Origin of the sequence: Spirosoma sp., from assembly GCF_026391055.1 — a bacterium.
Taxonomy (GTDB): domain Bacteria; phylum Bacteroidota; class Bacteroidia; order Cytophagales; family Spirosomataceae; genus Spirosoma.
The window spans coordinates 115343-173013 of sequence record NZ_JAPLET010000010.1 but is presented as its reverse complement, the minus strand read 5'-3'; the positions used below and the strand labels follow the sequence as shown (position 1 = coordinate 173013).

Genomic DNA, 57671 nt, shown 5'->3' with positions numbered 1-57671 from the left:
GACTTTTGCCGTTCGAGATCGACTGAATGGGTTGCATGGTACCAGCTTTTCGATCGAACTCGAATACATAAATGCCTTCGCTCCCCCGAACGGAGTAGGTACCAACATACATAATCTCTTTTGTCGATTGAGCCTGTGCTGTGAGACCAATGATAACCAGGATGCCAGCGAGTAATTTGTTCATAAAATCAAGGATGAATCTTTTTAATAAGCAGTGATAGAATGTAAACTACCGATACCAATTGAGCTACGGTATCACTTGAATGGCCTTTTTTTTTATTTTAAGGGTCCGAAAAAGAAATAATATGGACAGAATTGTTTTAGATGAAGGTTGCATTAAAAACGAATGGCTGTAATGCATTACTTTTGTAAAACGATTAAAGCCGTTCATTTCACGCATTTATCGTTTAAACCTAACTTTTCGTTAACACCTCCAGTACTATGAAACGAGTATTGATAATTTTTGCGGCCGTAACTATGTTGGCTTCCTGTAACAGCAAGAAGCGTCTGGCCGAGATTAAGGCGTTGCAGGATGCCCGTGACAAGGCAGTAGCTTCATTGAATGACTGCGACCAGCGTACGGCTACTCTTCGTTCACAACTGTCGGCTAAAGACACTGACTTGCAGGGAAAAGACAAGCAGGTAGGTGATCTTCAGGCTCAAATCGACTACCTCAAAAAGACAAACATCAACCTCCTTGACCGGATGTCCGATTTGTCGATTGTGAGTAAGTCGGGTGCTGAAAGCATTCGGAAATCGCTCGAAACCCTGAACGAGCAAACGAAGTACACAAACAACCTGAACTCGACCATTCAGCGTAAAGATTCGTTGAATCTGGCCCTGGTAATGAGCTTGAAGCGTTCGCTGGACGATATCAACGACCAGGACGTACAGGTAGAAGTGAAGAAAGGAGTTGTGTATGTGTCGATCTCGGATAAGCTGCTGTTTAAGTCGGGTAGCTATGACATCACACCGCGAGCAGAGACGGTACTGGGTAAAGTAGCTAAAGTAGTAAATGACCACAAAGATCTGGATATCCTGGTTGAAGGTCATACGGACGCTGTCCCTATTTCTACGCCAGCTATCAAAGACAACTGGGACTTGAGCGCTCTGCGTGCTACATCGGTTGTTCGTACGTTGCAGGCTAAATTTGGTGTTGCTCCCGAGCGTCTGACAGCCGGTGGCCGGTCGGAGTTCGCACCCAAAGATGATAACACAACGTCTGTTGGTCGTCAGCAGAACCGTCGTACGGAAATTATCATTACTCCAAAACTTGATCAGTTCTTCAACCTGTTGTCGAGCGGTCAGGCTGGTGGTAGCAAATAAGGAATACCTCAGTCGAAGAGTTCATTTGTCAAAAGCCCCCTCAGCACTACCTGAGGGGGCTTTTTGATATAACGTGGACGAGGTCGCCCGAGTGATGGTATGTAGCCATCAGGCTAACAACGTCGCTTCGATTTTAACGTGATCAGAATATTGACCGAGGGAAAGTATAGTCAGTCAGAAGGGCGCTGGGCATACTCCATGACTATGTTCGGGTGTTGTCCGGTCTCTGACCGGTGTGCCGAAACTAGTTAACTACACTGGTCTAAGACCCAATAACGCCATGACTTAGTCACTCACAGACAATGACAAACAGCGAAGGAGTCTTAGAAAAATGGGTACCTAAAATCTTTTTAGGTACCCATTTTTCCAAGACTCCTTTATTCGTGTTATTCAAGCCGTTTAGTTTCCTCTTCGGTCACTGCCGATTCGGGAGTAGGCTGTTGGGAATTTTCGTCCGTTGTTTCAATTACGTCGTCACCGGGCTCCTGAGTGGCAGGGTGTTCGTTTTGATCGAGTAATTCCGATGCGGGCAATACGGCTGCATTGGTCGCGTCGGGGCCGGAAGCAGGTAACAGGCTGTCTTCGATGGGTGGTTCACCAAAGAAACGGCGCTGGAAGAAGAGAATGATACAGACGCCCACGAAAATGCAGGAATCAGCAATATTAAAGATGGGTGTTGAATAATATTGACCACCCCATACCGGAACCCATTCAGGAATAAATCCTTCCCAAACATCGATAAAAATCATGTCGATCACCTGCCCATGAAACCAGGGGGTGGGTGATCCATAAGGGGCATTATTCAGAAAAACGCCATAAAACGTACTGTCGATCACATTGCCTACAGCCCCGGCCAGAATCATGGCCATAGCCCAGAGTAGTCCATTAGGCGCTCCCCTATGAGCCAGATTAACTAAATAATAGCCAATCCCTACCATAGCGAACAATCGAAAAATGCTTAGCAGCAGTTTACCGTATTCGTGCCCCAACTGCATACCAAATGCCATACCGGGGTTCAGCACATAATGGAGCTTAAGCCAGTCGCCAGCGAGTTTGACTTGCCCCGCAAAGCCGGGGGCCATATAAAAATGTACGGCCAGCTTCACGCCCTGATCCAGCAAAATCAGCAGCAGCGTTAGCAGAAAAAACTTATAGGGGCTTTTCTGAATCATGTTAAAAAATACAGCAAGGGCCCGACCAATCGGCCGGAGCCTTGCTGCGCCTGAAGTACTCTATTATTGACGACAGCCTTTACGGCGTTTTAACTCATTACTAACCAGCGTAAACTCCCGGCTACTCTGACCCGCAATCGACTTGTTCTCGTCTGCTCGTCGGAACAGATAAGGCATAACGGCTTCTACGGGTCCGTAAGGTACGTATTTTGCCACGTTATAGCCTGCATTGGCAAGGTTGTACGAGATGTTATCGCTCATGCCCAGCAGTTGAGCAAAGTAAATATGCAGGTCGCCGGGGGCAATACCCAGCTGCTTCATCAACTCAACGCAGTACAGGCAGCTTTCCTCGTTGTGCGTTCCTAAGCAGATCGAGATCGTGTCGCGGTTTTGCAGACAAAATTCGATAGCTTCATTAAACGCAATATCGGTATCTTCTTTGGTCGCCTGAATCGGGTCCTGGTATTCCTCTTCATGAGCCCGGAGCCGCTCCTTCTCCAGATAAGCGCCCCGAACCAGCTTCACGCCGAGGTAATACCCTTTCGCCTGTGCTTCGGCGGTGTCGCGCCGGAGGTGAGCAAGGCTTTCCCAGCGATACATCTGGTACGTATTATAGACGATGGGCCGCTCATGGTTGTAGCGATTCATCATCTCATAGGCCAGCGTGTCAATCGTATCCTGAATCCAGCTCTCTTCGGCGTCGATAAAAATGCGCACGTTTCGGTCGTGGGCTCGTCGGCAGAGGGTATCGACCCGCTTCATAACGCGATCAAATTCGGCCTTTTGCTCCTTGTTGAGGGAGTCGCCGATCTGAATTGCTTCGAGCAACTCGGTAGAAGCGACCCCCGTCACCTTGAAAACAGAAAAGGGGATATCACTGGATTCACTGGCTCGTTCTATCGTGCGTAAAATTTCGAGCGTTGTTTCATCGAAACTTTTTTCAGTCTCCTCACCTTCAATAGAATAGTCGAGGATCGTGCCAACGTGAACATCGTGCAGGTGGCGGATGGTTTTCTCCGAGTCCTGAATGCTTTCGCCACCACAAAATTGTTCGAAAATCGTGTTTTTAATGAGGAATTTGATCGGGAGACGCAGGCGCAGGGCGATCTTTATAAAAAAAGTCCCTAAATTTACCAGCCATCCCTTATTCATCAACGCAAATAACCAGTAGGTCTTTCGAAGTTTGAAATCCGACTGGGACGAAAAAGCAATCGAAGTGTCCTCAAATGAAAGGGGGCGAAGGTCCGACGTTGAGGCCGAATCCGGCTTAATGTCTTTAAGGCCCTGGACAGTCTCCGGCATTAGATTACTTCGGTTCGACATATCAGTGCTCCGTTTGGGCGGTGCTACTAGCATAGCTTAAGTGCGTGTCAGCTAACACGACCGAAATATATGACGAAATTTCGGTCAAACAGTTAATGCGCCAACACGGCTTGGTTCGACAAACTAAAAAGCGTTTAGACAAATGAAGGAACCGGCTTGAAAGACAGCCAATTCCTCCTGCAAATATACCACAAAATTAAATTTAAAGTTCCCCATAGAGTAGTAGGTGTTACTCTTAGATTAAGCGTTTAGTATGAAAGTAGAATTAGCCGTAGAGCCGCTTGGATCGTGGATTGATACCAACGGCAAACCCCTGATCATTGCCGGTCCATGCAGTGCTGAGACCGAAGATCAGTTAGTGGAAACCGCCCGCCAGTTGAAGGCGCTGAATGCGGTTCACGTTATCCGTGCGGGCGTGTGGAAGCCCCGCACCCGGCCCGGTAGTTTTGAAGGCATGGGCGAAGCCGCTCTGCCCTGGATTCAGCGTGCCAAAGCAGAAACGGGTCTCCCGTTTGCTGTGGAAGTCGCTACCCCCGAGCACATCGAACTGGCGCTTAAATATGGTGTTGATATTCTGTGGGTAGGTGCCCGTACGACCGTTAACCCGTTTAACGTACAGGAGATTGCGGATGCCCTGCGTGGCGTTGATGTGCCTGTACTGGTGAAAAACCCGGTAAACCCTGATCTGGCTCTTTGGGTAGGTGCTTTTGAGCGTCTGGCAGGAGCGGGTATCAAAAAGCTGGGCGCTATCCACCGTGGCTTTGCTACGGGTGAGGCCAGCAAGTACCGTAATATTCCGATGTGGCAAATGGCGATTGAACTGAAGTCAATCTTCCCTCAGTTGCCCATCATTGGTGACCCCAGCCACATGGCGGGTAAGCGTGCCTACCTGAACGAACTGGCTCAGATGGCTATGGATCTGAACTACGACGGTCTGATCGTTGAGTCGCATATCGACCCGGACAAAGCGTGGAGCGATGCCGCTCAACAGCTAACCCCAGCCGCTTTCGGCGAAATGCTCGACCACCTGCAAATTCGTCAGGTTGAATCGCAAAACCTGGAATTCCAGAGCTTTGTGGAACAATCGCGTCGTAATATCGATAACGTAGACCGGCAGATTGTTGAAATGCTCGGTGCCCGGATGGCGCTCGTTGAGCGTCTGGCCGAGTACAAGCGCGACAATAACGTAACGCTGTTCCAACCTGAGCGTTGGAAAGAAATTCTGAAGACACGTACCGAACTCGGTAAAAAACTGAATCTGTACCCCGAACTGGTGGAAGAAATCTACAAGATTATCCACATGGAGTCGATTCGGAAGCAAACCGAAATTATAAACAGCGCCGAACAAAACGTCTAGTTTGTTTTTAGTGTACTACGTGAAATGGGTGGAGTATGTACAGTAGTAATCAACCTACTGTACATACTCCACCCATTTCACGTAGTACACTATATTACTTCAACTTCAATGTCAAGGTAGCGTTATTATACCCGGCAAAACAACCCAGACCGCCTTCGATATTGCTCGGAATAAGGACGGGTTCGGCGAAGGGGTTGTTCCGGACGCGCCGTTGGCGGATAACTGCTTCCTGAAACTGGTAATACGCACGGTCAACACTCATCAGGTTTACGGTAACCGTAGCGTTCCAATATTGACCGTAGAAATTCGTTAGCTCATTGCTGGTGAAAGGGGTCGACAATAGATAAGCCTTCCCGGAACCCATCTGGGTGCCATCTACACCCGCGTCGGAAACCAGGCCCCGGTTATTATCGGAAATAGACAGTTGGGTAGCCCCCACCTGGCTGGTCCCGCAGGAGTCACACTTGGTCGTGTACTGAAAAAAGCCCGTCACCTGATAGTAGTTAGCCTGTGCCGGTGGGTCTTGCCAGCGGGCGAGTACATAATACCGCCGAAGCAGCGAGCGCCCCTGATTTTCGGTCGTCGAATCGAATGTAACGGCCGTTGGACGCACGGGAGCCGGTATGGTACAAGAGCTTGTTGCCCGCTCCCCCTTAGGCGTCACTACGGTAAGCGTATAAGTTCGGCCCGCAACAATGGGCAACAGCCGGGCACTGGCGCTGTAGTAGGGCTGTTTCAGAGAGTCGATGGGGGAGTTGGGTCTGTTGTAGCGCAGGGTAATTGACCGATTGCCTTCGGTAAGGGTGACAGTCGCATCGGTAACGTCACTACCCCCCGTATCGAGGCTGTCATCACTAACAACGGTTTTTGAGCGCGTCACTTTCACGGCCAGATCAGTGTCCTGTGGCGACAAATAACCGGCAACAACCAGTTTGGACGCGGCAAATCCTAATTGACTGGGATCTACTTCGTTCCGCAGACTGCTGCATCCCGCAAGCATTCCGATGACCGCCAGGAGCGTAAACAGCGCAGAGTAGCCAGTTGGAGTAGGGGAGTTCATACGCATCAGAATTTAATAGTATAGCTGACCGCCGGTACGATTGGAAATACCGAGTAACGAAACAAGGCCGTTCGAGCGGGCTCCGTTGTTGTTGCAGCTACCGATTCGAGCCGGTAAAAAAAGGGATTTCGACGATTATACAGGTTGTAGGCGCTGAACTCCCAAGTCCGTTCGTGATGCTTTTTCTTCTTGTGAAACTGAATCCCGAAATCAAAGCGATGATACGCTTCGGCCCGGAAACTGTTTTTTTGCATGCCGTAGTCGTCATTGGTACGGGCGTTTTGGAAATACTGCTGAACAATGGTGGACGTGCCGCCGTAGATGAGGGTGTTGCTGGGGCGGTAGGTGTCAAAGCGGCCAACCGGAACGGTCAGGGCATTGCCTGTCCCGTAAACCCAAACCGCCGATAGGGTAATCCGTTTATTCAGTTCATAAATGCCCACCAGCGAAATATCATGTCGGCGGTCGTAGCGTGGGTAGTAGGGCTGGCCACCGTTGAGTTCGGCAAATTGCCACTGTGTCCAGGAAAGGGTATAGCCCGCCCAGCCCGAGAAGCGTCCGGCTTTTTTCTGTAACAGAAACTCGGCTCCGTACGACCAGCCCCGGCCTGCGGTTACATTATCTTCCCAGCGCACGCTGTTGGCGGCTGTTGGGTCGTTGATGAGCAAAAAGCTGGCTCCCTCCTTGTAGTTAATAATGTTGCTCATCGTTTTGTAATAGCCTTCCACGGTTAACGTAAGGCCCCTGATGAATGCGCTTCCGGTCGAGAAGTCTTTTGCGATACCAATCGCCACCTGCTGCGATTGCTGCGGTTTAACCCGGTCTGTAGTAGGCACCCACAAGTCGGTGGGGAGGCCGATGCCCGTGTTCGACAGCAAGTGTACATACTGATTCATCATGGCGTACGAAGCCTTGACCGACAAATCGGGCTTCAGGGTGAAAGCCGCCGATAGCCGGGGTTCGGGCCGGAAATAGCTCGCGTCTTTCTGCTGGAAATAACTCAGCCGCAGCCCGCCGTTCACGCGCCACCGGCTCGATGGGCGCCAGGTGTCCTCGGCGTAGATGCCCGATTCCAGCACATTAATGTTATCGACATTGTTGATCGACTGATTGATAAGAGCGTTTTGCAAGACAACGGCGCTGGGCGTAAAGCGATGATAGGTACTCTGTATGCCCATCCGGACCGAGTGTCGTGGCGTCGGGTAATAATCCATATCGTACTTCAGCGATACATCTCGAATTCCCGAGTCATAATAAAGCGAATAGGTCTGCGCATCCTGCGTTCCTTTCTCGACCGATGAAATCTGAAATTTGTAATCGCTGAAGATTAGGGATAGGTTCGAGAACAGTTTTTGGTTGAACAGGTGATTCCAGCGGAGGGTACCGGTGGCATTGCCCCAGGTTAGGCCAGTAGCGGTGTTCAGCGAGTTATCATTGGCATAAAACCTGTCCCGGCCAAAGTACCCGCTCAGGTAAAGCTTGTTCGTCGGGCTGAAGTCATAGTTGGCTTTGGCGTTAAGGTCGTAGAAATAGTAACCTGCCGTGAGTGTTCCACCCGATTGTTGCCGTACCAACGGAGCTGCCACTACATCCAGATAGGTTCGTCGGCCGGAGACCAGAAAAGACGCTTTCTTATTCTTTGTCAACGGACCTTCGAGCATAAGCCGGGACGCAATAAGGCCGATACCGCCTTCGCCATGAAGTTTCTCGCGGTTGCCGTCTTTCATGTTCAGGTCGATCACCGACGAAAGCCGCCCGCCGTATCGCGCCGGAAACCCACCTTTTATCAGCTCGACACTTTTTATAGCGTCGCCGTTAAAGACCGAGAAGAACCCGAACAGGTGATTGGCGTTATACACCACGGCATCGTCCAGAATGATGAGGTTCTGGTCCGGGCCACCACCACGCACGTAAATACCCGTCTGCCCTTCCGACCCCTTCTGCACGCCGGGCATCAGTTGCAGCACTTTCAGCACGTCTTTCTCGCCCAGAAAGGCCGGTATCTTTTTGATCTGGCTTACGGGCACATCAATTGTACTCATCTGAGCGCTTTCGCTAACTTTTTCGGTCAGACGCCCCGCTTTTACATCGACCTCCGTCAGGGCCTGGCCGGGCAATAGAAGTACATTGATCGTCTGGTTTTTGCGGAAAGTAATGGCCCGTTCATGGGTTTCGTACCCAACGAAGGAATAGGCCAGATGCAGGGTATCCTGAGCGGGCAGAGTAAGTGAATAAAAACCGTAGGTGTTGGTCGTTGTACCGGTCGTGGTGCCGGGCAAATACACGTTTACGCCAATCAAGGCTTCCAGACTTCCAGCTTCGCGTACGTAGCCGCTGACCGTAACGCGGTGGTTTGGCTGAGCATGTAAACTGTTGATAAACAGAAGATAGAAGAAGAGTGCCTGTACTCGGATGCGCATGGGTAAGCGGACAAACTAAAGAGCGTATTGGTTTTGTTCTATAGATAGAAAACTCATAAAACGTTGCGGCTGCAGTTACTTTTCCGGGGTGACTTATAACGAAACGACGAAGCTAATGATCAATTGCTCAAATTCATTCGTCGGTTTAAACAAAAGGTCTGATTACAAGGTACTATACCCAGAAAAGAACCGCGTGCTGAACACCCGACGACTATGCTTCAATTCGATAAACTTTCGCTCAATATACCGGATACAACCAAACCAAGGGTCGTTATTATCGGCGGTGGATTTGGTGGCATGAACCTGGCCAAAAGCCTCCGCAATACCGATGTGCAGGTAGTGTTGCTGGACAAACAAAATTATAATGGCTTCTGGCCATTGCTGTATCAGGTAGCCACCGCCGGGCTGGAGCCAGACGCCATTGCCGAGCCATTTCGGAAGATGTTCGATGGCTTCGAAGATTTTCATTATCGGATGGTGCGGGTCAACAAGATAGATCCAGCCACCAAAACAGTAACCACGCTGATCGGCGATTTACACTACGATTATCTGGTGATTGCCAGTGGAACGAAATCCAACTTTTTTGGCAATAAGGATATCCAGAAATATTCATTTCCACTGAAAACCGTCCCGGAAGCCCTCAACGTACGGAGTCAGTTTTTGCAATGTTTTGAACAAGCCAGCGTTACGACTGACCCCGCCGAACGGGAGAGTTTATTGACGTTCGTCATTGCCGGAGCCGGTCCAACGGGCGTCGAAATGGCCGGTTCGCTGGCCGAGATGCGCAAACACGTACTCCCCAGCGATTATCCAGGTCTGGATTTCAGCCAGATGAAGATTTACATTGTAGAAGGGGTGGGTAAAGTGCTTCCGCCCATGTCGGAGGAGGCTGGTAAAAAAGCCCAGCGCTATCTCGAAGACCTGGGCGTTATCATCAAACTAAACACGCTGGTGGAGGGCTACGATGGCGAAACGGTCACGTTTAAAGGCGGTGAACAGATACGAACCCAAACCTTGGTCTGGGGTGCTGGCGTAACTGGTGCGCTGATCGAGGGTATCCCGGCCGAATCAGTTGAGCGTGGCCGAATTCTGGTAGACCCCATCAACCGGGTGCAGGGTTTGACCAATGTGTTTGCTATCGGTGATATTGCCCTCATGAAACTGGAGGATTATCCGAAAGGGCATCCGGGCGTGGCGCAGCCCGCTATTCAGCAGGGTGAACATCTGGCCAAAAATATTCGTCGCTTGTTAAAGAACGAACCGACCGAGCCGTTCAAGTATTTCGATAAAGGATCGCTGGCCATTGTAGGCCGTAGCCGCGCCGTGGCCGATCTGCCGGGAAATATTCATCTGGGTGGCTTTGTCGCCTGGATGGCCTGGCTGTTCGTCCACATCTGGTATCTTGTTGGCTTCCGAAGCAAGCTGGTCGTGTTCAGCAACTGGGTGTACCGTCTGTTCACCTACGAGCGCGGCACCCGGATCATTATTCGGCCGTTTATTCGCAAGGATGATAAAGTAGGGCAGGAGATTATGGCCCAGAGTGAGTAAAATTTAGCTGTTGCCCACAAAAGCAGGGAGCATACAGAGTGAAAAATTGTAACTCTGTGTGCTCCTTGTTCACCAACGGCCAATTGGTCAGTTTATTCATGTATAGATGCTTAACCATGTTTGGAGTAAGTTATCCGCTGGATATGTACGCTCTACGAAATGGAAGTAGACCGTGGCAGTATGTACTGATTCCACACGACGCAATCGATGAAAACAACACCCTGACTGGATTGGCAAAGCAGTTTAATAATTGAAGAAATTAAAAACATTGCTAAGGATTCACCTACGCTAAGGACATAATTTGACAGAGATCACTGTCTAGCCGACCCCTCATCCCATCCGTTACCGCCGATTGATCGGGTAATTAAAGCCAAACTGGTATTTGTATTGAAGTGAGTAGAAATGGTGCGTGGCCAGCCCCTGTTGATCGCCCCCCAGCCGCGTGTTGGTGTAATCGGCCCAGGCCCCCTGAAAGTCCGATTGTAAAAAGAAGTACCTGAGAATATCCAGTCTAAGTCCGGCGCTCAAGGCGGCTACCATACCGTGATAATGAAAAGGGCCTTCCTGATCGTTGCCTAGTATAGCCGAAATCGTGTAAGAGATGAGCGGTCCTCCGCCCACTTTGCCAATAGCAGTTAAGTCAAGGTTTTTGGCATGCCATAGCTTTTTGCGCTTGATTAGGTTAAGCATCAGGTAGTTATTGCCGTTGGTGTGCTGAAGGTGTACGAAGTCTGGTGTTACCAGCGTGTCCTTGTCAATCTGATGTCCCCTTATCTGTCCCTGTACGTGGATAACCTGATTATCTGTGACAATGTACTTAAGGTGATCCCAGCTTAGTTCAATACCCAAATCGTGCTTATCGTTGAAAAAATAACCCGCGTTCATGTCGTATTGTGGCACCGTCAGGTTATCGATCTTATAAAAGTCGTGTAGGTCGGGCCGATCATGGGCTTTTGCGTTGATGAACGTAAAGTCGTAATTATCGGTCGTTGTGTTTCGAAAGTGAATGGTGCTGGTAGTGTACCATTCCCGATTGTAGCCCCAGGTAAAGTAAAAGCTACCCGATTGTTTGCTTGCTTCAAATGGTTGGCTGGACTGCTGCGCGAAGGTGGTTTGAGTTAGGCAATAAAATACGAAAGGCACAAGTAAACGTGTCTGCTTCATAGTGTATGACAAGAACGGTGGTAAGAGGTAAGTACCTCGATAGATGAAGCGTAAAACCGCTTGAGGAGTTCCTGAAGGCAGTATACATGCAGAAACTGCTCATAGATTTGTGAGCAGTTTCTGACTTATGGGGTTATTTACCAACCGCGGTGGCCATAGTTCTCATATCTATAGCCTCGGTTACCTCCATATGGGCGAGGTGGTGGCCCATAATGCCGACGGCCATAGGTATTGACTGATCGGCCTGTGTAATAGGTTGGTCCACAGCTGGTAACAGATATGAGTAGCAGCAAAGCCACTATAAATTCAGGCAATTTTGAGGTTTTCATAACCGGCGAACTGTGTTTTTGAGCAATTCGATAGTTAGATAAGCTGGCTGATCGTTTGATTAAAATGAGGTGGTTAAGCTTCGGTTAAAGTTTGGTGAGTGTGGTCTGGCTGACGCAGTAAATACCCGCGCCAGCAACCAGATTCAAAGCCACGTCGGCCAGTAGAGGTTACCTTTTACAAAAACACGGCTGAAACAGAATGTGGCATCGGGTCAATACTAAAAGGTTTAGCCTAAATTCACGTTTTAGTATCGAACAGTACCATCCTCATCGCTAATGTATAGTATCAAGCTTCATTCTGCTCTGCTGAAAATTACCTGCTGTGCCCTGTTAACGGCTAGCCCGGCTTTTACCCAATCCGTGCCGTTAACGGCCGGATCTTCAACGCTTGGCGATTCAACTAAAGGCGGGCCGCTCGACCTGGGCAAAATGTGGACTTTCGATAGTCCACCCTCCGCGTATTTTAAGAAGACCTACAACTTTACTGCCGATGAAAAGTGGTTCGACGAAGCGCGGCTAGCTTCGCTGCGATTCGCTGACTACTGCTCAGCGTCGTTTGTGTCGGCCAATGGGCTGGTAATGACCAACCACCATTGCGCCCGTGAGTCGGGTACAGGCGTGACCCGAAAAGGCGAAGACCTGAACGCAACCGGATTCTTTGCCAAAACACCTGCCGAAGAGCGGAAAGTGGATGGCCTGTTTGTTGATCAACTGGTGAAGCTTCAGGATATTACTAAACAGGTGCAGGATGCTATGAGTGGCGCAACCTCCGAACAGGCGCAGTTACAGGCCCGTGAACAGGCGTTCTCGGTCATAAAACAGGAGTATGGTACTAAAGAAGGCTGGAAAGGACTCGAACTGCAAACCATCACGTTTTATAACGGAGGGCGCTATGCGTTGTATGGATTCAAACGCTACACCGATGTGCGGCTGGTGTTTATGCCTGAGTTACAGCTTGGTTTCTTCGGGGGCGATTACGACAATTTTACCTATCCGCGTTATGCCCTCGACTGCTCGTTTTTTCGGGTATATGACGGCGGAAAGCCCTTGCAGACAACCCATTTTTTTAAGTTCAATACAAACGGTGTCCGAGATGGCGAGCCCATTTTTGTGATTGGAAATCCTGGCCACACCGAGCGGCTCAAAACAGTTGCCGAACTTGAGTTTGATCGGGATTTGCAAACGCCGGCTACCATTCAAATGATCCAAAACCGATCGGTGGCCTTACAGGCTTATAATGTTACGGCAAAGAATGATAGCGTGCTGAACGAAATTTTCAGTTATGAAAACAGCCTGAAAGCCTACGGCGGTCAGCTCGAAGGGCTGCGCGATGCCAGTTTACTGGCCCGTAAGGTGGTATTTGAGAATCAGTTCAAAGCAGCAGCTAAAGCTAAAAACCTGCCCACCGATCAACTGAAAACCTGGGATGAACTGGCTGCCAATACCGCGCAGCTACGGAGTCTGTTCAAAGACGCGAACTATCTCGGACCCAGCGAGCGCACTATGGGTGAGCTGCTGACCTTCGCCAATGTTGTTACCCAGTTCAGTGAGTTGCTGGCTACCCGCCCGCAGGATGCCGAACGGGCCCGCTCGCTGATGGTTACGCCAGAGGTGAAAAGTATGACGCTGGAAGAAGCGTATCTGGCGGCTCACCTGACCGAAGCACAGCTTGGTTTAGGAAATGACGATCCGTATGTGAAAGCTGCCTTAACCGGTGCCAATGGCAAGCGGCTAACCCCCAAAGAGGCTGCAGCGTACCTTGTGAAAAATACAAAATTGACCGATCCAGCCTTCGTGAGTGAGCTATCGACCCGACCCAATGCGGCAGCGGCTTCCAACGACCCAATGCTGGCACTCGCCCGGATTGGGTTTCCCCGCTACTTGTCAGCCGCCCGTCAGGCCCGTCAGATTTCGCAGAAACAGGAAGTACTTCGCGGGCAGTTGGGCCGAATGCTCTATGATGTGTATGGAACAGCCGTACCGCCGGATGCGACCTTCTCGCTGCGGATCAACGACGGTGTAGTGCAGTCTTATGATTACAATGGCACGAAAGCGCCTATCCTGACAACCTTCGCGGGCTTGTATGACCGCAATTATTCCTTCGCTGATAAAGCCCCCTGGAATTTGCCTGCCCGCTGGAAAAATCCGCCTATGGAATTACTAAAACAACCCATGTGCTTCATCTCGACCAACGACATTATTGGCGGTAATTCGGGGAGTCCGATGATCAATAAAAACCTCGAAGCCGTTGGGCTGGCCTTCGACGGAAACATGGAAAGTCTGCCCGGCGAGTTCATCTTCGTCCCCGACCGTAACCGAACCATTTCGGTGCATACAGGCGGCATCATTGCGGCTATGCGGTATATTTATAGAGCGGATCGGTTGGTGAACGAGCTGACGGGTACGCCGGTAACAGCCAAGCCCAAACCAGTAAAAAAATAGAGAATTATTGCGCTATTGGCATTTCAGGCCGCACAAACTCCCCGAAAGTTCAGTACTTTCGGGGAGTTTGTGTTTTGCCTTTATACGACCTGCTAATGACGAAGTCCGACATTCCCGTGATGCCAAAATTCTTCGACCGGTATATCAATCTGGCCGACAATGACTGGCTCCTTCTCGATGCCCTCACTCAGGGCGCATCCTTCGAAAACCTAATCCCCGCCGAAACGCTCGAAAAACTGGGCGATCTCCGCTACGCACCCGAAAAATGGACGGTAAAAGATATTCTACAGCACATCATTGATACCGAACGCATTATGAGCTACCGGGCTATGCGTATCGCCCGCAATGACAAAACACCTTTACCCGGCTTCGATGAGGTAATGTTTGGTGAAAATGCCAACGGTATTAACCGAACCATCCCCGACTTATACGAGGAATACAGCCTTGTAAGGCAGTCCAACATCGCCATGTTCAAGAGCTTCGACCACGACATGCTGCTGCGTTCCGGAACCTGTTCTGATCAGCCTATCTCCGCCATCGCTCTGGGTTTCGTACTGGTTGGACATGCCACGCACCACGTTAATGTCATTAAAGAGCGGTATTTGCCGCTCCTGGCTTAATAACCTAATGTACCTACGCGGCCCGGTCCGTAGGTACATAACACGTTTACCAACAACCAAATACAACCAACACTTCATGAAAGCAACGTTTTTACTGCTTGTTACCCTTGTGGCGCAGACGGTATGTGCCCAGCAAAAATCAAAAGTTACGGTTACCGACCTGACCCGTATTAAACAGGTTGGTGGGATTTCGTTGTCGCCCGATGGGCAACGAGCTGTGTACGCCCTCGCCACGATTGAACCGAACCCGGACAATAAAGAAGAATACGAGTACAAGACCCATGTTTATTTAACGGGTCTGAAGCCCGGCGATAGCAAAGCTCTGACCCGCGGCCCCGAGTCGGCCCGGCAGGCGGTCTGGTCGCCCGATGGACAACGGATTGCCTTCGTGCGGACGGTGAAAGGAAAAGGCCAGATTTTTATTATGCCGCTGGATGGGGGAGAAGCCTGGCAGCTTACCAACACGACCTACGGAGCATCTACGCCCCTCTGGTCGCCGGATGGAAGCCGGATTTCGTTTACATCGGGTATTACAATGGCTCAGATGTTAACCGATTCGCTAGTGAACCCCGGCAAAAACACGCCCCTCTGGTCGCTGGAGAAGCCTGGCTTTGCGAACAATAGCTTTATCAAGAGCGATAAGAAAATAAAGCCTAATCCGGATGGATCGCTGGCCGAGGTGCGGGCGTATCTGGAAAAAGATGTTGACGATAAGAAAGCGAAAGTGTTTAACCGGCTCAACTTCCAGGGCGAAGCTACTACGGAGCCCGAGATGTCGTTTACGCACATGTATGTAGTTGATGTAAAGGAAGGAGCTACGCCCAAAGCCCTAACACGCGGTTTTTATTCGTATCAGGGCGGTAACTGGCTGCCAAACGGACAGGGGCTGCTGGTCGTTACCGACCGCGATTCGCTCAAACACCCCGACCGCGAGCAGGATAACAGGATCGTTTACATTCCCGCCGATGGGTCGGGTACGCAAAAGGCTATTCTATCAGAAGCTGGTAAAAGCTATCGCTCCCCCAGTGTATCGCCCGATGGGAAGCAACTGGTGTTCATGGTATCCTCATCAGAAGGTGTGAATTTCCCCCAGCTTGGTCTGGCGACGCTCAATGGTACTTTGGTATCGGGTGTTGAACTCGTCACCTTCGACCGGGCACCCAGCAGCATGGCCTGGACAACTGCACCGGCTTCGGCAAAAGGGAAGAAAGGAGCCGCCGGTTATGTCATTTATTTCAATGCATCGGCAAACGGCGGTTCACCCCTGTACCGGCTCGACCCCGCTACGAAGCAGGTCACGCAGCTAACCGATTTCACGGCTGGCGTCACCAGCTTCGACGTGAGCGGTAACCGCGTGGTACTCGCAAAAACGGAAGTTGCAAATCCGTCGGAACTATACCTGACCGATGCAGCCGCCAAAACACAGACTAAACTCAGTAACCATAACGACTGGGTAGCGCAGCGGCAGTTGAGTACACCGGAAAAGCGCACGTACAAAAACTCGCTCGGCCAAACGGTCGATTACTGGATCATGAAGCCGTCGTTCTTCGAGGGTAATAAAAAGTACCCGCTGTTGCTCAACATGCACGGTGGCCCAACGGCCATGTGGGGACCGGGTGAGCCGTCTATGTGGCATGAGTTTCAGTACATGTGTTCGCAGGGGTACGGCGTTGTGTACGCCAATCCGCGCGGATCAGGAGGGTACGGTATCAATTTCCAGCGGGCCAACATCAAGGATTGGGGCACTGGCCCGGCCGAAGATGTGCTGGCTGCCGTTACCGATGCCGCTAAAGAAAGCTGGGTCGATACCAGTCGGCAGGTAATTACGGGTGGTTCGTATGCTGGTTACCTGACAGCCTGGATTGTGGGCCACGACAACCGGTTCAAAGCCGCTTTTGCTCAGCGCGGGGTGTATGATTTGACTACTTTTTTGGGGGAGGGTAATGCCTGGCGGCTGATTCCCAACTATTTTGCCTATCCCTGGTCGGCAGAGGCTAAAGTACTGGATGCCAACTCGCCCTATACCTTCGTCCAGAATATCAAAACGCCTTTGCTCATCAAACACGGGGAAAACGACCTCCGCACCGGGCCAATTCAGAGCGAGATGATGTATAAAAGCCTGAAAATATTAGGTCGCCCGGTCGAGTACGTCCGTATGCCGGGTGCTACGCACGAACTAAGCCGGTCGGGTAACGTTCGGCAACGGATTGACCGGCTGCTGCGGATTTATGAGTTCTTCGAACGGTACGTAGGTCCTGAGGCCCAGGCAATCACCCAAAAATAAACGTATGTGAACCGGTCAAATCAAAAAGAAACCGGTTACTCAAAGAAACGATTTGTCGGTCATCGGATTAAGTTAATTTGTTCATAGCCAATTAACAACTCAACTTAATCCGATGAACAGACAGCTTCTTATACTTGCCTTACTTCTCGTCACAACGGTTTCATTCGGGCAAATTGCCAACGATAACACACTTAAAGCAGAGATCGACGGAAAGGAATTTACTACTCAACCCCGCCGGGTCAGAATCGGTAATTTCTGGTGGATAACGGCGAATACCGTCAAACCTGATAAATCGCTGCGGATCTGGCTGGGTAGCTACGACAAGCGTGAAATCATCGAAACCGGTACCTACCTCGTTGTCGATGCCGATAAGCCTGACACCAAAGAGAATAAGAAAAAGGTAGAGGATTTGGGGAAGTACAAGGGCATTGCGGCCATTAAATATGTGGAGGAAACCCGCGAACCTCGTATGGAATACCACGTTGGTAAATCGCAGAACGGCGATGAAACGATTGACGTAAAAATGGGCGCCGATGGATTTCTGGAAGCAACCTTCTCGACGAACCTCGTTGGAAGTTACTGGAAAGAAAAAGGGACGGCGACCGTATTTGGCGGCATGGGACGGCTAATCAACAAAATGGAAGATAAAGCTATTACCAAAGCCTCCGGCTACGATTCGGCCATCGACCCGGAAGGAAACGGCTATAAAGAACAGGACAAACAGGACCAGATCGTTATCAAAAACGGGGTAGTTAAGTTGAAGTTCAAGTAAGTATTTCTTCGTAACCAACACCGCTATTCCCTCGTTACGTCTTTAACCTGACAGGCATCAGGTTAAAGACGTTTTTTTTGTAGTGCCGATCGCGTCCCGGTTGGGGGATAAATTAGTACATAAACGACCGACCAGGACGGTGGGCACCAGACACTTTATTGAAAAAGTTAAAACGCCGAAGCCGTTTTATACATAACTAGCGGTATGAAAAACCACAAAGAGTCGCTTGAGGATGCGCCCAAGTTCCGCTACTGGAAGAGCCAGGCCGAAACCAATGGCTTGAAGATTAATAACGTAAAAGACTTTTACATCCGCTACCGACATAATGGTGAAGTCCTGTTCGCCATGCTGGAAGTGGACGCCGATACGCCCGAAGGCGACAAAATCCCACCCGCGCTCTTCCTGAAAGGCCACGCTGTTTCGGTATTGGTGTGCCTGATCGAAAAAGAAACGCGTCAGAAATTCGTGGTGCTGGTCAAGCAGCGACGCATAGCCGATGGCTCACAAACCTACGAACACCCCGCCGGTATGGTCGATGCCAGCGACGCCCCCGACGAAGTAGCTGCCCGCGAACTCGGCGAAGAAATCGGTCTGACCGTCGCGGCCAGTGAGTTGACGAAGCTTAACCCGAGGGTGTGGCACCCCAGCACCGGCACCAGCGATGAAGGGATGCACTTTTTCTATTTGGAAAAAGAAATGACCCGCGATGAAATCATGGCGTTTCACTTGCAGAACATGGGTAATCAGTCGGAGTTTGAGCGAATTACGAGCGTGGTGGCTACGTTGCCTGAAGCCCATACGCTCATTACCAACGTCAATGGTCTGTTGCTGCATTTTTTGTATTTACAGCATGTTGGGGATTATGAGACCATGAAATTGTTATAGGCTAAACTGGAAGGATATGGATGAATTTATGCAGGAGGCTATTAATCAGGCCCGCAAAAGTTTGAGCGAAGGGGGTATTCCTATTGGGTCAGCTCTGATCAAAAATGGCGAACTGGTGGCGTCGGGCCACAACAAGCGCGTGCAGGAAAACAACCCAATTCTGCACGGCGAGATGGATTGCCTGAATAATGCCGGACGGGTAGGATCATTCCGCAACACCGTTATTTATTCGACACTAATGCCCTGCTATATGTGTGCCGGAACTATTGTGCAGTTCAAAATACCCAAAGTAATCGTTGGTGAGTCGCGTACGTTTCCGGGGGCGCGGGAATTTATGGAGCAGCATGGCGTCGAAGTCATTGACCTCGACCTGCCCGAATGCGTCGACATGATGAACCAGTTTATTGCCGAGAAGCCAGCCCTCTGGAATGAGGATATTGGCGAGCTGTAAGTAAGGTCCGGTTACCTTCTCTTTAATCATTCGTCACAGGGGTTTATCATACTGATTTACCCCTGTGCGCTATTTGTGGTATTGGTTTAGTTTACTTGGCTGTATCGGCTATTCGTCAGGGGCACTGGCGCAACGTTCCGAAATCTGGCGGGAGCGCCCCGGCACCTGGCTTCTTAACGGCGGTTTGGGGGTTACCCATTACCTGGGCGATTTAACTGAAGCGGGTAACCTGGGTTATCTGCGGTTAGGGGCAGCCATAAATGGGGCTATAGCCTATCGGTACTCTCCCCAGCTAACGCTTCGGGCCGAGGTACAGATCTACTACATACGCGGTACGCACGAGAACACCCATCTGGAGTATAATAACCTTTCGTTTCTCAGTATAAACCCCGATATATGGGCAGGTGTGCAATGGGATTTCTGGCCCGCCAGCGACCAGAATCATGTCATTATCCCCTACGCACTGGCTGGTACCGGACTTACCTATATGACCCCCAGAGCAGTGTTTAGCCGTCAGCTCGTTAGTCTGGCTCCCTTACAGACCGAAGGCGTAAAGTACAACCGGCTACCCTTCATTTTGCGTTATGGACTCGGCGTGCCCATTCATGCAACGGAGCGGTTCAGGTGGAACCTGGAGGCTACCTATACCCACGTTTTCAGCGACTACCTGGACGATGTGAGTACGGTATATCCCGACCTGACCAAGATGGACCCCTTTGCCGCAGCCTTGTCGGACAGGCGTCTTGAGCTGGGCCTGAAGCCAAATGCGCCAGGAGCCCAACGTGGTAACAGTCAACGGCGTGATGGTTATTTTATCTTATCGGCAAGGCTTATTTATATGATTAATACGCCTTCTTACCGGAATTATCGACGGATATTTCACCGTTAGGGTTTTGAGGTCTTTTGCTGTAATTTTGGCCGAAACGTAACCCTGACGAATGAGTCCTGCTATATTCATTAATGCACTTCAAGAAGAACTTCAGTCTATACAATACGGGCAAAACCCGCCCGAACTTTACAATCCTATTCGCTATATAATGAGCTTGGGAGGTAAGCGGATGCGCCCCCTGTTGACGCTGATGGGCGCTTATCTCTTTACGGATGACTGGCGAAAGGCCGTTCGCCCCGCGTTGGGCGTCGAGGTTTTTCACAACTTTACGCTCATGCACGACGATATTATGGACCAGGCTCCGCTACGCCGGGGACAGCCGACCGTGCATGAAAAATGGAACGGTAACATTGCCATTCTGTCGGGAGATGTTATGCTTGTTAATGCGTACCAGCTTATGCTCAATGTCGAAGCGGATAAGCTGGCTGTTGCGCTAGCCCGATTTAGCCGTACAGCCGCTGAGGTCTGCGAAGGGCAGCAGATGGACATGAATTTTGAAACACGCTGGGACGTTTCCGAAGCCGAATATATTGACATGATTCGCCTTAAAACATCCGTTTTACTGGGGTATGCCCTGGAACTGGGCGGGTTGATTGGTGGCGCCGATGAAGAAACTACCTTACACCTCTACGAAGGCGGCATGAACATTGGCGTTGGCTTTCAGTTAAAAGATGACTTACTGGACGTATACGGCGACCCGGCCAAGTTTGGCAAACAAGTAGGCGGAGACATTATTGCCAACAAAAAAACGTTTTTACTCATCGAAGCACTGGCGCAGGCTAAAGGGCCTCTGCGGGATGAATTAATCGACTGGCTCACCCGTACCAAGTTCGATAAAGCCGAAAAAGTAAAGGCGGTTACCACCATTTATGACCAGTTGGGTATTCGGGAGCTGACAGAGTTGCGAATCAATGAGTATTTCGCACGCGGGTTTGCGAATTTCGATCAGATCAATGCCCGGCCCGAGCGGAAGGGGTTATTGATTCAATTTGCCCGCCAGTTAGTTGAACGGGAAAGCTAGAAAGAGCGATGTAAGATATAGGGTGTGTTGCTTTCGCGTCAGCCATTTCGTACATCATACACCATACATACTACATCCTATATCCAACTCATGAGCATTACCTTAATAATCATTGTTGTCACGGTTATTATCAGTGTAGCCGCCTGGAACAATTACAGCCTGATGAATCAGTGGATTATGAATCCCTATCAGGTGTCGAGTCGTGGGCAGTACTACCGCCTGATTACATCTGGTTTTCTACATGCCGACTGGGGGCATCTGTTCTTCAACATGCTCAGTCTATACTTCTTTGGCGGCTTTATTGAACAGGTGTTTACCATGCTGTTTGAAGGGAGCGGAGGGCCTTATCTTATTGGCTTTTATTTGGTGGCTATCCTGGTATCAGATATCCCTAGTTTTCTAAAACACCGAAACGATCCTGGCTATAACTCGCTGGGAGCATCGGGGGGCGTATCGGCGGTTATTTTCGCGGCTATCCTGTTCCGGCCTTTAACACCAATCTACCTGTACTTCATTCCGATTGGTATTCCAGGGTTTATTTTTGGTGCCCTGTATCTGGCTTATTCATACTATGAGTCACGGCGTGGCGCGGGCAATGTCAATCATGATGCTCACTTTTACGGTGCCTTATTCGGAGTTGTCTTTATGATTATTGTGTACCCCGAAGTGCTGCCCAGCTTTTTTGAGCAGATTGCGGGTTGGCGGTTATTTTAGTTAACACCGGTGTATTTAACTCATGGTTCGATTTCTTAATCAACCCTATCCGATTGATTACTCCGCCGGGTCTCAACTCCGAAAGGCTACGTTGATTGGCTTATTTGTTGGGCTGTTTTTGCTTGTCTTTCAGCCATTTGGTCTGAATTCATGGGAAACACCCAATAAAGTAATCAAGATTCTGGGCTTCGGTGCTGTAACCTTTATAGTAACGGTCTTGAATTTTATCGTTTTGCGGAGGTTGTTTCCCCGGCTATACGTAGAAGAACAGTGGACTGTAGGGCGGGAAATTGTGGCTTTGATGGTCAATATCTTACTGATTGCCATAGCCAACCGGCTTTATCTGGGCTGGCTTTTGGGACCCGATGGAAGCAGCGGTATAAGTTGGTTGGGTATGATCCTGGTAACGTTCCTCATCGGGTTGTTTCCTGTAACGGGGCTCGTATTTGTCAGTTATATTACCCAGCTTAAAAAATATAGCCAGGCCGCTGCCAGCCTGCCAATTCATGTACATAATGAAGTAACGACGCTCGCCCGAAAAGTCCCCGTCGGTCCGGCAACTGAGCCTGTTAATACAACCGTTACGCTCGTAGCTGACAACGAAAAAGATAGCGTCGTCCTGGATGCAGAAGATCTACTCTTTGTTGAGTCGAGTGATAATTACTGCACCGTTACCTATCTCCGGAATAAACAGGTAGCCAAGCCGCTACTGCGCAGCAGCCTCAGCCGGCTGGAGAAACAAATTACGCAGCCTTACATTGTCAGATGCCACCGTTCGTACATCGTTAACCTCAACCGGGTGGAGCGTGTAACGGGGAATGCGCAGGGGTATAAACTGCACTTATTGTCCGGGCAGTTTATCGTTCCTGTATCCCGACAATACAACGAGACGCTGATTGCGGAGTTAAAAGCGTTGTAAAACGCCCCACCATTCGTCCCAATGGACGCTATTCTTTGTCAAACGCCCCAAACTGTGTCGTAGAGCCCTATTTTTCGCCGTATACCCATCGGCCGCCGTACGTTTGTCTCAACGAAAACAAACCCGGCAACGGCCATGAAAACAGTAATTCTTTCCCTGCTCATTCTCCACATTGCTACCGGCATCACGGCGTTGCTGGTTGGCCTTATTCCAATGATTACTAAAAAAGGCGGTCGTTTACATAACCGCGTCGGCCTTATTTACGTCTACTGCATGATTACGGTAGCCGTGTCGGCGCTACTGCTGTGTGTCTTGCAACCGTTCAAAATGATGCGGTTGTTTCTGACAGGTATTGCCGTTTTTAGCTTCTATCTGAGCATGACTGGCTGGCGGGCCACAAAGCAGAAAAAAGCGGGTCCTAACTCATTCGATAAAGGGCTTACCTTCATAACGCTGCTGGTCAGTCTGGCTATGATTGGCTTTGGTATACATCTGCTGATACAATACGGCCTGTCGTTCTTCCCAATCCTGTTTACGTTCTTTGGTCTGCTGACCCTGACGTTTGCCAGTCGAGATATTCAATCTATGATGCGCCCTACCGAAAAGATGCATTGGTTTTTCCAGCATTTCACCCGAATGGGCGGCTCCTACATTGCCACCTTTACGGCTGCTTTAGTAACGAACATGCCCCATGTGTTACCTGCAAATGCACCCGAGTGGATGGCTACGGTAAGTTGGATGGCACCTACATTGGTAGGTAGCGTAATCATCGGCTGGACGGTCCGATATTACAAGATAAAGTTTAGTGGCTCTAAACGCCCGGCTGTTGTTTAGCCGGGACTCGGCTAGTTCGTCAGCCGGGACTTTGCTACCGGCAAAGCTTTCTCGGCCCACAGTTTCATTTGTTTTCCTGAGTAATGAAGGCCGTCTGAAGCGAACTGACTTTCGTCGCCGGTAGCAGAGCGGGTCAGTGGGGTAATGTCGACATACGCAATGGCCGCCTTCAGACACTCCTCTTTCGCAATGGTGTTGAACTGGTCAATTTCATGGGCTATTTTGTTCCTATCCCGATCAGCGGCAAACGGAGAAGCGCCCCAATCCGGAATAGACAGCACGAAGACGCGCGCCGATTTGCCACCTGCATACTGTACCGCCGTTTGCAGCAATTCCCGAAATTCGGTTCGGTAGCGGTCGGAACTCTGCCCCCGGTATTGATTATTAACGCCAATCAGCAGCGAAACCAAGCTGTACGTATTCCGGTTACCGCTGATTTTAATAGCCTCCTGCAATTCGGCTGTAGTCCAGCCTGTTTTAGCAATAATTGCCGGGCTCGCTACATCGATACTCTGCTTGCGTAGCATACCGGCCAGTTGAACGCTCCAACGGTCTGCTTCGGCTACGCTCTCGCCAATGGTGTACGAATCGCCGAGGGACAAAAATGTGTAGTTGGCCTCGGGTGCTGTCGGCAGAAAGCTGGTCATCAGGAGAAAAATCAAAACCGGGATGGCAACCATAATTTTTACGAGAGAGAAAGCAACGGCCTAATCCGTAGCAGACTATTTTTCGAGAGTAGGTTTTGGGTTGCCTAAATTAATTGAAAATGGTTTCATGGCCGGAACCAGCAGATGAATACTTAGTAAAGCGATTAGGTAAGCGCTTCCACACAGCACAAAAAGAATATTGTAGCCGGTTGCGATACTGCCTGCTGCCTTGTAGGAATCCAGCAGAGAGCCGACCAGTATCGGAAACAGTAAACCACCAATGGAGCCAGCCATACCACCTATCCCGACAACCGAACTTACGGCTTTTCGGGGAAATAGGTCCGACACAAGGGTAAACAGATTGGCGCTCCAGGCCTGGTGTGCTGCCACAGCCAGGCCTAGTAACGCAATTACCTGCCAGAGGTCAGTTGCAAACTGAATAGCCATAATTGGAACAATGCACAGCGCAAACACCAGCATCGACGCTTTACGCGCCCAGTTAACAGACCAGCCCTTCCCCAGGAAATAGCCGGAGATATAACCGCCCCCCACGCTACCAATGGTGGCAGACGAGTAAATCAGGATGAGTGGTAAGCTGGGTTTGGTTAAATTGATCTGAAAGGTAGAGGCCAAAAAGGAAGGCAGCCAGAACAGGAAAAACCACCAAACCGGATCTGTTAAAAGTTTTCCCAGGATGAAAGCCCAAGTCTGCCGACGGTTCAACAAGTCGAGCCACTTCAGCGGAGGCTCAATGGCATTCGTCGGGGTGGTTTCGCTGATATAGGTCAGTTCTTCAGGCGAGATTTTTTTGTGAAGGCTTGGTTTTTCATAATACATCCACCAGAAAATCAGCCAGATAAAGCCGATGGCTCCTGTAGCGAGAAAAGCGGCCTGCCAACCGTACTGCCCCAGAATCCAGGGGACCATGAGCGGGGCAACAACGGCACCAATGTTGGTACCTGAGTTAAAAATACCCGTAGCAAACGCCCGGTCTTTCTGCGGAAACCATTCGGTAACCGTTTTAATAGAAGCCGGAAAATTTCCGCCCTCGCCTAACCCCAGCACAGCTCTGAAAACCCCAAAACCGAACGTACTGCTGGCTACCGCGTGAAGCATGGCCCCGATACTCCAGACAAAGACGGATATACTATACCCGATTTTTGCGCCAATTCGGTCAATTGCCCAGCCAAAGCCAATGAAACTGAGCGCATAAGCGGCCTGAAACGCCATTACGACATGGCTGTAGTCCGTTTCTGTCCAGGCAAAGACTTTTTCCAGGGTTGGTTTTAGCAGACTGATCACCTGCCGATCCAGGTAGTTGATGGTGGTGGCCACGAAAAGCAAGGCGGTCATCTGCCATCGGTAACTGGTTGGGAATTTTGGCATCGAAAATGGGGTGTTAAAGAGTGTAGAGTCTGGTCAGAACCGGGCTTGTTCAGAAGGGCAATGTGCGACCTTCAAGGCTGCTTTGCCGGGCGAGGGCAATTACCCGGGCAATTTGCTGTATTTCGTGGGGTTTCACAAGCGGATCAGCCCCATCGGCAATAGTTGCATGCACACCTGCATAATAAGCACCGTAATTGCCGGGCAGGCTCTCCACCTGTTCCGAAAGCCCGTTGGCGGTGAGCGTTCCCCAACGATCGGCTGGTTCAATGCCAAATGCTGGCTCGTTTGGGAGCCTGTTCTTCCGGAGTTCTTCTTCCTGAACATCCAGTCCGCCCTTAATGAATGATCCTCCCGTACCGTGGACGCTGAAACGAAGTTGATTCTGGTGCATCATCAGGCTTGACTTAAGCGTCACCTGCTTGCCCGTGTAGCCCAGCCGTATGGTAAAAAAGTCTTCGATCATGCTGTTGGGCCGTATCATTCCAACCTCTGCCGAAACGGATTGTGGCTTCCCGAATACCTGGAGTGCCTGATCAATCAGGTGTGGGCCCAGGTTGTAGAGGCTGCCCCGCCCTTCGCCCGGACGCTCTTTCCAGGATTGATTTCGACTGTCTACCGGCATCAGCCGATCATAGCGGGCCTCGTAATCAAGTACGTCGCCCAACCGATTCTGGTCCATCAATTGTTTGACCGTCAGAAAATCTGAGTCCCAGCGCCGGTTCTGATAAGCGGTAGCCAGCAACCCTTTTTTTGCGGCAAGTTCGAGTAGCTGATCGGTTTCGGATTCAGTAGTGGCAAAGGGTTTCTCAACGACAACGTGTTTATTGTGCTCCAGAGCCTCTTTGGCATACTGAAAATGAGTTTCGTTGGGTGAGCAGATAAAAACCAGCTGAATGGAGTCGTCGGCAAACAGGTCGTCGGCCGTTGTTACCGTGCTTATGCTGGGGTCGAAAGCGGCCACTTCATCAGGGCGGCTGGTGACTACCTTTCGTAGCTCGAAACCGGGGTGTGTCGACAGGAACGGCGCGTGGAAATAGCGGCCCGATAGACCGAACCCAACCAGACCAACCGTTATTTTTTGCTGAGATATCATAAAGTTAACGTAAGCAACGGGTGTTTAGTGGTTGTCATCTACCCGTTACCCAGCGTTAATGAAGACGTTTTGTATGATCTTTTACTTAAATTCTGCTTCCTGAGCTGCCTTCAGGTCTTTTAACAGAGCAGGCACCAGGGCGTACGGATCATACGGTTTATTCTTAACGTACAAGGTTTCGACCGCTGTTCGTTTGCCGCCCACGTTAAGGTAAATGTGACAGTTCCGTAAAAACTACTGCCGCCCACTACCAAAGAGGGTAGTAGGCGGCAGACTTTCTGCACCAACTGCGTATTAACTCTGCCAGACTTGTTCCGTTACAATGGAAATCCGTGCGGTCAGGCCTACTCCTGTTCTAGTAAAAAGGCCTTGATAAACGGGTCTAGATCGCCATCGAGCACCGCTTCAGTGTTCGACGTCTGGTAACCGGTGCGGTGGTCTTTTACCCGTCGGTCGTCGAGGACATACGAACGGATTTGGGAGCCCCATTCAATCTTTTGCTTGCTCGCTTCTACTTCGGCCCGGGCGGCATTACGCTTCTGAACCTCAATTTCATATAGTTTGGATTTCAGCAATCGGATAGCCACTTCCTTGTTCTGCAACTGGCTCCGTTCCTGCTGACATTCAATGATCAGCCCAGAGGGTTTGTGTTTCAGGCGAACGGCAGTTTCGACCTTGTTCACGTTCTGGCCACCCGCACCTCCCGACCGGAACGTATCCCAGTCGATGTCCGCCGGATTAACTTCAATATTGATAGTGTCATCAATCAACGGGTAGGCATATACCGATGCAAACGATGTATGCCGACGCGCGTTGGAATCGAAAGGCGAAATACGCACCAATCGGTGAACGCCGTTCTCGGATTTTAAAAACCCATAAGCCAGTGGGCCATCGACTTCAATCGTTGCCGATTTAATACCCGCCGTATCACCTTCCTGATAATCGACCTGCTTGAGCCCGTAGCCGTGTTTTTCGGCCCAGCGCATGTACATACGGTACAGCATGTCGGCCCAGTCCTGGCTTTCGGTACCACCAGCACCGGCGTTTATTTCGAGAACAGCACTGAGCTGGTCCTCTTCATTGCCGAGCATCTTTTTAAGTTCGAGTTCTTCGAGGGTGGTGGTTACCTTGCGGCCTTCCTCATCGACTTCTTCTTCTGTTACATCACCGGCTTCGTAAAACTCAAACAAAGTTTCGAGGTCGCCGAACTGGCTGTTCAGCTTCTCGTAGCCAGTGGTCCAGCCTTTCAGACCGCGTACCTGCTTCATAACGCCTTCGGCTCGGGCGGCATCGGTCCAGAATTCGGGCTGAAATGTCTGCTGTTCGAGTTCTGCTAGTTGTTCTTTCTTATTATCGTAGTCAAAGATACCCCCTCAAAGCCTCTACTCTGGCTCTCAAGTCGGTCAACTGGTCGGTTGTCATGAACTTGTCGTGTTGGTTAAAAAATTAAATTATGACACAGAGCTACACGGAGGAGCACAAAGATTCACAGAGGTGCTTATTCAATTCTTCTCTGTGCTCCTCCGTGTAGCTCTGTGTCATAACACAAAGATAGAACAAATCAAGCTGGGGTAAGGGTTTACGTCGGGTATCAACTTTTCAGCCTACCTTTGCGTTCTCTTTTTAAGACGAGTTTATTTTTTCATTCTACATTATTCATTCATTAACTAATGGCTTCACAGTACGATGTAATCGTTGTGGGTAGCGGGCCGGGCGGCTATGTAGCTGCTATCCGGGCGTCGCAGTTGGGTCTGAAAACGGCCGTCATTGAGCGCGAAAGCCTCGGCGGCATTTGTCTGAACTGGGGCTGTATCCCAACCAAAGCCCTGCTGAAATCGGCGCAGGTTTTTGAATATATCAAGCACTCGGCAGATTATGGAATCACCATTTCGGGCGAGTCGAAAGCTGATTTTGGTGCCGTCATTAAGCGGAGCCGGGGTGTTGCCGAAAGCATGAGCAAAGGCGTTCAGTTCTTGATGAAAAAGAACAAGATTGACGTCATCAGCGGTTTCGGTAAAGTAAAAGCAGGTAAAAAAGTAGAGGTAACGGCTGCCGATGGTACCGTCACGACCTACGATGCCAAACACATCATCATCGCTACCGGAAGCCGCGCCCGTCAATTACCCAACGTACCCATTGATGGGAACAAGGTAATTGAATACCGGAAGGCCATGTCGCTCGAAAAGCGGCCTGATAGTCTGCTGGTGATTGGTTCTGGTGCTATTGGTGTGGAATTTGCCTACGTCTACGCCAGCATGGGTACCAAAGTGACTATCGTCGAATTTCTGCCCAACGTAGTGCCGATTGAAGACGAAGATATTTCGAAAGAACTGGCTAAGCAGTACAAGAAGCTGGGCGTCGATATTTACACAAAGTCTGAAGTAACTAAAGTAGATACTAGCGGCAATGGCTGCAAAGTGTTCGTAAAAACACCTGATGGCGAAAAAACCTTTGATGTCGACATCGTTCTGTCGGCAGCGGGTATTGTCGCCAATATCGAAAACATTGGGCTCGAAGAGCTGGGTATTTCGGTCGACCGGGGCAAGATTGTTACGGACGATTACTACCGCACAAACGTTGAAGGCTTCTATGCCATCGGCGATGTAACGAAGGGGCAGGCCCTGGCGCACGTAGCCTCGGCTGAAGCGATCATCTGTGTCGAGAAAATTGCCGGTTTGCCCCACGTTGAACCGTTGAATTACAACAACATTCCGGGTTGCACGTACTGCACACCTGAAATTGCCTCCGTTGGCTATACCGAAAAAGCCGCACGCGAAGCGGGTTACGAGTTAAAAGTGGGTAAGTTCCCATTCTCGGCATCGGGTAAGGCTAAAGCGGGTGGCGTACCAGAAGGGTTCGTGAAAGTTATCTTTGATGCCAAGTACGGTGAGTTCCTGGGCGCTCACTTCATTGGCTCAAACGTAACCGAAATGATTGCTGAGGTAGTAACTGCCCGCAAACTGGAAACAACCGGAGAAGAGATTCTGAAGGCGGTCCACCCGCACCCAACTATGTCGGAAGCTATCAAAGATGCAACCGAAGCGGCTTACGGCGAAGCGATTCACTTATAAGAAGCTGTACATGTGGTAACATAGAACGGCCGGATTGATATATCAATCCGGCCGTTCTATGTGTAGCGCCGACCGTCCTGGTCGGTACTACGTTAAGACCTTCCAGTTAAACAAACCAGCTTTAGTCAAAAAATACAGGAAGGACGTTCGCAATACACCGAGTCCATAAATGGAGCTACGCCGAAAATTGATAGACGAAGCTTCCTCAAAGTATTTGGTAGGGCAGGTGACTTCACCGATTTCGTAGCCTTTGTAAAAAATCTGAGCTACCATTTCGTTGTCGAAAATAAAATCGTCGGAGTTATGGGTAAAATCCAGACTGCGCAGGACCTCGCCCGAAAAGGCCCGATAACCGGTATGGTATTCGGACAGTTTCTGATTCATCAGTACATTTTGCGAAAAGGTCAGGAAACGGTTGGCAATGTATTTATACATCGGCATGCCTCCTTTCAAAGCCCCTTTTCCTAAAATTCGCGATGCAAACACAACGGGATATAGTTCGTTGCCAATAATAGAGATTATAGCGGGCAATAGGAGGGGCGTGTACTGATAATCGGGGTGGAGCATAACGACAATGTCGGCCCCGAGTTCGAGGGCTTTAGCGTAGCAGGTTTTCTGATTACCACCATACCCTTTGTTCCGATCGTGCCGGATTATATGCCGAATGCCCAATTCTCTGGCTACTTCGACCGTATTGTCCGGGCTGGCATCGTCAACTAAAATGACATCATCGACTAAATCGAGCGGGATTTCTCGGTAAGTGCGTTCCAGCGTCAAGGCTGCCCGGTAGGCAGGCATCACGACAATTACCTTCTTATTATTAAACATTAGAGCAAAATTAAGCGGTGGGTATTATCTAGCCAATAAATTTGACAATTAAAGCCATTTCGTTTGACATAATGGCCGTAGATTTGTTGTTTAATCTGGAGCATCAGTAGGCCAAAGGCTTCATTATCTGTTCATTTTTCACATTATGTTATCTAGCGAAACCGTTTTTTTTCTCGCCTTTGCTGCCTTTGTTCTAGTCATTATGGCGTTGGATCTGGGCGTTTTTTCCAAGCGCAAAAGCCACGTCGTTCAATTTAAGGAAGCGGCAATCTGGAGTGCTATCTGGGTTGCTTTATCAATTGCCTTTTATTTCTTCCTTCAAAATTACGGATACCTGGTTCATGGGATTACTGATATGGCCCGGCTTCAGGAAGTACGTAATAAATACGCTGAGCATGTTGAGTTAGTACCCAGCAATTTTTCGGCCAGTTTAGCCCGCTTCCAGGCAAATATGTCTCTGGAGTACATTACGGGTTATTTAGTGGAGTATTCGTTATCGGCCGATAATATTTTTGTTTTTATATTGATATTCAGTTCGTTCGGTGTTCGGGAGCGGTATTATAAAAAGATTCTGGTATGGGGTATTCTTGGCGCAATCATCCTTCGATTTGTCTTCATCTTCCTGGGTTCAGCCTTGATTCAGCGCTTTGAGTGGATCATGTATCTGTTTGGTGCTTTTCTGGTATATACAGGTGTCCAACTATTTTTTCAGAAAGAAGAAGATGAAAAAATTGACCCATCAAGTCATCCGGTAGTACGGTTCGCCAGTAAATACCTGAACGTCTATCATCGGAATGTGACCGATAATTTCTTCATCCGGCGTAAGTCAGATCACAAGCTGTTCGTAACTCCTTTGTTTCTGATTGTCATTGTCGTGGCCTTCACCGATCTGGTGTTTGCAGTCGATTCCATTCCGGCTATTTTCTCGATCACCAAAGACCCGTACATTGTTTTCTTCTCGAACGTATTTGCTATCATGGGTTTACGGTCGATGTTCTTTTTCCTGTCCAGCATTATGGATCAGTTCCGTTTCCTGAAGGTAGGTCTAGCGGTACTACTGACCTTTATAGGAGCTAAGATGCTGGCCGAACACTGGCTGGCTGAACACGGATTCAAACCCGTTTATTCGCTGTATATCATTATTGCCATTTTGGGCATAAGCGTTTTAGCTTCCTGGCTTATACCCGAAAAGAAAGAGATAGAAGCTTAGTCGCCATATATCAGCTTGTCACCAGCCATCCGGAGATTCCTCCGGATGGCTTTTTTATGGCCTTGTTTACCTATATCAATAAGTACTATAAACTTTCCAATAAACCTGTAGAACTTATTCACGTGTTTATACTTTTGTTTTAGAATTAGTCTAAATAAATAATGGTAACACATTTCTATACATATCGATATTACATGGCAGGCTTAGGACTGCTATGGGGTATTTTACTTAGTTCGCTGAGCTTCGGACAAACGACCGGGAGTATTGCCGGTCGGGTTCTGGCTGTTGATGCACACCCAATGGCGCAGGTAACCGTACGATTAACCAATGGTCGGGTAGGAGCGTTGACGAATGAGCAGGGTGAGTTTACACTCAATCAGGTTCCGGCTGGTACGCACACACTACTGATTAGCCGGATGGGTTATAGCCGTATGCGGCAGTCAGTAACTGTGGCCGCCGGAGAGACGGTGAACCTGACTGATATCATCCTGCTTGAAAGCAGTGAGTCGCTTCAGGAAGTGACGGTAGAGGGTAAAAATTCGTATAAGGCTGATATTCCCTCCTACAGTTTGCGGGTGAAAACGCCCCTGATTGAACTGCCTCAGAACATCCAGGTCATAAACCGGCAACTCATAGCCGATCAGCAGATTTTTGATATGCTGGAAGGCGTGTCACGCAATGTAAGTGGGGTAACCAAGCAGGAACACTGGGACAATTACGCCCGTCTGAACATGAGGGGGTCGCGGGTGGCTCCTTTCCGAAACGGGATGAACGTTCAATCGACATGGGGACCACTAGCCGAGGATATGTCGATGGTTGAGCGGATTGAATTTGTGAAGGGTCCCGCTGGTTTTATGATGGCCAACGGCGAACCCAGTGGTTTTTATAACGTTGTGACCCAGAAACCAACCGGCGTTTCGAAAGGTGAGGTGACCATGACAACGGGGAGTTTCGACACTTACCGCGCCACCCTCGATCTGGATGGTAAACTCAAACAGGACGGGAGCTTATTGTATCGATTGAACGTAATGGGACAGGCAAAAGGCTCGTTTCGTGATTTTGAGTATAACAACCGGTATACCGTAGCCCCGGTTCTCAAGTATAAACTGAGTGAGCAAACGTCAATAACGGCAGAGTATACGTACCAGTATTCGCAGATGTCGGCTATTGGGTCAGCTTATGTTTTCTCAGCTACGGGCATGGGAAATCTGCCCCGTGCGTCGACAGCAGCCTCGGCCAACCTTGATCCCACAAATGTTCACGATCACAGCGCCTTTTTGATTCTGGAACATCAGATTGATCCAAACTGGAAACTGACCGGCCAACTGGCTTATTTTAACATGAGTCAGGTGGGTAGTTCTATCTGGGCCGACTCCGCCAAAGCCGATGGCACGGTTTACCGGAACACCAGCATTTGGGACGCAGCCAACGAAGGGAGATTTGCCCAGATTTTCGTGAATGGCGATGTAAAAACCGGGGGCATTACCCACCGCATTCTGGCAGGTCTGGATTTAGGCAACAAAAAATATATGGCCGACTGGGGCCAGAGCTTTCCGCTTTATAGTAGCGACTTTACGTTTAACGTCAACACACCAAATTATTACCTGCCCGCTAATCTGCTGCCTAAGTTTGACCGAACACAAAGCCTGCGAAACCGCGCCGGGGCCAATGTGTTGAGCCAATCCTATAGCGGAATTTATTTGCAGGATGAGTTACGCTTCTGGCAGGACCGGCTTCGGCTGACGCTGGCTGGTCGGGTAACCTCGGCAAGAGACAGTCAGTATGGCTCGGGTACGAATGAAACCGTCTTCACACCCCGCGTCGGTATCAGTGCGTCGCTAACGAAACAAACTTCTCTGTATGCGCTTTACGATCAGGCGTTTGTTCCTCAGGCGGGTGTCGACCGGGCCGGAAATGCCTTTAAGCCCATTACCGGCAACAATATGGAAGTTGGTGTAAAGAGAGACTGGGCTGGCGGACGCTGGAATTCGACTCTATCGCTGTACCAGATCACGAAAAACAACGTGCTCACCACCGATCCGACCAACCCTAATTACTCCATTCAGTTAGGCCAGACAGAGACTAAGGGCATTGAATTTGACATACGGGGCGAATTGCTGCCTGGCCTGAATCTGGTAGCCAACTATGCCTACACCGACTCAAAAATTACGAAAGATACCAAGTCGGAGAATGTAGGGATGCCGGTGCCGGGCTATAGTAAGCATATAACCAACGCCTGGCTTGCCTATCGGGTACGGGAAGGGAGTTTACAGGGGCTGGGTGTTTCGCTGGGCTATCAGTGGCAACTCGACCGGTATGCCTGGTTTTCGGATGCTACTTCCAAAGAGCCAACGTTACCGAATACGTTCCGGACCGACGGTGCCATTTCTTGGCAGAACGGCCGTGTCAATGTCGCGCTCAATGTCAATAATCTCTTCGATGCCTATCTGTATTCGGGAGCTTACTACCCGTACGGCGGCTACTACTACTACCAGGCAGAAGCCCCGCGCAATTTTCGGCTAAGCATGGGCTACAAATTTTAATAAGTTGACAAACTGGCCATGACAGCGAAAAAACTGATTGGTAAAGTACACCTCTGGCTCGGACTCTCGTCCGGGCTATTGGTGTTTGTGGTTGCCATTACGGGTTGCGTGCTGGCGTTCGAGCAGGAGATAAAGACCGTTTTGCGGCCTTATCAATACATTGAACCAGTTGCGAATAGTGTTCCTTTGTCGCCTTCGCAACTGCGAGCCATCGCCGAAAAAGTGGTGCCGGGTAAACCGGCTAAAGCTGTTATCTATGGCGATGGAGAGCATAGTACGATTGTTCCCTTCTATGGAGCAGCCCCGGACTATTATTATCAGGTGTATATGAATCCGTATACAGGTAAGGTGCTGCATGTACATGATGAGGAAACGGATTTCTTTCACTTTATCCTGCACGGACACTATTATTTGTGGCTGCCCGAAACGATCGGCCAGCCGGTGGTAGCTTACGGGACGCTGGTGTTCGCCATCATGTTGATAACTGGTCTGGTATTGTGGTGGCCGAAAAACCTGAAAAAAGCCAATCGGGAGAAAAGCTTCCGCATTAAGTGGAAAGCCAAATGGCGCCGGGTCAACTATGACTTGCACAATGTTCCCGGTTTTTATGCGCTGTCCATTGGTCTGGTACTGGCCCTAACTGGGATGATCTTTGGCATTCAGTGGTTCGCCGACTCCGTGTACTGGGTTAGCTCCGGTGGAAAAACAGCACCGGTATATCAATTGCCTTTGTCCGATACAACGGCCGTTAGACGGTTTACCGCACCGGAAGACCGCATCTGGCAAGAACTGGTAAAGAGCAAGCCAAACACCGCCGGATTGTATATTTCGTTTCCCGAAAAAGCGTCGGAATCCATCTTCGCGTACGTGAATTACAAACCCGGCACATATTATAAAATGGATTACTACTCGTTTGATCAGCACACGCTGAAACCGTTGATTACCGAAGGGCCTTATTCCGGTACCTACGCGAAAGCCGGTTTTAGCGACAAGCTTCGCCGGATGAACTACGACATTCATACCGGTGCCATACTGAGTTTGCCCGGTAAAATACTGGCCTTCTGCGGAAGCCTGATCTGTGCCAGTCTACCCATTACAGGTACTATCATCTGGTGGGGACGCCGGAAAAAGAAGTCGCCTGCTGCAAAACAGCAAGCCAGCCAAAGGGTGAGGGAAAAAGTCTGACCTAGCAGACGAATGATTTAACGTATTTTTCTGGATTTTGCGTTATAATCCTGCCTATCAGAAAAATCTTGTGGAAATCCCGGTCCAGACTGTATTAAAGACATTCCGTCGACGCTTAACCAACCTCAGCAGCCGCAATCGGTCGCTTTTACTGACAAGCTTACCCGCCAGTCAGTTTCTGGACTTACAGGAAACAGATTTCCTGCTCAACAAACCAGCCTTTTCCATCATTACCGACTTTATTGCCCGGAAAGGGTCGATTTCGTTGTGCGATGTGCTTGACCCACGGCAGGAGCGCAGCAACGAGGTGAGCCGAAAGCTACGACGTATTGACCGCACCGCCCGCTTTATCGAAGAGGAGCGGGGTACCGAAGATCTGTATGTAGGCTGGCCGTTTGTAAAAGGCAAATTTCTGGATGACTCGGTCGTTCATGGACCGCTTTTGTTCTTTCCCGTTCAGATTGAGCAGCAGGGCAAATGCTGGAAACTCACGCGCCGGGGCGATGAACTGGCGTTCCTGAACCCAACCTTGTTACTGGCTTACGGGCAATTCAATCAGGTGAAACTGACGGACGAAATCATCGAAAAGTCGGTCGACGATTTTGACCGCGACCCGCTCATATTCCGTACCCAGCTTTACGAATGGCTCAAAGCCAGCCCGCTCGAACTGAATTTCAATCAGGAGCTTTTCACCGACAAACTTCAATTTTTCAATAAACAAAGTGCCAAAGACCTCGCCCAACTCGAACGCACCGGTGAATTAAAACTATACCCCGAAGCCGTGTTGGGCATCTTCCCGCAAGCCGGATCGTTCCTGGTCCCGGATTATGAAGTGCTTTTAGAAAGGAGCGAGGAGCGAGGAGCAAGGACGGGGCCGCCCGGTGGTGAGGAGCCATCCGGCCATAAAGTACCGTCCGGTGGTCAAGAGCTAATCGGTTATGAAGGGCTACCTAACTCACTTTTTTCTTTTTTGCTCCCGGATGGCTCCTCACCTACGGGCGGCCCCGTCCCCGCTCCTCACTCCTCGCTCCTGGAGCGCCAGCTCCACACTCCTCTGCCTATGGATGCATCGCAGGAGACGGCGGTGCGGGCGGTGAAAGAAGGACAGTCGCTGGTGGTGCAGGGACCACCGGGAACGGGGAAGTCGCAGTTGATTGCGAATCTGATGGCCGATGCCGCAGCGGGCGGGAAACGCGTTTTGCTCGTATGTCAAAAACGGGCTGCACTGGACGTTGTGCAACATCGGCTTGAAGAAGTAGGTATGGCTCCCTTTCTGGCCTTAGTTCACGATTTTCAGAATGACCGGCGGGCCTTATTCGCCCAGATTGCCAGTCAGATTGAGCAGATCGACGCTTATCGCCAGCAGAATAACGGATTGAACGCCGTCCTGCTGGAGCGTGATTTTGACATAGAAAGCCGTCGCATTGATGATACCATTGCCGATTTACAAGCTTTCAAGTCGGCGCTGTTCGATACCGCTGAAAGTGGTGTCTCCGCCAAAGAGTTGTACCTGACGTTGCCTTCCGGCGAGGGTTATCAACAGTTGATCGACTTGAGCAATAGTTATCCACAGTTTCGTTTGGATATTGTGGATAACTATAGGCAACGTTTAACCAATTATTCGGCTTATCAACAAGCATTAGGCTCTGACCACAGCTGGGCGGATCGGGTTAACTTTTCTGATTTTACTAATGCTGACTTAAGCAAGGCTGATCAGGTAATTGTACGTTGGGAACAAACCCGGCAAATGGCCGTTGACCAAACGACGAGTTTGTTGGGCCATTCGCTTCCGCTTGGTGATCTCCTTAACTGGCTGGCACATGATTGGGATTTAATGGCTCTTCTGCGTTTTCTAGACGCGCCCGATGCCACCCAGTTGTGGGAAACTACGCGGTATTTACTTGCCAATACGACCCACCCGGTGCTAACCATTGATGAAATCCGTTTCGAGCACCTGGCAACTAGTTGGGAAGACGCTACCGTCGCGCCTGGTCCTGAAATGTCTCTGCCAACGCCTGAACTGAGAGCTTTCCGGGATTTACTGGCCGATGCACTTACGGCCCGCCCTTCGTGGGTGAGTTGGAATTGGTGGCAGTTAACGCATTCCAAGAAAACACAGCTTCAAACGGTCGTCTCAGCTAACGGCCTGACACTTTCCGAGGCCGATTTACAAACACTTTCGGCTAAGATCAACCAGCGTATAAAGCTCGAAGCCATCCGGCATGAAGCTAAACCGCTGCTTGCCGGTCTACTGCTCCCCGAAGCGCCGGAAAGTTTACGACTGCTACATCGGGCGCGCCACTTGGCTGAGCGCTTGACTATACTTAATCTACTGCGTCAGTTGCCGGAAACACTTTGGCAAACACCGGTTCAATTCGCTGAAAGCGTGCGGATAATGATGCAATTGACATCTGCCGTTGCTCAGCAGCAGACTGAAGCCGCTGCCTACCTCACTCCTGATCAGCTAACGCGTAGTTGGGAGGACAGTGCCTATGCAACGGAACTTCGTCGGAAACTACGGGATGACTTTGATCTGCTCGTTGAAGCGGATCGTTTGCAGGCAGGTTTTTCAGACGTGGAGAAAATGGTTATCGACCAACTAAAAGACCACGAACCCGCTCACTGGCCCGTTATTTTTATGGATGGTCTGCGGGCCGCCTGGCTTGATCATGTTGAGCGGCTACACCCCGAGCTTCGCGCCGTATCGTCGCTTAAAATGAATCAACTTGAACAGACGTTGCAGGAGGGTATTCGGCGGAAACAGGCGCAGAGCCGGGAAAACCTGCTGGTTAAGCTTCGTGAGCAAACGTATCGAAACCTAACCTTCAACCGCCTGAACAACGTCGTTACGTACCGTGATCTGCAACATCAGGTAACCAAAAAACGCAGTGTGTGGCCGGTACGAAAACTCATAGAATCCTTTGCCGACGAAGTGTTTAAACTAGTGCCCTGCTGGCTGGCCTCGCCTGAGTCGGTATCGGCGATGTTTCCGCTTCGAGAAGGACTTTTCGATCTGGTTATTTTCGATGAAGCCTCGCAGTGTTTTGCTGAAAATGGCATCCCTGCTATGGCGCGAAGCAAGCAAGTTGTCATAACGGGCGATAACCAGCAGCTTCGCCCAAGCGATCTGTACCGAACGCGTCTTGACGATGTGGAACCGAACAAAGAAACACCTGTTGAACTTGAAGTGGAATCACTGCTCGAATTAGCGGCTCAATACCTGCCGCAAGTATCGCTTACCGAACATTACCGGAGCCATTCTCTCGATCTGATTACCTTCTCGAATGAACATTTCTATCAGAACAAGCTGTCGCTATTGCCGCATTTCGACGACATTAACCGGCGCGAACCCGCCATCCGGTATATGAACGTAAAGGGCGTTTGGCAGCAAAATACCAACAAATCCGAAGCCGAGGCAGTTCTGGCCCTCCTCGATCAATTGGCCGTCGAACTTCCCGGTCGTTCCATCGGTATCGTTACGTTCAACTATCCTCAACAGCAACTGATTCAGGATATGCTGGAGGGAAGTGTGACTGGACAACCACAGGGTGCAGAGCCGCCACGTACCTATCCGACCTCGCTCTTTGTAAAAAACATCGAAAACGTGCAGGGAGATGAACGGGACATCATCATTTTCTCCGTTGGCTATGCGCCGGATGAGCACGGTCGTTTGTCTATGCAGTTCGGTAGCCTGAACACTAAAGGGGGCGAAAACCGGCTCAACGTCGCTGTAACGAGGGCGCGGGAACGGGTATATGTCGTTACGAGCCTATGGCCCGAACAACTCATCATAGCGGACACGGCCAACGACGGCCCGCGCTTGTTAAAAGCTTATCTTGCCTACGCACTCAATGTGGCGCAGGAACGTTTCCGACCTATGCCCAAACCACAACAGGCTTTGCCGTCGGGTACGTTACTGAAAGATAAGCTAGCCATTCAGCGCATTAACTGGAAACCTGAGCTTCCCTTTGCCGACATTACTGTGAAAGCAACGGATGATACATACGAAGCCGTCATCCTCACAGACGATGACGCCTATTACCAGCAAACGACGAAGCAGGCTCATGCGTATCTGCCCATGGCTTTACAGGGACGTAATTGGCCTTTTGAGCGTGTTTGGAGCCGTGAGTTCTGGCGGATGAAACCTCCGTTATAATCAGGAAGCATTCTGTAGTAATGAAAAAGCCTGAGTTTCCTCAGGCTTTTTCATTGTTTACTCCTTCATCATTCCGATAAACTGGTCGAAGAGGTAATGCGAATCATGTGGGCCGGGCGACGATTCAGGGTGGTATTGCACTGAGAAAGCTGGTTTATCTTTCCGACGGATTCCCTCGATGGTATTGTCATTCAGGTTGATGTGCGTCAGCTCAACATTGGCGTGATCCATCACTTCCTCTGCCCGCACGGCAAAGCCATGGTTTTGAGACGTAATTTCACAAAGACCAGTAGTTAGATTCTTAACAGGGTGATTTAATCCCCTGTGACCGTTGTGCATTTTATAAGTTGAAATGCCGCTAGCCAGCGATAAAATCTGATGGCCCAGGCAAATACCAAACAAAGGCTTATCCGTTTCCAGCGCCTGCTTTACGGTTTCAACGGCGTAAGGCATGGCTGCCGGGTCGCCAGGGCCGTTGGCAATGAAGTAGCCGTTGGGTTTCCAGGCTGCCAGTTCAGCGTGGGACGTTCTGGCCGGGAATACCTTACAGAATACACCCCGTTCGTTAAAGTTGCTGAGAATGCTTCTTTTGACGCCTAGATCAAGCACCGCAACGCGAAGGTCGGCTTCCGGATTGCCCTGTTCGTAGGCTTCTTTCGTACACACTTCCGAGGATAGTTCCAGACCGTCCATATCCGGCACCTTGTTTAACTCAGCAAGGAGGATAGCCGGGTCCAGAATCTCCGACGAAATAATACAGTTCATTACACCTTTCGACCGGATATAACGAACCAGCTGCCGGGTATCAACGCCATGGATTCCCACAATATTAGCCCGTTCGAAATAATCCTGCAACGAACCATCGGCAGTATAGCGCGAGTGAATATTCGAGAAGAAGTTACAAACCATCCCCCGTATCTTCACGCTACCCGATTCCTGCTCGGCATTGTTCAGCACACCATAATTGCCAATGTGCGACGTGGTGTTGATAATTACCTGACCGTAGTAGGATGGGTCGGTGTAAATTTCCTGATAACCGGTCATGCCGGTGTTGAAGCATATTTCACCTCCGGCTGTACCAATCTTACCAAGTGCCAGGCCTCGGTAAACGGTTCCGTCTTGCAAAACCAACAGGGCTTCAGGTTGCTGTGTATGTTTCATTGTTCGGTTTGACTTGATAGGCTAAAAAAAAGGGCTAACCGTTACCGGCTAACCCATTTTCTATATGATGTGTGTGTAAATCACTCAGTTTTTTCGCTTTATAAGCTAACGACCTTAAGCTTCTTTGGGTTCATCCGCCGAATCAGATGGAGTGATTTGTTCATCCTGTGCCGGTGCTTCTTCAGCAGCCGATGCCTCAACGGCGGGAACCGTTTCAGCTTCTACAACTTCTGCTTCGGCAACAGGAGCGTCAACAACTTCAGCAGCGGCAACTGGTGCAGCAACATCAGCTTTGGCACCTGACCCACGACGGCTACGACGAGTTTTTGTGGTAGTAGCAGCGGATTTCTCAGCAGCAGCAGCCAGCAATAATTCGTTGAAATCAACCAGTTCAATCAGGCAGGTATCAGCGTTATCACCTAACCGGTTACCCAGTTTAATGATGCGGGTATACCCACCAGGACGGCTGGCGATTTTATCGGCTACCGTTCCGAACAATTCCTTCATAGTTTCTTTGTCATGCAATGACTGAAACACAATCCGGCGGTTCTGGAAAGTATCGTCTTTGGCACGTGTCAGAATTGGCTCCACAAATTTGCGGAGTTCTTTTGCTTTCGCGACCGTGGTTTCGATTCGCTTATGCAGGATGAGCGACGACGCCATGTTCTGCAACATCGCTTCGCGGTGCGAATGTGTGCGACTTAGGTGATTATCTTTTTTACCGTGTCTCATTATCTTGTGAGGTTTACAGTTTATGGTTCATTGTTTACGGTTAAGCTGTCAACCCTAAACCACAAACCGCCAACCGACTTAATCTTCGTCTAGTCTGTACTTAGCGACGTCCATACCGAACGTCAGGTTTTTCTCTGCAACAAGTTGCTCAAGTTCCGTTAGCGACTTCTTACCAAAGTTACGGAACTTCATCATGTCGGAAATTTCTAACCGAACAAGATCACCCAATGTCCGAACGTCAGCCGATTTGAGACAGTTGTAAGCCCGTACCGACAGATCGAGATCTGCCAATGACGTTTTCAGAAGCTTGCGCATGTGCAGGACTTCTTCGTCCACAACATTTTCCTCTTCCGGTTTAGCCGTTTCAAACGTCATCGTCTGATCTGAGAACAGCATGAAGTGCTGAATCAGAATGTAAGCCGCACCTTTCAGCGCTTCTTCCGGGTGAATAGATCCGTCCGTTTCGATGTCTAACAGCAACCGCTCATAGTCAGTTTTCTGCTCAACCCGCGTATTTTCGACGCTATATTTCACGTTTTTAATCGGCGTGTAAATAGCATCGATGGGAATATGACCGAAAGGCAACTCATTAACCCGTGGTTCATCGGATGGGACGTATCCACGACCTTTTTCCACGAAAATTTCCATTTCCAGGTCACGCGTGTCATCGATGTGGCAGATTTCCAGTTCTGGATTCAGCACCTCGAACGAAGGCGAAAACTTGGATATATCACCGGCTTTCAAAACCGATTGTTTCTTTATATTGACGGTGATCTTGTTGTCGACCATGTCATTGATCTTCTTGAAGCGAACCATTTTCAGGTTCAGAATGATCTCCGTCACATCTTCAACGACGCCCTCAATTGATGAAAACTCATGCAACACACCCGGAAATTTCACGCTTGTGATGGCGTATCCTTCCAGTGATGACAGCAAAATACGCCGAAGCGCATTACCGATTGTTACACCGTATCCTTTTTCAAGGGGTTTGAATTCAAACACCCCGTGAAAGTCGTCAGCTTTCTCCACTACGACTTTGTCGGGCATTTGGAACGCTAATATTGACATACGTTTCGTATTTTACAGCAGTTCTCTGCCTTGGCGTGAAGACTGAAATGTGTTTACGGTTTTCAGGTCTTCGGTTATCTGTACTCTCTTGGGTTAATGACTAGCCTTCAACTGAAAACCAATCCCCCTTAACCGTAAACTATATAAAGGCGGCAGACGCCGGAAAAGGCATCTGCCAACCCAATGAATTACTTCGAATACAATTCGACGATGGCTTGCTCGTTGAAGTTCTCAGGAATTTGATCACGCTCAGGGTAGCTGATAAATTTACCAACAAGTTGCTGACCATCCCACTCAACCCAGTTGTACCGCTTAGTATTCCGAGCCGACAAGCTTGTCGATACGGCTTCCAGCGACTTCGATTTTTCGCGAACGCCGATCAGTTGACCTGGCTTCAGCGAATACGAAGGAATGTTAACAACTTCGCCATCAACGATGATGTGCTTGTGAGATACTAACTGACGAGCAGCCCGACGAGAAGATGCGATACCCATGCGATAAACAGTGTTATCTAAACGGGCTTCGCACAATTTGAGGAGGTTTTCACCCGTGATTCCCTCGCGAACTTGTGCACGATGAAACAGCGCACGGAACTGACGCTCCAGGATACCGTATGTGTATTTTACCTTCTGCTTTTCCAGAAGTTGGAGTGCATATTCGGATTGTTTCCGCTTGCGGCCCCGACCGTGCATACCCGGTCCGTAATTTTTTTTCTGAAGCGCTTTGCTCGGGCCCATAATTGGCTCTCCGAACTTGCGCGAAATTTTGGCTTTAGGCCCAGTGTAACGTGCCATTCTTCAATGAATGAATAATTGTGAAACATTGGACAGACACAACTTAATGTCACCTGCCCCTATTCATGCCATCCGTATTATACGCGACGACGTTTTGGCGGCCGGCATCCATTGTGCGGCAGCGGGGTAATATCACGAATCGTGGTTACTTCGATCCCTGAGTTCTGAATGGTACGGATAGCCGATTCACGACCTGATCCTGGACCTTTTACGAATACTTCTGCTTTGCGCATTCCCAGATCGTGGGCAACGGCAGCACAGTTAGAAGCGGCTGTTTGAGCAGCGTACGGCGTATTTTTCTTAGAGCCACGGAAGCCCATCTTACCGGCCGATGCCCAGGAAATAACCTGGCCGTTCATGTTGGTGATCGAAATGATGATGTTGTTGAACGTGGCCCGGATATGTACCTGACCAACGGGTTCAACAATTACCACCCGCTTTTTCGCTTTGTCTTTGCGTTTTGCTTGAGCCATTGTTTGTAGGTAATCGTCAATGTGTCATCGGTATCATTACTTGCCAGCTTAGTCGAAAACTAACCAGCCACAAATGGTCCGTATGACGATGAGCGACCGATTAATTATTTCGTTACTTTCTTCTTGTTAGCAACAGTCTTCCGCTTACCTTTCCGGGTACGGGAGTTGTTTTTGGTATGCTGACCACGAACCGGCAGACCTTTACGGTGCCGCAGACCCCGGTAGCAACCGATGTCCATTAACCGTTTGATGCTCAACTGCACTTCTGAGCGCAATTGACCTTCAACTTTGTATTCGTTCGAGATGGCGTTACGAACGGCACTCGCTTCTTCATCAGACCATTCGCTGGCTTTCTTATCAACACTGATTCCAGCGTCGGTCAGAATTTTTTTCGCCCGACTACGGCCGATACCGAAAATGTATGTGAGCGCAATCTCGCCACGCTTCTTGTCTGGAATATCAACACCTGCAATACGTGCCATGCTTAGCCTTGTCTTTGTTTATAACGGGGATTCTTTTTGTTGATCACGTACAGCTTTCCTTTCCGACGGATCACGATGCAGTCTTCGCTGCGCTTCTTGATTGACGCTTTAACTTTCATCTGTTTGGAGTTAAGAGCAAAGAGTGAAAGAAGAAGAGTAATTGGTTGCTATGAAAGCTAGCTTTTACTCTTCATTCAACATTCTTCACTTACTTGTATCGGTACACAATTCGCGCCTTACTCAAATCATAAGGCGACATTTCTAATTTCACGCGATCTCCTGGTAAAATTTTGATGTAGTTCATCCGCATTTTACCGGAGATGTGAGCAATTACTTCATGCTTGTTGGCCAATTCGACCCGAAACATTGCATTTGATAATGCCTCCAAAATCACACCGTCCTGTTCTATAGAATTCTGCTTTGCCATATTCGCTTTAAGCCGCCATCAGTTCTTGTGTGTCGACCATCAGACTTGTGTTTGCGGTGACTGCTTCTATGTATTCAAAAGTTGTCAGAATCTCAGCTTTCCCTTTCCGTACGGCCACTGTATGTTCAAAGTGGGCGGATGGCTTTCGGTCAATTGTCCGAATCGTCCAGCCATCCCGTTCCTGAACAACCCCTTTCTTACCGAAGTTGATCATCGGCTCAATCGCCAAAATCATGCCTTCTTTCAGTTTGGGGCCCTGTCCGCGTTTACCATAATTTGGTACTTCCGGGGCTTCATGCAGATTCTCACCTACACCGTGGCCTACCAATTCCCGAACTACTGAGTACCCGAAATTTTCTGCATACGTCTGAATCCCGTAGCCAATGTCGCCAACCCGGTTTCCATCTATCGCCTTTTCAATGCCGACATACAAGGACTCCTTTGTGCGGGTTAGTAACCGGCGTACCGCCGGATTTACATTACCTACTGGATACGTATAGGCACTATCACTATGATAGCCGTTCAGTTTTACACCACAGTCAATCGAAATTATATCACCGTCTTTAAGTTCGTAGCGACTTGGAAAACCATGTACGACTACGTCATTGACCGAAATACAGAGTGAAGCTGGAAACTTGTTATATCCAAGAAACGAAGGAGACCCTCCATTATCTTTAATAAACGTTTCGGCAACCTTATCAAGTTCCTTGGTGGCTATACCGGGTCGGATAAGTTTTGCTACTTCCGCATGGGCCTTCCCCAGCACCTGTGCACTAATTTTAATCAGAGCGATTTCTTCATCGCTTCTAAGAAAAATCATTTTATCCTTCTTATCGGAACTACTCATAATTATTAGGCGGCTACTGTCTCGCTATTGGCACGTCCCTGTACGCGACCTGATTTCATCAGACCTTCATACCGGCGCATCAATAGATAGCTTTCTACTTGCTGCAATGTATCAAGAACCACACCTACCATGATCAGCAAAGATGTTCCGCCAAAGAATTGCGCAAATCCGCTGGTCATGCCCAATAAATTGGCAATAGCTGGCAGGATAGCAACGATGGCGAGCATAACGGCACCTGGTAAGGTGATTCGATCCAATACAGTACCAATGTACTCTGAAGTCTGAATGCCAGGCTTAACACCAGGAATGAAACCACCACTACGTTTCATATCATCGGCAATCTGAACGGGGTTAACCGAGATAGCGGTATAGAAAAACGTAAAGATGATAATCAGCAGTGAGAACAGCAGGTTGTACTGCCAGGTCGTATAGCTTTGAAACGCGTTTTGAACACTAGCAGCGAAATCGCTTTTTTCAGCAAACAGACCGGCAACATAAGTCGGAATAAACATCAGTGCCTGAGCAAAGATGATAGGCATAACACCGGCGGCATTTAATTTTAATGGTAAATACTGCCGTTGACCACCTACAACTTTATTTCCAATTACTTGCTTAGCGTATTGGATAGGGATGCGTCGAACTGCTTGTGTCAGGACAACAGCACCCATAATAACGAAGAACAAACCAACTAATTCAAGAACGAAAATCAGCGAACCACCGGTACCACGCGATAACGCTTCACCGTAAATAGCACCTGGCAGCCGCGACACGATCCCGATCATAATGATCATTGAGATACCATTGCCAATACCTTTGTCGGTGATCCGCTCGCCCAACCACATACAGAATATGGTACCAGCGGTTAGAATGAACAATGAAGAGATGGTAAATAAGCCACGGTCAATCAACAGTGCTTCGGCTGGTATAGTCGTACGAACATAAGTAATTGCCTGTACAGCCGTTACCCCAATCGTGAGCACACGCGTGATTTGATTTAATCGCTTACGTCCTGATTCGCCTTCCTTCTGCATTTTCTGGAAGTAAGGCAACGCCAGCGTTAACAATTGAATAGCAATCGAAGCCGAGATATACGGCATGATCCCCAATGCAAAAATTGACGCTTTGCTGAACGCACCACCTAAAAAGGTATCCAACAAACCAAGTAATCCCTGCGGATTAAGATTAAGTCTGTTGGGATCAACACCAGGTAGTACAATAGCCGAGCCAAGACGAAACGCCGTTATGAACAACAACGTGTTCAGGATTCGACCCCGCAACTCGTCAATTGCAAAAATATTTTTAAACGTGGTGATGAGTCGATTCATAGAAGTAGGTCGGACGTTACAGTGATCACAACTTAATTAGCTGCTTCCTCTTTCGCTTGCTTAACGGGAACAACTGCTTTGCCTCCCGCCTTTTCAATCGCTTCTTTTGCGCTGCTAGAGAACGCATGGGCGTGAACTTCGACGGCTACTGTCAATTCACCCCGGTTTAATACTTTCACGAGGTCTTTCTTACTAACCAGACCATGCTGGAGCAGAAAGTCCATGTCAACTACAGTAGCTTTGGTTTCTTCAACCAGTGCCTGGATTGAATCCAGATTAAGAGGCTTGTACTCGACGCGGTTAATGTTCTTGAAGCCGAATTTAGGAACACGACGCTGAAGCGGCATCTGGCCACCCTCGAAGTGCACTTTACGACTGTACCCTGAGCGCGACTGCGCTCCTTTGTGACCACGCGTGGATGTTCCACCCATGCCTGATCCTTGCCCGCGTCCGACTCGCTTGCGCTCTCTGACGGAACCTTTTGCCGGTCTAAGGTTGCTTAAATTCATGTGATTTGCTGGGCTAAAGAAGGTGAATTAGGTCTAAAACGTTTCATATTAAAGATACGTCTCTTTACTGACTTGCCACTCGCGCCCGTATTTAGATGTAAAAAGATGATTCTTTTGGCCTTTCAACATGCTCGACCGGTGGTCAAGACAGCCTGAAAACCAAAAGAATCGCAAAGATACTTAAATTTCTTCAACCTTTACTAAGTGCTGCACCTTATTGATAGCACCTTTCAATGCGTCGTTGTATTCCAGTTCGACACTCCGGTTGATTTTGCCCAAACCTAACGACTTGATTGCGTTTTTCTGAGTTAGCGGTCGTTTGATGGTGCTGCTGACCTGCGTGATGCGTACTCGTGCCATGTCTCTTGCTCCTGTTTATTAACCGTTAAATACTTTAGCCAAGCTGATCTGACGCTGGAATGCTACCTGGTGAGGTAAACGCATTTTCAGCAGTGCATCAAGCGTCGCTTTTACCACGTTGTGTGGATTTGACGAACCTTTCGATTTAGCCAGGATGTCGTGGATACCAGCTGATTCGAGAACAGCCCGCATAGCACCACCAGCAATCACACCTGTACCAGGAGCCGCTGGTTTCAGCAGGACAAAGCCACCGCTGAATTTACCTTCCATTTCGTGAGGAACTGTACGCTTCAAAAGAGGAATCTGAACCAGATTCTTTTTCGCGTCTTCCACGCCTTTAGCAATGGCGTCTGTTACTTCATTGGCCTTGCCTAATCCGTAACCAACGACACCGTTACCGTCGCCAACCACGACAATAGCCGAGAAGCTGAACCGTCGGCCACCTTTTACCACCTTCGCTACGCGGTTGATGGCTACAACCTTTTCTTTCAGGTCGGCTTCGTTAAATTTTGTCGGTCTTGCTGAATTGATGTTCATCGCTTAGAACTTAAGGCCTCCCTCGCGGGCTGCATCGGCCAATGCTTTTACTTTACCGTGATATAAGTAGCCGTTACGGTCGAACACAGCCGCGCTGATGTTCTGTGCAACTGCTTTTTCAGCCAACCGCTGGCCTACTTTTTTCGCCGTTTCGATGGTGTTACCATCAGCTTCGCTCTTCAATTCAATCGATGAAGCAGCTGCAAGCGTGCGGCCGGCAAGATCGTCGATGAGTTGTGCGTAGATCGCTTTATTAGAGCGGAAAACGGACAGGCGGGGGCGTTCTGCCGTACCCGATACTTTCGCCCGGATACCAAACTTGATCCGCTGTCTTCTTTCTTGTTTATTCGTTGCCATGTTATTTGATTCCGACCAAATAGGCGTTTAAAATGTGTTTGGTATTTTGTTTTCGGTTCGTGTCGGCCTGAACCAAGCACAAACCGAAAACTAAAGACCAACCTATTATTTCTTAGACGAAGATTTACCAGCTTTCCGGCGAACTTGCTCACCAATGAAGCGGATACCTTTGCCTTTGTACGGTTCAACTTTACGGAGCGAACGGATCTTAGCCGCTACATCGCCAAGAAGTTGCTTGTCCGAACCTTCCAGATATACTTTTGGGTTCTGACCTTTCTCCGTTACGGCTGTTACTTTAATCTCGCTTGGAACGGCCAGATACACATTGTGTGAGTAGCCAAGCTGCAATTCGAGAATGTTGTTCGCAACAGATGCTTTATAACCAACCCCGATAACTTCGAGGTTCAGTTTAAAACCTTCGCTCACACCCACCACCATGTTGCTTACCAGCGAACGGTATAGACCGTGCAGGGCTTTATGGCGTTTTTGTTCTGTGGGGCGTGATACTTGAATCTGACCTTCTTCGATGGCTACCGAAATGTCCGGATCGACCAATTGAGTTAAGGTTCCTTTGGGCCCTTTTACCGTAACGACGTTCTGGTCGTCAACAGACAACGTTACGTTGCTGGGTAGGGCGATGGGTTTCTTGCCTATACGTGACATCGTTCGTTCGGATTAATATACGTAACACAATACTTCTCCGCCGACGTTCAGCGTCTTGGCTTCTTTATCCGTCATTACACCTTTCGAGGTAGAAATGATAGCGACACCCAAGCCATTCAGGATACGCGGCAGATTGTCGGCACCCCGATACTGGCGCAGACCTGGACGACTAATGCGTTGCAGATCAACGATAGCAGGCTGCTTCGTAGTGGGGTTGTACTTGAGCGCTATTTTGATAGAGCCCTGTGGCGTACTGTCGTCGAACTTATAGTTCTGGATGTACCCTTTTTCGTACAAAACCTTGGTAATTTCTTTTTTTATGTTGGAAGCAGGTATCTCCACAACCCGGTGCTTAGCCCGGATGGCGTTTCTAACGCGGGTCAGAAAATCTGCTATTGGGTCTGTATTCATTCGTTGCGTTGCGTTACTTGCAAACCCCTGTTTTTTAGAAAGTTCGCAAAATTACGGAAACTGAATTACAAATAGAAATGGAATCTGGAATTACCAGCTTGCTTTAGTTACACCCGGAATCTTCCCTGCTGATGCCATTTCCCGGAATGTTACCCGTGAAATACCAAACTTACGCATGTAGCCCCGAGGACGACCTGTTAGTTTGCAACGGTTGTGCAAACGGACAGGAGACGAATTCTTAGGCAGTTTGTCCAGGCCGATGTAATCACCGGCGGCTTTTAAAGCGGCCCGCTTGGTAGCATACTTCGCTACCATGGCTTCGCGTTTCCGTTCCCGTGCTTTTATTGATTCTTTTGCCATTATCTTAACCTTTAAATCGGTTGTTATTTACCACTTTTAGCAAACGGCATACCCATCGCTTTCAGCAATTCGTAACTCTCATTATCGGTGTCGGCAGTCGTCACAAATGTGATGTCCATTCCCGAAATGCGGGCTACTTTATCAATGCTGATCTCAGGGAAGATAATCTGCTCCTGCACCCCAAAGGTGTAGTTGCCACGGCCATCAAACCCTTTATCGCTAATGCCTTTGAAGTCACGAACACGGGGCAGCGACACTGTCGTTAACCGGTCCATGAATTCATACATCTTCACACCACGCAGCGTAACTTTCGCACCAATGGGCATTTTCTCCCGCAGTTTGAAGTTCGAGACAGCCTTCTTCGACAGCGTCGGAACGGCTTTCTGCCCTGTGATGGTCGTTAATTCTTCGACGCCTACGTCCACCAATTTTTTATCGGCGACAGCGGCTCCAATACCTTTGTTGATGACAATTTTGCTCAGACGGGGCACTTGCATGACCGACTTATACTGAAATTTGTCCTTCAACTGAGGTACGACTTCGCTTAAGTATTTTTCTTTAAGTCTTGGCGTTGCCATTCTCTTAAACCTTTATTATTTACGGACGTCGGGGATGAAATTGCCGGTCTTTTTCGAGAACCGTTGCAGTTTACCCTTATCATTCAACTTACGACCCGTGCGGGTAGGTTCGCCGGTGGCAGGATCAACCAGTTTCAGATTACTGATGTGGATAGAACCTTCCGTTTTTACCAGACTTCCCTGCGGGTTAGAAGCCGTTGGCTTCATGTGCTTGGTAATCATAGCGACGCCCTCAACCCGAGCACGATCTTTCTCTACGATTACTTCTGTCACTACACCGCGCTGACCTTTCGAGTTACCACCAATAACGACGACAGTATCGCCCGTCTTAATGTGGAATTTGTGTTTCGGTAGCGTTATTTTCTTCTCCATTGCTTACAATACCTCCGGGGCTAACGATACGATTTTCATAAACTGCTTCTCGCGCAATTCGCGGGCCACAGGTCCAAAAATACGGGTGCCACGTGGCTCGTCGTTGTTGTTGAGCAATACGGCGGCATTATCTTCAAAGCGGATATACGATCCATCTTTCCGACGCACTTCCTTCTTGGTCCGAACAACTACGGCTTTAGAAACCGTACCTTTCTTCATACTGCTGGATGACAGGGCTTGCTTCACCGTCACGACAATCTTGTCACCGACTGATGCATACCGCTTACCCGTACCGCCCAGGACGCGGATAACCAGCACCTCTTTAGCGCCACTGTTATCGGCTACTCCTAATCTTGATTCTTGCTGTACCATGGCTTACTTCGCTTTTTCGATGATTTCGACTAAACGCCAACGCTTGTTCTTACTCATTGGGCGGGTTTCCATAACACGTACCGTGTCACCAATACCACACTCATTTTTCTCGTCATGAACCGTCAGTTTTTTCGTCTTGTTCATGAACTTGCCATACATCGGGTGTTTCACCTTGCGATCAATCGCTACAGTGATGGTCTTCTGCATTTTATTGCTGGTCACCCGTCCGATACGCTCTTTCCGAGCGTTGCGCTCCGAAGCCGTTTCCGTTGCGCTCGTTGCTGAAGCGGCTGCGGCTGGCTGTTCTGTTGCTGCTGCCACCGGGGTTACTTCCTCCTGTGGTGCTGGTGCTTGTTGCTCTTCCATCGTCGTGTCTTATTAGGCTTGCCGCGATTTAACCGTCAGTTCTGTGTTCAGGCGAGCAATCCGTTTGCGGCTCTCGCGGATGCGCATCGGGTTCTCGATTGGAGAAACCGCATGAGCGAACTTGAGTTTCAACAGTCGGTCCTGTTCTGCACCAATCTCAGTGCGGATCTCGTCGGCCGACAACCCTTTCAAATCTTCTTTTTTCATTTTGTTCGTCGCTTAGGGGTACTAGTCTTCGACTTGCTCCTGATAATCACGCCGGACAACAAACTTGGTCCGAACTGGCAATTTCTGAGCCGCCAGGCGCAGGGCTTCCATACCCGTTGCCAGATCAACGCCCGTCGTTTCGAACATAATCGTGCCGGGCTTCACTACGGCTACCCAATATTCGGGGGCACCCTTACCTTTCCCCATCCGAACTTCGGCTGGTTTCTTGGTGATTGGTTTGTCGGGGAATATGCGAATCCAAACCTGGCCTTCGCGTTTCATTGCCCGTGTTACGGAAATACGAGCGGCTTCAATCTGGCGAGCGGTAATCCGACCGGGTTCCAGTGATTTGATACCGAACGTTCCGAAGGCGATTTCATGACCGCGTGAAGCGATACCTGGAATCCTACCTTTATGTTGTTTACGGAATTTAGTTCTTTTTGGCTGTAACATAGCTCTGAAAGTTAGCGTCGATAGTGGTTAGTTGATTGTCGCTGATAGTTTGTGAACTGACGACTGTGAACTGACAACTGACGACAAAATTTATCGTCTTGGTCCGCCACCACCGCGGTTGCCACCCTGACCGCCAGCGCCACCGCGGTTGCCGCCTTGGCCGCCACCACGATTACCGCCCTGACCACCTGCACCTGCACCACCGCGGTTGCCACCCCGGTCACCACCGCGATCTCCGCCCCGGCCACGACCACCGCGGTCATTGCCATCACGGTCACCACGTGGGCCACGACGGTCGCCACGATCATTTGCCGAAGCAGTACGCTCGCCGGCTTGCGCCTGGCTCATCATGGCTGCCGGAGACAGATCACGCTTACCGTAAACTTCGCCTTTGAAAATCCACACTTTGATGCCGATTTTGCCGTATACGGTTTGGGCTTCAGAGATAGCATAATCAATATCAGCGCGCAAGGTATGCAGAGGTACACGACCTTCTTTGTATTGTTCTGAGCGGGCAATTTCTGCACCACCCAAACGACCCGATACTTTCACTTTGATACCCTGAGCACCTACCCGAATCGCTGATTGGATAGCTTGCTTCATGGCACGACGGAACGAAATACGAGCCTGTAACTGCTGAGCGATTGCTTCGCCAACCAGTTTCGCATCAATTTCAGGGCGTTTGATTTCGAAGATATTGATCTGGACATCTTTGCCCGTGATCTTTTTCAGCTCTTCCTTGATCTTGTCGACTTCGCCACCACCTTTACCGATAACAATACCCGGACGAGCCGTGTGAATTGTTAGGGTTACACGCTTCAGGGTACGCTCGATAACGACCCGCGCAATGGCGCCTTTCGGGATACGGGCTGCTACGTATTTCCGGATTTTCTCATCTTCAACAAGTTTTTCCGAAAATTCTTTGCCGCCGTACCAGCTCGACTCCCAGCCCCGAACAATACCAAGTCGCAGGCCAACTGGATTTATTTTTTGTCCCATTTCTGTTTATTGTTCGTTTTCAGGGGTAGAAACTTCAGCCTGGCTCAATACCGTATCAGCAGCGCTGTCTACCACAAGTGTAATGTGGTTTGACCGCTTCCGAATCCGGTGGCCACGGCCTTGTGGTGCTGGCCGAAGACGCTTCAGCATCGGACCGCCATCAACAAAAATCGTTTTTACGTAAAGATCGGCATCTTCGATGCGCTGATCTTCGTTCTTCTGCTGCCAGTTGGCAACGGCCGACAAAAGCACTTTCTGCAATACGTCGGCACCAGCCTGTGGCTGATATTTCAACAGGCCCAACGCCCGGCTAACGCGCTGACCACGAATGAGGTCGGCGATTAACCGCATCTTACGGGGCGACGTGGGCACATCTTTAAGTTTTGCTACTGCTTCCATGTTTTTATGGTTTGGGGTTCAGGGACCAGGACATTGGGATTAGAAAACACCCTGGGCCCTCTGCCCGAAACCCGCTGCTAGTTTATCGTTTGCCCTTGTCTTTCTTTGCGGTGTGACCCCGGAAGTTACGCGTTGGTGAAAATTCACCGAGCTTGTGACCTACCATGTTCTCCGTTACATAAACCGGGATAAACTTGTTGCCGTTATGCACAGCGAAGGTGTGGCCTACAAAATCCGGCGAAATCATCGAACGACGCGACCAGGTTTTGATGACCGATTTCTTGCCCGAATCATTCTGAGCCTGAACTTTATTGTCCAGACGGAAATCAATATATGGGCCTTTTTTGAGTGAACGTGCCATGTTTATCTGTTACTTTTTGCGTCGGCTAATAATCATGCTTTCAGATGCCTTGTTCTTGTTGCGGGTCTTCTGACCTTTGGCGAACTGGCCATTACGCGAGCGTGGGTGACCACCCGATGCCCGACCTTCACCACCACCCATTGGGTGATCGACAGGGTTCATAACTACCGCACGAACACGGGGACGACGACCTAACCAGCGACTACGACCAGCCTTACCGACGACAACGTTCATGTGGTCGGGGTTCGATACCGAACCTACCGTTGCCATGCCTGCGCTCAGAACCCGGCGTGTTTCACCCGAAGGCAAACGCAGGATAGCATATTTGTCTTCACGACCAACCAACTGGGCGTATGTGCCAGCCGAACGGGCCATTGCACCACCTTTACCCGGTGTCAATTCAATGTTGTGAACGATGGTACCGATTGGCATCAGAGCCAGTGGTAGTGCGTTACCAACATCAGGAGTTGACCCTTCGCCCGACCGGATGGTCTGGCCTACGGTGATACCCTGTGGTGCGATGATGTAGCGTTTTTCGCCGTCAGCATATTGCACCAGAGCAATGCGTGCTGTACGGTTTGGATCGTATTCTACAGTCAAAACTTCGGCAGGCTGGCCGACTTTATCGCGCTTGAAGTCAATAATACGGTATTGCCGCTTATGACCTCCTCCAATGTAGCGCATAGTGCGGTGACCTTCGTTATTACGGCCACCGGTTCTCTTAATGGGCTCCAGCAGGCTTTTTTCTGGCTTGGAGGCTGTTATTTCCGCAAAGTCGGGTGCCACGCGAAAACGTGTACTCGGCGTTATTGGTCTTAGTTTTTTAACTCCCATGACTGATTAATTGGTAGAGCAGTGCTCGGTTTACAGGTCAGCGTAGATATCAATTACTTCGCCTTCGGCAACCGTAACAATTGCTTTCTTAGTGGTTGGGGTCTTGCCCGATACAACACGTCCGTTGATGTTCTTGCTGCGTTTCTTTCCGTATACCCGGAAGGTGTTAACAGCTTCAACGTTTACGCCATACATTTTCTCGATGGCTTTGCCGATTTCGAGTTTGTTGGCTTTTAGTTCAACCTCAAAAGCATACTTCCCCTGCTTGTTAAGGCCCGTCATCTTTTCAGTGACGATTGGTCGTTTTAGTACGCTCATGGTTTATTTGTCGAACAACGTTTGAATGGTTGACAGGGCGTCTTCGCTGATAAGCAGTTGGTCGGCGTTCATCAGATCGTAGGTATTTACCTGCGAAGCTGTCGTAACTTTCGCCTTCTGTACGTTCCGGCTCGATAACACAACATTTGTGTTTACGTCGGGCAGGATCAGCAGCGTTTTCTTACCCGTTACATTCAGATCACTCAGGAACTGGATGTAATCTTTCGTGCGGGGAGCTTCCAGTGCAATGCTGTCGATAACTGAAATCTTTTCAGCTTTTGCTTTAACGGCGTAAGCCGACTGGCGAGCCAGTGCTTTCACTTTCTTATTCAGTTTGAAGCTGTAGTCGCGGGGGCGAGGTCCGAAAATTGTACCACCACCAACGAATACCGGCGACTTGGCGCTACCGGCACGGGCACCACCTGTACCTTTTTGCTTCTTCAGTTTGCGGGTTGAGTGGGCATTTTCAGCACGCTCTTTCGCTTTGTGCGTTCCCTGACGCTGATTGGCCAGGTATTGTTTCACGTCGAGGTAAATCGCGTGTTGGTTCGGCTCAATACCGAAAACCTCTTCCGGAAGCGTGACCTTTTTGCCTGTGTCCTCGCCTTTGCTGTTATATACGATTACTTCCATGACCTACTTCTCGATAATAACGTATGAATTTTTGGCTCCTGGAATTGAACCGCTAACAACGAGCAGGTTTTGCTCAGGCAGAACACGCAAAACGCGTAGGTTTTGAACCTTCACACGGTTGCCGCCCATACGGCCGGCCATCCGAAGACCTTTGAACACACGCGATGGGAACGAACAGGCACCGATCGAACCTGGGTGACGACCCCGGTTATGCTGACCGTGCGTTTGACCGCCTACACCACCGAATCCGTGACGTTTCACAACGCCTTGGAAACCACGACCTTTAGCTGTTCCGACTACGTCAACGAAGTCAGTTTCTGCAAATACGTCGGCTACCGTAAGTGTTGCACCTAAAGCAAGTTCCTGTTCGAATTCTTTGAATTCAACCAGTTTCCGTTTAGGTGTGGTGCCCGCTTTTTTGAAGTGGCCCATCTCCGGCTTGTTGCTGTGCTTTTCTTTCTTGTCGCCATAACCCAGCTGCACAGCTGTGTAGCCATCTTTCTCGACGCTACGAACTTGAGTTACGACACAGGGACCCGTCTCAATCACTGTACATGCCAGAGCCTGCCCGTCCGCATTGTACACGCTGGTCATCCCGATTTTCTTGCCAATTAAACCAGACATTTGTGTTTGTTTAAAGTAAGCAGGTAAAAAATAGGTATTCATTTCCCCGTTCGGACCTTCCGAATCGGGGCGCAAAGGTAGGCAAATAATCGGACGAATCCTATATCTGCTTAACAATCAGCCCCAAAACGACATAAAAAAAGGCCGGGCGCAAAGCACCTGACCTCAAATGACAGACAGCACGATGCAGTGCAACGTTCGTTTGCCGAAAAAGTCAGATGTGGTTTCCTTACGGACCTTCACCCTCGTATGTCGTTAGACTCGATGTTCCGAGTTTGGGAGTGCAAAAGTATGAAATAGTTAGGAGAAATAGAAAATTTATTTTAAAGAAGTTTTTTGACGCCAGCTCAGCCTCTTTTCGGCTACTTCGTCGCTTATTTATTCTTTTTCAATTTGTGTGTCGCAACTCTACAAGATCAGCGCTTTCAACTCTACAACGCTAACAAGGCTTGTACTAGCTAAGAGCACTGGTTTGCGTAGTTCGGAAGTATAAAAACTACAGATACCGTAAAACAGTAGGTTTACCCCCTTTTCTCGTTTACTATACGATTTCTACAAACGCCTGAATTCTGTTTCCTTCATGTCTCAATCTGTGACCCGCCGTCAAACACTAGCGGCTTTGACTGCCTCTGTAGGGGCCTCCCTCTCTTCAACCTCGCTAGAAGCTAAGCCTGCTCCGGCTGCCCAGTCTCCTTTTACAATTTGCCTGAACATGAGTACCATTCGGGGGCAAAAGCTTGGCTTTGTGAAAGAACTCGAAGCGGCTTCAAAAGCGGGATTTCGGTCGGTTGAAATCTGGATCGAGACGTTACAGACTTACCTGAAGAACGGCGGGACAACGGCAGAGGCTCGCCGGATTCTTGGTGATAACGGAATAAAGGTTGAAAATGCCATCGGATTCGCTCCCTGGATTATTGACGATGAAGCGGCTCGTGCTAAAGGGCTTGCTCAGCTCAAAAGTGAAATGGAAATGTTGGCCGAAGTTGGGTGCAAACGCGTA

Annotated in this window: 61 protein-coding genes (2 of these 61 running past the window's edge); 20 read left to right on the top strand and 41 right to left on the bottom strand. The window is 49.4% G+C overall.

Annotated elements, in window-relative coordinates; translation table 11 throughout:
- Positions 1-184, bottom strand: partial view of a lactonase family protein gene (locus tag NT073_RS03085; protein ID WP_297368603.1) — the start only. The gene continues 938 nt to the left of window position 1, outside the view; 184 of the gene's 1122 nt are visible here — the first part of the coding sequence; its start codon is at positions 182-184; its stop codon lies beyond the left edge, outside the window.
- A gap of 257 nt (positions 185-441) precedes the next feature.
- Here NT073_RS03085 and NT073_RS03080 point away from each other — a divergent pair, with 257 nt between their 5' ends.
- The gene (locus tag NT073_RS03080; protein ID WP_297368600.1) at positions 442-1326 is read left to right on the top strand and encodes an OmpA family protein; all 885 of its coding nucleotides are present in this window, start codon (positions 442-444) and stop codon (positions 1324-1326) included.
- Between the two features lie 386 nt (positions 1327-1712).
- Here NT073_RS03080 and NT073_RS03075 read toward each other — a convergent pair whose 3' ends face one another.
- Together NT073_RS03075 and NT073_RS03070 are read right to left on the bottom strand one after the other, a co-directional pair.
- Positions 1713-2498 (bottom strand): lipoprotein signal peptidase, encoded by a 786-nt coding sequence (locus NT073_RS03075; protein WP_297368595.1) that lies wholly within the window; start codon positions 2496-2498, stop codon positions 1713-1715.
- A 63-nt stretch (positions 2499-2561) separates the two neighbouring features.
- Positions 2562-3800 carry a proline dehydrogenase family protein gene (locus NT073_RS03070; protein WP_297369141.1) on the bottom strand — a complete coding sequence of 413 codons (1239 nt, stop codon included), beginning with the start codon at positions 3798-3800 and terminating at the stop codon, positions 2562-2564.
- A 274-nt stretch (positions 3801-4074) separates the two neighbouring features.
- Between NT073_RS03070 and NT073_RS03065 the strand changes: the two genes are divergently transcribed.
- Positions 4075-5178: a chorismate mutase gene (locus NT073_RS03065; RefSeq protein WP_297368593.1), complete on the top strand. Its 1104-nt coding sequence runs from the start codon at positions 4075-4077 to the stop codon at positions 5176-5178.
- A 94-nt stretch (positions 5179-5272) separates the two neighbouring features.
- Here the strand turns inward: NT073_RS03065 and NT073_RS03060 are convergent, their stop codons facing one another.
- Both NT073_RS03060 and NT073_RS03055 read right to left on the bottom strand, forming a co-directional pair.
- Positions 5273-6238, bottom strand: a complete 966-nt coding sequence (locus NT073_RS03060; RefSeq protein ID WP_297368590.1) for a DUF4249 domain-containing protein — start codon at positions 6236-6238, stop codon at positions 5273-5275.
- A gap of 5 nt (positions 6239-6243) precedes the next feature.
- Entirely contained in the window at positions 6244-8658 is a 2415-nt protein-coding gene (locus NT073_RS03055) for a TonB-dependent receptor (RefSeq protein ID WP_297368587.1), read from the bottom strand.
- 213 nt (positions 8659-8871) lie between these two features.
- Here NT073_RS03055 and NT073_RS03050 point away from each other — a divergent pair, with 213 nt between their 5' ends.
- Positions 8872-10206: an NAD(P)/FAD-dependent oxidoreductase gene (locus tag NT073_RS03050; protein WP_297368584.1), complete on the top strand. Its 1335-nt coding sequence runs from the start codon at positions 8872-8874 to the stop codon at positions 10204-10206.
- A 342-nt stretch (positions 10207-10548) separates the two neighbouring features.
- Here the strand turns inward: NT073_RS03050 and NT073_RS03045 are convergent, their stop codons facing one another.
- Positions 10549-11370: a hypothetical protein gene (locus NT073_RS03045; RefSeq protein WP_297368581.1), complete on the bottom strand. Its 822-nt coding sequence runs from the start codon at positions 11368-11370 to the stop codon at positions 10549-10551.
- A 605-nt stretch (positions 11371-11975) separates the two neighbouring features.
- Between NT073_RS03045 and NT073_RS03040 the strand changes: the two genes are divergently transcribed.
- From NT073_RS03040 to NT073_RS02990, 11 genes are all read left to right on the top strand, one after another.
- Entirely contained in the window at positions 11976-14141 is a 2166-nt protein-coding gene (locus NT073_RS03040; protein ID WP_297368578.1) for a S46 family peptidase, read from the top strand.
- A gap of 95 nt (positions 14142-14236) precedes the next feature.
- Complete coding sequence (locus NT073_RS03035) at positions 14237-14761, top strand: DinB family protein (protein WP_297368575.1); 525 nt, start codon at positions 14237-14239, stop codon at positions 14759-14761.
- Between the two features lie 76 nt (positions 14762-14837).
- The gene (locus tag NT073_RS03030; protein WP_297368572.1) at positions 14838-17045 is read left to right on the top strand and encodes a S9 family peptidase; all 2208 of its coding nucleotides are present in this window, start codon (positions 14838-14840) and stop codon (positions 17043-17045) included.
- 112 nt (positions 17046-17157) lie between these two features.
- Positions 17158-17817: a hypothetical protein gene (locus NT073_RS03025; protein ID WP_297368569.1), complete on the top strand. Its 660-nt coding sequence runs from the start codon at positions 17158-17160 to the stop codon at positions 17815-17817.
- Positions 17818-18021: 204 nt separating this feature from the next.
- Complete coding sequence (locus NT073_RS03020) at positions 18022-18702, top strand: NUDIX hydrolase (RefSeq protein WP_297368566.1); 681 nt, start codon at positions 18022-18024, stop codon at positions 18700-18702.
- 16 nt (positions 18703-18718) lie between these two features.
- Positions 18719-19153, top strand: coding sequence for a nucleoside deaminase (locus NT073_RS03015; protein WP_297368557.1), 435 nt, complete (start codon positions 18719-18721; stop codon positions 19151-19153).
- A gap of 64 nt (positions 19154-19217) precedes the next feature.
- Entirely contained in the window at positions 19218-20042 is an 825-nt protein-coding gene (locus NT073_RS03010; RefSeq protein ID WP_297368553.1) for a hypothetical protein, read from the top strand.
- 49 nt (positions 20043-20091) lie between these two features.
- Entirely contained in the window at positions 20092-21063 is a 972-nt protein-coding gene (locus NT073_RS03005; RefSeq protein ID WP_297368550.1) for a polyprenyl synthetase family protein, read from the top strand.
- 90 nt (positions 21064-21153) lie between these two features.
- Positions 21154-21777, top strand: a complete 624-nt coding sequence (locus tag NT073_RS03000) for a rhomboid family intramembrane serine protease (protein ID WP_297368548.1) — start codon at positions 21154-21156, stop codon at positions 21775-21777.
- A gap of 22 nt (positions 21778-21799) precedes the next feature.
- Complete coding sequence (locus NT073_RS02995; protein ID WP_297368544.1) at positions 21800-22696, top strand: LytTR family DNA-binding domain-containing protein; 897 nt, start codon at positions 21800-21802, stop codon at positions 22694-22696.
- 135 nt (positions 22697-22831) lie between these two features.
- The gene (locus NT073_RS02990; protein WP_297368539.1) at positions 22832-23530 is read left to right on the top strand and encodes a DUF2306 domain-containing protein; all 699 of its coding nucleotides are present in this window, start codon (positions 22832-22834) and stop codon (positions 23528-23530) included.
- 11 nt (positions 23531-23541) lie between these two features.
- Here NT073_RS02990 and NT073_RS02985 read toward each other — a convergent pair whose 3' ends face one another.
- The 4 genes from NT073_RS02985 to prfB all read right to left on the bottom strand — a co-directional run bounded on the left by NT073_RS02985 (position 23542) and on the right by prfB (position 28078).
- Complete coding sequence (locus NT073_RS02985) at positions 23542-24210, bottom strand: SGNH/GDSL hydrolase family protein (RefSeq protein WP_297368535.1); 669 nt, start codon at positions 24208-24210, stop codon at positions 23542-23544.
- Positions 24211-24252: 42 nt separating this feature from the next.
- Positions 24253-25563 (bottom strand): MFS transporter, encoded by a 1311-nt coding sequence (locus tag NT073_RS02980; protein WP_297368532.1) that lies wholly within the window; start codon positions 25561-25563, stop codon positions 24253-24255.
- Between the two features lie 49 nt (positions 25564-25612).
- Positions 25613-26656: a Gfo/Idh/MocA family oxidoreductase gene (locus tag NT073_RS02975; RefSeq protein WP_297368529.1), complete on the bottom strand. Its 1044-nt coding sequence runs from the start codon at positions 26654-26656 to the stop codon at positions 25613-25615.
- Positions 26657-27000: 344 nt separating this feature from the next.
- Positions 27001-28078, bottom strand: a protein-coding gene (gene prfB, locus NT073_RS02970; protein ID WP_144035973.1) for a peptide chain release factor 2 whose coding sequence is annotated in 2 segments (ribosomal slippage) — positions 27001-28017 and positions 28019-28078 — 1077 coding nt in all. Because the reading frame shifts where the segments join, the coding sequence is not laid out codon by codon here.
- Positions 28079-28326: 248 nt separating this feature from the next.
- Here prfB and lpdA point away from each other — a divergent pair.
- Positions 28327-29727 carry a dihydrolipoyl dehydrogenase gene (gene lpdA, locus NT073_RS02965; RefSeq protein ID WP_297368523.1) on the top strand — a complete coding sequence of 467 codons (1401 nt, stop codon included), beginning with the start codon at positions 28327-28329 and terminating at the stop codon, positions 29725-29727.
- 87 nt (positions 29728-29814) lie between these two features.
- On the opposite strand, the gene NT073_RS02960 is transcribed toward lpdA, so the two are convergent.
- A complete protein-coding gene (locus tag NT073_RS02960) occupies positions 29815-30555 on the bottom strand; it encodes a glycosyltransferase family 2 protein (RefSeq protein WP_297368520.1) in 741 nt (246 codons plus the stop codon).
- Between the two features lie 145 nt (positions 30556-30700).
- Here NT073_RS02960 and NT073_RS02955 point away from each other — a divergent pair, with 145 nt between their 5' ends.
- The 4 genes from NT073_RS02955 to NT073_RS02940 all read left to right on the top strand — a co-directional run bounded on the left by NT073_RS02955 (position 30701) and on the right by NT073_RS02940 (position 39649).
- Positions 30701-31765: a TerC/Alx family metal homeostasis membrane protein gene (locus NT073_RS02955; protein ID WP_297368516.1), complete on the top strand. Its 1065-nt coding sequence runs from the start codon at positions 30701-30703 to the stop codon at positions 31763-31765.
- 194 nt (positions 31766-31959) lie between these two features.
- On the top strand, positions 31960-34308 hold the full coding sequence (locus NT073_RS02950) for a TonB-dependent receptor (RefSeq protein ID WP_297368513.1): 2349 nt from the start codon (positions 31960-31962) through the stop codon (positions 34306-34308).
- An 18-nt stretch (positions 34309-34326) separates the two neighbouring features.
- Complete coding sequence (locus NT073_RS02945) at positions 34327-35493, top strand: PepSY-associated TM helix domain-containing protein (RefSeq protein ID WP_297368510.1); 1167 nt, start codon at positions 34327-34329, stop codon at positions 35491-35493.
- A 37-nt stretch (positions 35494-35530) separates the two neighbouring features.
- Entirely contained in the window at positions 35531-39649 is a 4119-nt protein-coding gene (locus NT073_RS02940) for an AAA domain-containing protein (RefSeq protein ID WP_297368507.1), read from the top strand.
- 57 nt (positions 39650-39706) lie between these two features.
- On the opposite strand, the gene carA is transcribed toward NT073_RS02940, so the two are convergent.
- From carA to rplC, 30 genes are all read right to left on the bottom strand, one after another.
- The gene (carA, locus tag NT073_RS02935; protein ID WP_297368504.1) at positions 39707-40810 is read right to left on the bottom strand and encodes a glutamine-hydrolyzing carbamoyl-phosphate synthase small subunit; all 1104 of its coding nucleotides are present in this window, start codon (positions 40808-40810) and stop codon (positions 39707-39709) included.
- 114 nt (positions 40811-40924) lie between these two features.
- On the bottom strand, positions 40925-41542 hold the full coding sequence (gene rplQ, locus NT073_RS02930; protein ID WP_297368501.1) for a 50S ribosomal protein L17: 618 nt from the start codon (positions 41540-41542) through the stop codon (positions 40925-40927).
- Between the two features lie 78 nt (positions 41543-41620).
- Entirely contained in the window at positions 41621-42610 is a 990-nt protein-coding gene (locus NT073_RS02925) for a DNA-directed RNA polymerase subunit alpha (RefSeq protein ID WP_012930217.1), read from the bottom strand.
- Positions 42611-42798: 188 nt separating this feature from the next.
- Complete coding sequence (gene rpsD / locus NT073_RS02920) at positions 42799-43404, bottom strand: 30S ribosomal protein S4 (protein ID WP_297368497.1); 606 nt, start codon at positions 43402-43404, stop codon at positions 42799-42801.
- A gap of 77 nt (positions 43405-43481) precedes the next feature.
- A complete protein-coding gene (gene rpsK, locus NT073_RS02915; protein WP_012930219.1) occupies positions 43482-43877 on the bottom strand; it encodes a 30S ribosomal protein S11 in 396 nt (131 codons plus the stop codon).
- 104 nt (positions 43878-43981) lie between these two features.
- Positions 43982-44359, bottom strand: a complete 378-nt coding sequence (rpsM, locus tag NT073_RS02910) for a 30S ribosomal protein S13 (protein ID WP_012930220.1) — start codon at positions 44357-44359, stop codon at positions 43982-43984.
- Between the two features lie 2 nt (positions 44360-44361).
- A complete protein-coding gene (ykgO, locus tag NT073_RS02905; protein WP_009284800.1) occupies positions 44362-44478 on the bottom strand; it encodes a type B 50S ribosomal protein L36 in 117 nt (38 codons plus the stop codon).
- 89 nt (positions 44479-44567) lie between these two features.
- Positions 44568-44786 (bottom strand): translation initiation factor IF-1, encoded by a 219-nt coding sequence (gene infA, locus NT073_RS02900; RefSeq protein ID WP_009284801.1) that lies wholly within the window; start codon positions 44784-44786, stop codon positions 44568-44570.
- Positions 44787-44793: 7 nt separating this feature from the next.
- Positions 44794-45606: a type I methionyl aminopeptidase gene (gene map / locus NT073_RS02895; protein ID WP_297369138.1), complete on the bottom strand. Its 813-nt coding sequence runs from the start codon at positions 45604-45606 to the stop codon at positions 44794-44796.
- A gap of 32 nt (positions 45607-45638) precedes the next feature.
- Positions 45639-46958, bottom strand: a complete 1320-nt coding sequence (gene secY / locus NT073_RS02890) for a preprotein translocase subunit SecY (protein ID WP_297368484.1) — start codon at positions 46956-46958, stop codon at positions 45639-45641.
- A gap of 32 nt (positions 46959-46990) precedes the next feature.
- Positions 46991-47467: a 50S ribosomal protein L15 gene (gene rplO / locus NT073_RS02885; RefSeq protein ID WP_297368481.1), complete on the bottom strand. Its 477-nt coding sequence runs from the start codon at positions 47465-47467 to the stop codon at positions 46991-46993.
- A 180-nt stretch (positions 47468-47647) separates the two neighbouring features.
- Positions 47648-47827, bottom strand: coding sequence for a 50S ribosomal protein L30 (gene rpmD, locus NT073_RS02880; RefSeq protein ID WP_012930224.1), 180 nt, complete (start codon positions 47825-47827; stop codon positions 47648-47650).
- 18 nt (positions 47828-47845) lie between these two features.
- The gene (rpsE, locus tag NT073_RS02875; protein WP_012930225.1) at positions 47846-48364 is read right to left on the bottom strand and encodes a 30S ribosomal protein S5; all 519 of its coding nucleotides are present in this window, start codon (positions 48362-48364) and stop codon (positions 47846-47848) included.
- A gap of 3 nt (positions 48365-48367) precedes the next feature.
- Positions 48368-48721, bottom strand: a complete 354-nt coding sequence (gene rplR / locus NT073_RS02870; protein ID WP_297368476.1) for a 50S ribosomal protein L18 — start codon at positions 48719-48721, stop codon at positions 48368-48370.
- Positions 48722-48826: 105 nt separating this feature from the next.
- Positions 48827-49384, bottom strand: coding sequence for a 50S ribosomal protein L6 (rplF, locus tag NT073_RS02865; protein WP_297368473.1), 558 nt, complete (start codon positions 49382-49384; stop codon positions 48827-48829).
- A gap of 12 nt (positions 49385-49396) precedes the next feature.
- The gene (gene rpsH, locus NT073_RS02860) at positions 49397-49795 is read right to left on the bottom strand and encodes a 30S ribosomal protein S8 (RefSeq protein ID WP_046577835.1); all 399 of its coding nucleotides are present in this window, start codon (positions 49793-49795) and stop codon (positions 49397-49399) included.
- Positions 49796-49885: 90 nt separating this feature from the next.
- The gene (rpsN, locus tag NT073_RS02855) at positions 49886-50155 is read right to left on the bottom strand and encodes a 30S ribosomal protein S14 (RefSeq protein WP_012930229.1); all 270 of its coding nucleotides are present in this window, start codon (positions 50153-50155) and stop codon (positions 49886-49888) included.
- Positions 50156-50178: 23 nt separating this feature from the next.
- Positions 50179-50733: a 50S ribosomal protein L5 gene (gene rplE, locus NT073_RS02850; RefSeq protein ID WP_012930230.1), complete on the bottom strand. Its 555-nt coding sequence runs from the start codon at positions 50731-50733 to the stop codon at positions 50179-50181.
- Positions 50734-50748: 15 nt separating this feature from the next.
- The gene (gene rplX / locus NT073_RS02845; protein ID WP_297368466.1) at positions 50749-51105 is read right to left on the bottom strand and encodes a 50S ribosomal protein L24; all 357 of its coding nucleotides are present in this window, start codon (positions 51103-51105) and stop codon (positions 50749-50751) included.
- Positions 51106-51108: 3 nt separating this feature from the next.
- A complete protein-coding gene (rplN, locus tag NT073_RS02840; RefSeq protein WP_018618706.1) occupies positions 51109-51477 on the bottom strand; it encodes a 50S ribosomal protein L14 in 369 nt (122 codons plus the stop codon).
- Positions 51478-51480: 3 nt separating this feature from the next.
- Positions 51481-51843 (bottom strand): 30S ribosomal protein S17, encoded by a 363-nt coding sequence (gene rpsQ / locus NT073_RS02835; protein WP_297368461.1) that lies wholly within the window; start codon positions 51841-51843, stop codon positions 51481-51483.
- 12 nt (positions 51844-51855) lie between these two features.
- Positions 51856-52050 (bottom strand): 50S ribosomal protein L29, encoded by a 195-nt coding sequence (gene rpmC, locus NT073_RS02830; RefSeq protein ID WP_012930234.1) that lies wholly within the window; start codon positions 52048-52050, stop codon positions 51856-51858.
- Between the two features lie 21 nt (positions 52051-52071).
- The gene (rplP, locus tag NT073_RS02825) at positions 52072-52503 is read right to left on the bottom strand and encodes a 50S ribosomal protein L16 (protein ID WP_012930235.1); all 432 of its coding nucleotides are present in this window, start codon (positions 52501-52503) and stop codon (positions 52072-52074) included.
- A gap of 90 nt (positions 52504-52593) precedes the next feature.
- Positions 52594-53502 carry a 30S ribosomal protein S3 gene (gene rpsC / locus NT073_RS02820; RefSeq protein WP_012930236.1) on the bottom strand — a complete coding sequence of 303 codons (909 nt, stop codon included), beginning with the start codon at positions 53500-53502 and terminating at the stop codon, positions 52594-52596.
- Between the two features lie 6 nt (positions 53503-53508).
- Positions 53509-53901: a 50S ribosomal protein L22 gene (rplV, locus tag NT073_RS02815; RefSeq protein WP_012930237.1), complete on the bottom strand. Its 393-nt coding sequence runs from the start codon at positions 53899-53901 to the stop codon at positions 53509-53511.
- 82 nt (positions 53902-53983) lie between these two features.
- Entirely contained in the window at positions 53984-54262 is a 279-nt protein-coding gene (gene rpsS / locus NT073_RS02810) for a 30S ribosomal protein S19 (protein ID WP_012930238.1), read from the bottom strand.
- A gap of 9 nt (positions 54263-54271) precedes the next feature.
- Positions 54272-55096, bottom strand: coding sequence for a 50S ribosomal protein L2 (rplB, locus tag NT073_RS02805; RefSeq protein ID WP_297368447.1), 825 nt, complete (start codon positions 55094-55096; stop codon positions 54272-54274).
- A 30-nt stretch (positions 55097-55126) separates the two neighbouring features.
- Complete coding sequence (gene rplW / locus NT073_RS02800) at positions 55127-55414, bottom strand: 50S ribosomal protein L23 (protein WP_012930240.1); 288 nt, start codon at positions 55412-55414, stop codon at positions 55127-55129.
- Between the two features lie 3 nt (positions 55415-55417).
- A complete protein-coding gene (gene rplD / locus NT073_RS02795; RefSeq protein ID WP_297368443.1) occupies positions 55418-56047 on the bottom strand; it encodes a 50S ribosomal protein L4 in 630 nt (209 codons plus the stop codon).
- Between the two features lie 3 nt (positions 56048-56050).
- A complete protein-coding gene (gene rplC / locus NT073_RS02790) occupies positions 56051-56671 on the bottom strand; it encodes a 50S ribosomal protein L3 (protein WP_097129765.1) in 621 nt (206 codons plus the stop codon).
- Positions 56672-57251: 580 nt separating this feature from the next.
- Here rplC and NT073_RS02785 point away from each other — a divergent pair.
- Positions 57252-57671 carry the start of a sugar phosphate isomerase/epimerase family protein gene (locus tag NT073_RS02785; RefSeq protein WP_297368430.1) on the top strand. Its footprint extends 525 nt past the window's final position, so the window shows 420 of its 945 coding nt (coding positions 1-420); the start codon lies at positions 57252-57254; the stop codon falls past the right edge of the window.

Coding starts and splice junctions, on each gene's coding strand:
- NT073_RS03080 (WP_297368600.1), top strand. CDS start 442: ATGAAACGAGTATTGATAATTTTTGCGGCCGTAACTATGTTGGCTTCC.
- NT073_RS03075 (WP_297368595.1), bottom strand. CDS start 2,498: ATGATTCAGAAAAGCCCCTATAAGTTTTTTCTGCTAACGCTGCTGCTG.
- NT073_RS03070 (WP_297369141.1), bottom strand. CDS start 3,800: ATGCCGGAGACTGTCCAGGGCCTTAAAGACATTAAGCCGGATTCGGCC.
- NT073_RS03065 (WP_297368593.1), top strand. CDS start 4,075: ATGAAAGTAGAATTAGCCGTAGAGCCGCTTGGATCGTGGATTGATACC.
- NT073_RS03060 (WP_297368590.1), bottom strand. CDS start 6,238: ATGAACTCCCCTACTCCAACTGGCTACTCTGCGCTGTTTACGCTCCTG.
- NT073_RS03055 (WP_297368587.1), bottom strand. CDS start 8,658: ATGCGCATCCGAGTACAGGCACTCTTCTTCTATCTTCTGTTTATCAAC.
- NT073_RS03050 (WP_297368584.1), top strand. CDS start 8,872: ATGCTTCAATTCGATAAACTTTCGCTCAATATACCGGATACAACCAAA.
- NT073_RS03045 (WP_297368581.1), bottom strand. CDS start 11,370: ATGAAGCAGACACGTTTACTTGTGCCTTTCGTATTTTATTGCCTAACT.
- NT073_RS03040 (WP_297368578.1), top strand. CDS start 11,976: ATGTATAGTATCAAGCTTCATTCTGCTCTGCTGAAAATTACCTGCTGT.
- NT073_RS03035 (WP_297368575.1), top strand. CDS start 14,237: ATGACGAAGTCCGACATTCCCGTGATGCCAAAATTCTTCGACCGGTAT.
- NT073_RS03030 (WP_297368572.1), top strand. CDS start 14,838: ATGAAAGCAACGTTTTTACTGCTTGTTACCCTTGTGGCGCAGACGGTA.
- NT073_RS03025 (WP_297368569.1), top strand. CDS start 17,158: ATGAACAGACAGCTTCTTATACTTGCCTTACTTCTCGTCACAACGGTT.
- NT073_RS03020 (WP_297368566.1), top strand. CDS start 18,022: ATGAAAAACCACAAAGAGTCGCTTGAGGATGCGCCCAAGTTCCGCTAC.
- NT073_RS03015 (WP_297368557.1), top strand. CDS start 18,719: ATGGATGAATTTATGCAGGAGGCTATTAATCAGGCCCGCAAAAGTTTG.
- NT073_RS03005 (WP_297368550.1), top strand. CDS start 20,092: ATGAGTCCTGCTATATTCATTAATGCACTTCAAGAAGAACTTCAGTCT.
- NT073_RS03000 (WP_297368548.1), top strand. CDS start 21,154: ATGAGCATTACCTTAATAATCATTGTTGTCACGGTTATTATCAGTGTA.
- NT073_RS02995 (WP_297368544.1), top strand. CDS start 21,800: ATGGTTCGATTTCTTAATCAACCCTATCCGATTGATTACTCCGCCGGG.
- NT073_RS02990 (WP_297368539.1), top strand. CDS start 22,832: ATGAAAACAGTAATTCTTTCCCTGCTCATTCTCCACATTGCTACCGGC.
- NT073_RS02985 (WP_297368535.1), bottom strand. CDS start 24,210: ATGGTTGCCATCCCGGTTTTGATTTTTCTCCTGATGACCAGCTTTCTG.
- NT073_RS02980 (WP_297368532.1), bottom strand. CDS start 25,563: ATGCCAAAATTCCCAACCAGTTACCGATGGCAGATGACCGCCTTGCTT.
- NT073_RS02975 (WP_297368529.1), bottom strand. CDS start 26,656: ATGATATCTCAGCAAAAAATAACGGTTGGTCTGGTTGGGTTCGGTCTA.
- lpdA (WP_297368523.1), top strand. CDS start 28,327: ATGGCTTCACAGTACGATGTAATCGTTGTGGGTAGCGGGCCGGGCGGC.
- NT073_RS02960 (WP_297368520.1), bottom strand. CDS start 30,555: ATGTTTAATAATAAGAAGGTAATTGTCGTGATGCCTGCCTACCGGGCA.
- NT073_RS02955 (WP_297368516.1), top strand. CDS start 30,701: ATGTTATCTAGCGAAACCGTTTTTTTTCTCGCCTTTGCTGCCTTTGTT.
- NT073_RS02950 (WP_297368513.1), top strand. CDS start 31,960: ATGGCAGGCTTAGGACTGCTATGGGGTATTTTACTTAGTTCGCTGAGC.
- NT073_RS02945 (WP_297368510.1), top strand. CDS start 34,327: ATGACAGCGAAAAAACTGATTGGTAAAGTACACCTCTGGCTCGGACTC.
- carA (WP_297368504.1), bottom strand. CDS start 40,810: ATGAAACATACACAGCAACCTGAAGCCCTGTTGGTTTTGCAAGACGGA.
- rplQ (WP_297368501.1), bottom strand. CDS start 41,542: ATGAGACACGGTAAAAAAGATAATCACCTAAGTCGCACACATTCGCAC.
- NT073_RS02925 (WP_012930217.1), bottom strand. CDS start 42,610: ATGTCAATATTAGCGTTCCAAATGCCCGACAAAGTCGTAGTGGAGAAA.
- rpsD (WP_297368497.1), bottom strand. CDS start 43,404: ATGGCACGTTACACTGGGCCTAAAGCCAAAATTTCGCGCAAGTTCGGA.
- rpsK (WP_012930219.1), bottom strand. CDS start 43,877: ATGGCTCAAGCAAAACGCAAAGACAAAGCGAAAAAGCGGGTGGTAATT.
- rpsM (WP_012930220.1), bottom strand. CDS start 44,359: ATGGCACGTATTGCAGGTGTTGATATTCCAGACAAGAAGCGTGGCGAG.
- ykgO (WP_009284800.1), bottom strand. CDS start 44,478: ATGAAAGTTAAAGCGTCAATCAAGAAGCGCAGCGAAGACTGCATCGTG.
- infA (WP_009284801.1), bottom strand. CDS start 44,786: ATGGCAAAGCAGAATTCTATAGAACAGGACGGTGTGATTTTGGAGGCA.
- map (WP_297369138.1), bottom strand. CDS start 45,606: ATGATTTTTCTTAGAAGCGATGAAGAAATCGCTCTGATTAAAATTAGT.
- secY (WP_297368484.1), bottom strand. CDS start 46,958: ATGAATCGACTCATCACCACGTTTAAAAATATTTTTGCAATTGACGAG.
- rplO (WP_297368481.1), bottom strand. CDS start 47,467: ATGAATTTAAGCAACCTTAGACCGGCAAAAGGTTCCGTCAGAGAGCGC.
- rpmD (WP_012930224.1), bottom strand. CDS start 47,827: ATGGCACGAGTACGCATCACGCAGGTCAGCAGCACCATCAAACGACCG.
- rpsE (WP_012930225.1), bottom strand. CDS start 48,364: ATGAACATCAATTCAGCAAGACCGACAAAATTTAACGAAGCCGACCTG.
- rplR (WP_297368476.1), bottom strand. CDS start 48,721: ATGGCAACGAATAAACAAGAAAGAAGACAGCGGATCAAGTTTGGTATC.
- rplF (WP_297368473.1), bottom strand. CDS start 49,384: ATGTCACGTATAGGCAAGAAACCCATCGCCCTACCCAGCAACGTAACG.
- rpsH (WP_046577835.1), bottom strand. CDS start 49,795: ATGAATACAGACCCAATAGCAGATTTTCTGACCCGCGTTAGAAACGCC.
- rpsN (WP_012930229.1), bottom strand. CDS start 50,155: ATGGCAAAAGAATCAATAAAAGCACGGGAACGGAAACGCGAAGCCATG.
- rplE (WP_012930230.1), bottom strand. CDS start 50,733: ATGGCAACGCCAAGACTTAAAGAAAAATACTTAAGCGAAGTCGTACCT.
- rplX (WP_297368466.1), bottom strand. CDS start 51,105: ATGGAGAAGAAAATAACGCTACCGAAACACAAATTCCACATTAAGACG.
- rplN (WP_018618706.1), bottom strand. CDS start 51,477: ATGGTACAGCAAGAATCAAGATTAGGAGTAGCCGATAACAGTGGCGCT.
- rpsQ (WP_297368461.1), bottom strand. CDS start 51,843: ATGGAAGAGCAACAAGCACCAGCACCACAGGAGGAAGTAACCCCGGTG.
- rpmC (WP_012930234.1), bottom strand. CDS start 52,050: ATGAAAAAAGAAGATTTGAAAGGGTTGTCGGCCGACGAGATCCGCACT.
- rplP (WP_012930235.1), bottom strand. CDS start 52,503: ATGTTACAGCCAAAAAGAACTAAATTCCGTAAACAACATAAAGGTAGG.
- rpsC (WP_012930236.1), bottom strand. CDS start 53,502: ATGGGACAAAAAATAAATCCAGTTGGCCTGCGACTTGGTATTGTTCGG.
- rplV (WP_012930237.1), bottom strand. CDS start 53,901: ATGGAAGCAGTAGCAAAACTTAAAGATGTGCCCACGTCGCCCCGTAAG.
- rpsS (WP_012930238.1), bottom strand. CDS start 54,262: ATGGCACGTTCACTCAAAAAAGGCCCATATATTGATTTCCGTCTGGAC.
- rplB (WP_297368447.1), bottom strand. CDS start 55,096: ATGGGAGTTAAAAAACTAAGACCAATAACGCCGAGTACACGTTTTCGC.
- rplW (WP_012930240.1), bottom strand. CDS start 55,414: ATGAGCGTACTAAAACGACCAATCGTCACTGAAAAGATGACGGGCCTT.
- rplD (WP_297368443.1), bottom strand. CDS start 56,047: ATGGAAGTAATCGTATATAACAGCAAAGGCGAGGACACAGGCAAAAAG.
- rplC (WP_097129765.1), bottom strand. CDS start 56,671: ATGTCTGGTTTAATTGGCAAGAAAATCGGGATGACCAGCGTGTACAAT.